Genomic DNA, 45,560 nt, shown 5'->3' with positions numbered 1-45,560 from the left:
CCACCCCCCCCCCCCCCCCCCACCCCCGCCCCCCCCCCCCCCCCCCCCCCCCCCCCCCCCCCTCCCCCTCCCCCCCCCCCCCCCCCCCCCCCCCCCACGCCCGTTCTCTTCTCTCCTCTATATATACGAGTCGGTCGACCGCCCTGTTTTACCGCCCTGTTTTCACACGCCCGTGGAGGTCCGGACCGGGGTGACCGACCCGCTCTCCTCGCGGGTCTCCACGCCGGCGAGACGGGCGTAGCGCTCGGGGTGCGCGGAGCGGATCCACAGGGCGTACGCCGGTCCGGCGACCGCGAAGACCGGGATCAGCCAGGGCAGGGCGTTCACCACGGGGTTGGTCGAACCGGTCATGGTGTCGAAGTTGAGGACGACCAGGCAGGTGGCCAGGGTGAGCCCGGCGAAGCCGAGGCCCGGGGCGAGCGCGGTGCGCCACCAGTGCCGGTCCGCCCGGCGCCGGAAGAAGCCGATGACGGACAGGCAGGCCACGGCCTGGAGGAAGACGATGCACAGGGTGCCCAGGCCCAGCATGCTCGTGGTCAGCCCGAGGTACGGGTCGAGCCCGGCGATCGCGAAGACCGAGGCGGTGACCAGGCTGAACGCCGTCTGGGTGAGGCTGGCCCGGTGCGGGGAGGAGTGCCGGGCGTGCACCTCGCCGAGTGCGCCGGGCAGCACCCGCTCGCGTCCCAGCACGAACATGTAGCGGTTCGCGGCGTTGTGCAGGGCCAGCCAGCTGGCGAACAGGCTCAGGCACAGCAGCACCTGCATGGCCGTGGTGAGCGAGGAGGTGAGGTAGTCGTCGCTCAACTGGAAGAAGAGATCGCCCAGTTGAGTGGTGGCCAGCTTCTGGATGTTGTCCGGGCCGACCGCCCCCACCGCGACCCAGCTGATGAACCCGTAGAAGAGGGCGATGAGCGACACGGAGATGTAGGTGGCGCGGGACACGCTCCGCTCGGGGTCGTGCGCCTCCTCGCCGTAGAGCGCCGCCGACTCGATGCCGATGAACGAGATGAACGCGAACATCATCGAGACGCCGACACCCGCGCCGTGCACGGTGTGCGGCGCGAACGACGTGCCGGGCAGCGCGGAGGTGCCGTGCCGCCACAGCACGGCGGCCGCGAGCATCAGCAGGATGGCCACCTCGCAGCACATGGCCACGCCGAGGACCTTGACGCTCACATCGATCTGCCGGTACCCGAGCACGCCGACGACGACCAGGCCGATCGCCGCCCACAGCTCCCACGGAATGTCGTATCCGTGCGCGGCGCCGACGATATGCGCGAAGTAGGAGAAGGAGCCGAGCAGCCCGACGGCCGCCGTGTTGTACGCGACGACGGCGATGAGACCGCCGGCCACGGCGGGCGGCCGGCCCAGACCGCTGGAGATGTACGTGTAGAAGCCGCCGGCGTTGACGACCTTGCGGCTGATCGCGGCGTAGCCGACGCAGAAGCACATCAGCGTCACGCCGGCGAAGACGAACATGGCGGGCACACCGGGCCCGTTGCCGAGGGCGAACGCCAGCGGCACGGTGCCGACCATGGCGGCGAGCGGGGCGGCGGCCGCGATGATCAGGAAGACGATCTTCGGGGTGGTGAGGCTGAGCGAGAGCCGGCCGCCCTCGGACGGTGGGGCGGACGCGGATGTGGTCGTGCTCATGGGGACTCCTCTTTCGATGGGGACGAAGGACAGGACTCCGGCCCGCACGATCGAGAGAGCCTCACCCTGTCCTCGGATACGGGTCGGCGGCATGAACCGCACGCGCGCTCGACGTACCGTCGTCGAGGGCCCGGCCGTTCACGCCGCCGAGTAACACCGTCAGTTCCAGCCTTCCGTCGGAAATCAGGCCCGGTCGGGCACCCATCCCTCGACGAACAGCTCGCGCGCCTTGGAGCGCTGGAGCTTTCCGCTGGTCGTCTTGGGGATGCTGCGCTTGGGTACCAGGTGGATCGCGGCGGGCCGGACACCGGTCCGGGAGCTGACCGCGGCCAGGACGGACCGGCGCAGCGCGTCGTGCTCCTCGCTGTCCAGCTCCGTCTCGACGATCAGGTGCAGTTCCTCCGAGTCGCTCTGGTCGTCGCGGTATCCGACGGCGATCACCGCGCCGAGGCGGACCCCGGGGACGGTCTCCGCGGCGTGCTCGAAGTCCGAGGGGAAGTAGTTGGCGCCGCGGATGATGACCAGGTCCTTGGCCCGGCCGGTGATCCGCAGCCCGCCGTCCCTCAGGTAGCCGATGTCGCCGGTGCGCCACCAGTCCGGCTCGTCGATCGCCGCGGCGGTCTCCTCCGGGAGGTTGAAGTAGCCGACCGTGCGCGAGGGGCTGCGGAACTGGACGTGACCGATCTGGTTCTCCCCCAGCGTCCGGCCGTCCTTGTCGACGATGCGGACCTCGGTGCCGAGGACCGGCCGGCCGCAGTCGACGATGCGCAGCGCGTCCGCCTGGTCCTGGTCGACGTCGACCGCGGTGGCGTCGGCGACCGCGGCCCGCCGGTCGATGGAGTCGTACACCAGCTGGTCCTTCGGGCCCGTGCTGGTGATGACCAGGGCGGCCTCGGCCATGCCGTAGGCGGGCGTGAACGCCGTGTCGGGCAGGCCCCATCGGGTGAAGCGCTCCACGAAGCGCTGCACGGTGCCGGGCTGGATGGGCTCGGCACCGCAGAGCGCCACCCGCCAGGACGACAGGTCCACGCCCTCCAGGTCCTCGTCGCGCACCCGGGCGGTGACATAGCCGTAGGCGAAGTTGGGCGCGGCCGAGAAGGCGCCGCGGTACTTGCTGATGTACTGCAGCCACTCGGCCGGCGCGCGCAGGAAGCGGGTGGGCGGCATGAGCACCGTGCTGCCGCCCGAGTAGACGGGGCACAGCAGGCCGGTGATCAGGCCCATGTCGTGGTAGAGCGGCGCCCAGCTGACGGTCGTGTCCTCGCTGGACCAGCCGACCGCGCCGACGAACTGCTCGCAGTTGGCGGCCAGGTTGGCGTGCGAGATCATCACGCCCTTGGGCCGGCCGGTGGAGCCGGAGGTGCACTGGATGACCGACAGGTCGTCGGCGTCCGGCAGCCGGATCGGATGCGTCGGGGCGTCGCTCGCGGTGGCGCGGGCGTAGAGCTCGTCGGCGTCGACCAGGCGGGTCTCGGCGAGGCTGGGCAGTCCCTCGATCACGGCCTTCGTGGTGATGACCGCGGCGGGCCGCAGATATCCCACGAGGTCCTTGAGCTGGCCCTCGAATCCGGCCGCCCCGCCGAACGAGATGGGCAGGGATATCGCCGTCGGCATGGCGCCGAGCAGCTGGGCCCCGAAGAAGGCGGTGATGAACTGCGGACCGGTCTGCAGGCAGAACACCACGCGGTCGCCGTGGCCGACACCGTACTCCGCGAGGGCCGCCGCGCAGCGCTGGGCGCTCTCCACGAGCGCGTCGTAGCGCAGGGTGACCTCGTTGCCCGGTTCCGGGATCAGTGTGACGTGCGATCCGTCCGAGCCGCGTTCCGCGTGTTCCACCAAGGCGTGCAGAATGCTGGGGAAACGCGGGCGAAGTCCGGTCATCCGATGTGCTCCTCGAGAGTGCTGAACTGGTCGACGATCCACGGCTGTACGGAGACGTCGTCGGAGACGATGCGGGCGGGGTGGAACCCGTGTCGCACGGCCAGATCCCGGGCGGCGAGGACGCCGGCCGAGGTCAGGCCACCGTAGGAGGGGCTCGGCGTCCCGGATTCGAGGCCGAGCAGCATCGTTTCGGCCATGCAGGAGTACAGGATTCCCGGGGGCAGGGTGATGCCGGGGAAGTGCGGGGTCTGCATGCCGGGAAGCTGGATGCGGCCGCCGGAGACCAGCGTGACGTTCGACAGTCCGGTCACCGCGGGGTGGACGTCACCGGGGACCGCGAGGTCGCAGACGAGGACCTTCTGGTCGCCGGAGAGGTGGTTCGGCAGGATCACCGGGTCGGCGGAGTTGGTGGCGCTGACCACGATCGGGCAGTCCCGCAGCGCGTCGAGGTCCTCCGCGACCGAGACGTCCACCTGGTGGGAGAGCCGGTCGGCGACCGTCGAGAGCCGCCGGGCCGACCCGCGCCGGCCGACCAGCACCATCGACTCGCAGTGCGGGGCGATGAGTTCGGCCATCACCGCGCCGATGTTGCCGATGGCGCCGACGACGCCGACCCGGCGTTCACCGGCACCGGCCTCGGCCAGCTGCAGGCGCAGCAGATCGTAGGCGCAGGCCGCGGTCAGCGAGTTGCCCGAGGTGACCTTGATGTCGCTCTCCACGACGTCCCGGGCGGCGTTGGTGACGATCGAGGTGTGCCCGCCGAGGCCGATCACCTGGGCGCCGAGTGAGACGCCCAGCTCCACGGCGTCGAGCACCGTGCGGCGCAGCCACGCCCCCTGACCGGCCCGCTGGGCGGTGTTGGCCTGGGCGGCCGTGAAGGGCGCCGCGATCATGACGACCTCGACCTCTCCCCCGGCCTCGGAGGTGATGCGGTGCCGGGCGACCTCGAACGGGTCCAGTTCGCCCCAGAACCGGTCGAGCGCGGCCTCGCACTGGTCGTCCGACCAGTCGGCCAGCTCGGGCGCCATGTGCCACAGCTTGCTGGGCAGGTCCAGATTGGCGAGGAAGGCGACGCGCGGCACACCGGGTCGGCGCCCGCCGTGCTGGGCCGGCCGGTCGCCGCGGGGCAGCGGGACGTGCTGCGGGGGCTGCCAGACGCCGACCGGCGGTACGGTCAGATGCTCCAGCAGCGTCGCGTAGTCACCGCGCGCCAGCAGGCCGGCGACGTCGTCGAACGCGGCGGCGACCCGCTCCACGTCGGTCGGTTCGAGCAGCGCCGACGGCTGGACGCGCACCGTCGTCGGGGCCGACAGCGTGGGGATGACGCGCATCTTGTGCGTGTGCAGCAGCCGGCCCGCGATCAGGTAGCCGAGCGACTCGGAGTCGATCGCCTCGCGCAGCAGGCCCGACTCGGGCTGCGGCAGGGCGAACTCGATGCCCAGCAGCAGTCCGCGGCCGCGTACCTCGACGATGGTCCCCGGCCAGCGCGCCGCCACCTCGTCGAGCCGCTTGCGCAGCAGCGCTCCGGTCTCGACGATCCGGTCGCGGTAGGCGAAGGAGAGGTCCACCGCGGCCGTCGCGATCCGCGAGGAGAAGTCGTCGTCGGCGAAGGTGGAGGTGTGGTGGCGGCCGAACTCCGGCACGTACCGCTTCTCGTCGACCAGCAGCGCGGAGACCTTGGCCAGGCCGCCGCCGAGGGACTTGGAGAACAGGTAGTAGTCGGCGACGACGCCGGAGCCCTCGGACGCGAGGAAGGTGCCCGTGCGGCCCATGCCGCACTGGATCTCGTCGAACACGAGCGCCGCGTCGTGACGGTCGGCCAGCTCGCGCAGGGCGGCGAGCGTCTCGTCCGGGACCTCGTGCACGCCGGACTCGCCCTGGATGGGCTCGACGAAGCAGGCGGCCACCGGCGACAGCGGGCGCGTGGTGGAGTGCGGCACGCCGTCGGCGTCGACGCGGATCGGGTGGATCTCGACGAGGTCGGCGTCGAGCGCGCTCACCACGGCCTCGGGCGTGAAGTCGCTCAGCCGCCGGTGCCGGGGTCCCGGCACCTTCAGGTCGCTGGGCACGTTGCCGCCGTGCGTCAGGGTGCCCGCGCCGGCCGTCTTGCCGTGGAAGGCGTTGCTCAGCGAGACGAACACCGGTTCAACGCGCCGCAGTTCGGCGATCCGGTCGAGGGCTTCGTTCAGCACCTCGGCGCAGGGGCGGCCGGCCGCGGGGCCGCTCGCGACGGCGACGTCGGCGAGACCGTCGCGCTCGATGCGCCGCAGGGACGTCTCGACGTCCTCCTGGAGGGCGCCGAGCCGCCGGCGGTGCTCGACCGTGGCGTGCTTGACCGCGCCCTCCACCGCGTCCGCGCCGGTGGAGCCGAGGGTGACCACGTAGCTCGCGCCGGTCGTGGCGCCGACGACCGTCGACAGCCGCTCCCCGAGCTCGGCCGCCCCGGGGCGGATGCTGGCCTGGGCGTTGAACGGGATCCGTTCGTCGAGGCACCGCCGCGCCACCTCCAGCAGCGCCGGGTGGTTGTGCCCGAACAGCGAGGAACCCGCGCCACCCACCAGGTCCAGTACCTGGTCGTCGGCGTCGGCGGGGTCCTCGGTGCCCCTCAGCTCCCGGGTCAGGTGGTCGCCCTGGCCGGCGAGGTAGGTCACATCGAGATGTAGTGCGCGGAAGAGCCTGGCGAACTCGGGCCGGGCGTATCGCGCGAAACCGGATTCGGCGTTCATGCCTCGCTGTCTCCTTGGTTGACCCGCACCGTCAGCGATGCAGCGACCTGGTCCACGACGTCGTGCAGCGTCAGCATCTTCGCTGCCTGTTCGTCCGATATACGGCAGCCGAACTTCTCTTCCATCTCCACGATCAGGCTGATGGAGCGGATGGAGTCGAGGCCGTAGTCCACCAGCTGAACGTCGGGATCGATGTCAGGTACCTGCAGTTCGTTGCGGAACAGTTCGTCGACGACTTCGAGAATCTCGCGGTTCATTGCGCCCTTTCCCCGTAAAAGTTCAGCGCCGTATCGCCACGGCGAACGAAAGATCTGCCTCCGAGCGAACCCACACCGGAACCGGTTCGCCGCGGTACGACGCGATCAACGCGTCATCGGACTGGCTGAGTTCGATCCTCCAGAACAGGAACTCGCCCTGTGTGCCAGTGCCGTTCATGGCTTTGAACGCCGCTTCCTTGGCGGCGAACAGCTCACGCGGTGTGTACGTGCCGAACGGGGGGAGCAGCAGACGCCGTTCCCCTTCACGAAGGACGAACCGGGCCACGCGCGGAGTGACGTCCGCGGTCTCGATGTCGACGCCGACGGCCTCGGCGCCGGGGACCACCACCGCGACCGCCAGGTCGTCGGTGTGGGAGATCGAGCCGGCGAATCCCTCCGGGAAACACGGCCGGCCGTCGGGATCACGGGGCACGATCCGATCGGCCGAGCCGGCCGCGGCCAGCGCCGCCGCGGCGGCACGACGACCCGCGGCGAACTGCTGAGCCGGTCCGTGCGGCCACGGCACCGGACGACATCCGACCGATGTCTCCCGTGCCACGCCCGCGGGGGGTACCAGCTCAACAGTCACTCCGTGTCCTTCAGTTGCGCAGCGACCCGACGTAGGCCGCCAGCGAGTCGATGGAGCGCAGGACCTCGGGCTGGACGTCGTCGTCCCACTCGAAGCCGAACGCGTCCTCCATCGCGACCAGCAGGCTGACCAGCGCGTTGGAGGACAGCCCGGCCTCGCGCAGCGACGCGTCGTCCGCGACCTTGGTGGTGAACTGGTCGCCGCCGAGCAGGTCGACGAGCAGCTCACGGATGCGCTGCTTCGCGTCGGTCGCCAGCTCAGGCATGCCTCTGCGTCTCCGCTTCCTCGATGAACTTGCGGACGATCGCCTGGAAGCCCTCGGGGTCGTCGAGGAACGGCACGTGGCCGGCGTTCGGCATGATCTCGCAGCGACCGTTCTGGAAGAGCTTGGCCAGCTCGTGGCCGCGCGTCGGGCTCAGCAGGATGTCGTCGTCGCCGAGGACGATGACGGTCGGCTGGGCGATCTTGGAGAGCAGCTCCGGGCTGGTCTCACCGGACTGGACGAGGGTGAGGCCGTTGGTGAGCTCCTCGGGCGTGGACATCGCCATGAAGCTCTCGCGCAGCCCCAGGAAGCCCGGCGTGCCGGACTCCTCGTTCATGTCGCCGCTGATCACCTCGGGGTACATCTGGCCGTACAGGGCGGCCATGCCGTGGTTCTGCAGCGTCAGCAGCCAGGAGCGGTTCAGCTGGCGGTGGCGGCGCATGCCCCGCAGGCCGAGGACCGGGCCCGCCAGGATGAGGCCCCGGACGCGGTCCGGGTACTCCAGGGCGATGTCCCGGGCGAGCTGGGTGGAGGCCGACGTGCCGATCAGGTAGGTCGACTCGATCTCCAGCGCGTCGAGCAGCCCGATGACGTCGGCGGCGTGCTCTTCCCAGGTGGGCTCCTGCGCGACCCGCGAGGAGGCGCCGTGGTTGCACATGTCGTAGGTCACGACACGGTGGTTCTGGGCGAGTTCGCCGGTGTACTCACGCCAGAACGGGCTGGTGATGAAGAAGTTGTTCAGGCACGTGATGGCCGTGCCCTCGCCGCTGTACTCGCAGTACAGCTCGACACCCTCCCGGGTGACAATGCGCGGCAGGTCCTCGCGGTAACTCAGGTCGCCGTGCTCGTCATCGGACATTGCTCTCCACCTTTGTCTCGTTCTTTACTCGTTCGGCGCCCGGAAGGACACGCGCGAACTCGGCGACGACCTGGGCCGCCGAGACTTCCACCGAGACGGCGCTGCAGGACTGGCCGCAGTACATCGCCATCTCCTCGATACGACCGCTGGTCGCGTCGGTCGGCACCGCCGCGCTGAAGCGCGGCACCAGGTACGGCTTGCCCTCGACGACCGTCTTGCCGATGAACTTCTTGGGCTGCGCCGGGTCGGCGGTCACGGCCGTCTCCAGCACCCGGTGACGCCGGCCCGGCCAGCCGATCTCGTAGACGTCGGTGATGACCGTCTCGGACGCGTCGGCGGTGACCACGGCGTGCTTGAAGTAGGAGTGCGCCCGCGACTCGTGCGCGACGACGAACGCGGTGCCCAGCAGCACGCCGTCGGCTCCGGCGGCGACCGCCCGCTCGGCCTCGGCCGGCGAGCCGATCCCGCCGGAGGCGACGATGCAGGCCTCCGGCAGCAGCTCCCGCAGCGCGCCGACCAGCTCGTCGCGCTGCGAGGTGCCGAGGAGATGACCGCCGGCCTCGATGCCCTGGGCGATCACCACGGCGCCGTGCTCCGCGGCGCGCACCCCGTCCTCGACGGTCCCGACCTGGACCACCAGATCCCGGTCCGCCGCGACGACGCGCTTGAGCACCGCGTCGTCGTCGGGCAGGCCGAAGAGGGACACGTGCACGCGTCGCGGCGTCTCGGCGAGCACCTGCGCCAGCTGGCGGTCGAGGTCGTCGGGGCCGACCACCTCCGGGATCAGGTTCACGCCGACAGGCCGGTCGGTCCCCGTGGTCAGGCGCTCCAGCATGGCCGACAGCGCGCTGCCCACCAGCTTGTAGCCGCCCGCGCAGCCGGCGGCGCCGGCGTTGGACACCGCGACCGCCAGCTCCGATCCGGCGACGCCGCCCATGCCCGACTGGAGCAGGCTCACGTCCAGGCCGAGCCTGCCCGCCAACGTGGTGCGCATCAGCCGAGGCCCTCGACCGCGGCCAGCGCGGCTTCGGCGCTGCCGAACCGGTCGGTCAGGGTGTGCACCCAGCGCTCCAGGCCGAAGGCGAGGCAGCTGGTGTGCGCGGTGTCGTCGCCGGCCTGGATGGAGCAGCGCTCGCCGAAGAAGTTCCGGTGGTAGTTGACGGAGCCGATCGCCAGACCGTTGACGACGAACTCCTCCTTCACCGGGAAGAGCTTCTGCATCTTCGCCTTGCCGCTGTTCTTGTCGAAGAACGGGTCGGTGGCGACTTCCAGCTTGTAGTCCAGGCCGAGTTCGGCGAACAGGGCCGTGACGGCGTCCTTGGCCCGCAGCAGGTGGTTCTTCGCGGTCTCCTCGGGGCCGACACAGACGATCTCCCGCATGGAGAAGCCCAGCAGCCGCTGGAGGCCCTGGTAGTGGTCCTCGTTGCGGAAGCAGGTGCCGACGGTGGTGCGCATCGTCCCCTCGGCCGGCAGGGTCTGGCCCGCCAGGTCGACGTAGATCGAGTAGCACGCCGCGGAGGGCAGCGCGAACGCGGTCGGCTCCATCACCTCGGTCGGCATCCGGTCGACCGGACGGGACGACTCCGCGAGGTGGGCGCCCAGGCGCGGCGGGTCGAGCCGGGTCGCGGCCAGGCCCAGGTGCGGGAAGTTGTCGTAGTAGTCGAAGGTGTCGAGGTCCTTGACCCGCATCAGGAACGGGTACCGGAACTCCGGCGCCTGCCAGCCGTCGGCCAGGCGCAGGAACACCGCGTCGATCGCCCGCAGCAACTTCAGCTGGCTGCCGCCCAGTACGCCCAGGCCGTTGTCGGTCGCTGTGCTCATCGCGCTGCTTCCTTCTTGAAGAACCGCGCTTCGAGCGCGGTGAGCGTACGGAAGTCGTCCAGGTCGATGTCCTCGGGATCGATGGACTCGCCCGTCAACTCCTCCAGCAGGAAGATGAATTCGACGAACGCCAGCGAGTTGATGGCCCGGCTGTCGATCAGGTCCAGGTCCTCGGACAGCTCGTCGAGCTTGGGGTTGCGGCCCAGGATGAACTCCCGGACGGCCTGCATGGGCTCGCTCATCACTTGATCATTTCCCTGCCTACGCCTGCCTTGGACAGGAACTTCCGGGTCCTCTTCAGCACCTGCTCGTGCGCCTCCGCGCGGGCCGGGTGCTCCAGCGCGCGCCGCCGGATCGCCAGCGCGTCCGGGATACCCGCGTCGCGGTAGGCGGCCGGGTTGTAGAGGGTGGCGATGCTGTACTGGAGGTAGCTCTCCAGGTACTCGGCGATCACCGGCACCTCGTCGGGGTCGCGCTCCTTGACCTGCTCCAGCAGCTTGCTGAAGATCATCCGGCCGAACGCGACGTGCCGGCTCTCGTCCACGTGGTGCACCCGGTTGATCTCCCGGGCGATGTGCGGCAGCGACTGGTCGGTCGCCATGTGCGCGTTGTAGTAGTCGACGATCTCCTCGAAGATGAGGATGCGCGCGAACACGATCATCTCCTGCGCCACCTTTGAGAGGTGGTCGACCGAGCCGGCCTTCAGCGTCGGCTGCGCCGGGTACAGCTTGCCGCCGTACTTGAGGCAGAACTTCGCGAAGAACCACATGTGCTCGTTCTCCTCACCGATGAAGTGGTGAAGGAACTCCGAGACACCCGCGTAGACCGGCTCGTGGATGCGCATCACGACTTCGCTCATCAGCTCACGGATGCCGTGGATGTTGAGGCTGAAGAAGTTGATCGACTCGTACTTGGTCAGCGCGATCTGCTGCTCACGCGTCAGCTCGTCCCACATCGGTGTGCCGGCCAACGTGGTCAGGCTCTCGCTCATCCACGGCAGGTCCGGCTCGATGCCCTCGGGCCAGTCGAACATCGTGTACGGGTTGTAGTAGCCGGACTCCGCCAGCTGCTCCAACCGGTCCGTGTCGAGCAGAACCGGTTCGACTTCACGTACTGCCATGCTCACTCGTCCTTCCAAACTGGGTGGTTCGAGAGTTCAGCTTCAACGCGCCGCTCGAATATCCGCGCGTACCTGGACCGGCAGCGGTGAACCACATTCGTGATAACCGAAGGACGCATTGCCCGAAGCGGTGGACGGGATCACCTTGTTGTAGATGGACCCCACGCACAGCTCCTGGAAATCCCCGGTGTTCGGCGACAGACGCGCGGCCAGCTGCGCCTTGGCGATGTCGACGGTCTTCAACGCACCGTCCTCGTCCTCGACCTCCACACACGCGTGCGGCAGATCGAGGGCACCGCCCAGCACCCCGCAGAACCAGCCCCGCTTCGCCTCGGCCCGGAATCCGGCCGCGCGGAACCGCTCGGCCAGGTGCAGGCTCGCCGCGATACAGCTCGTCGCGCCCAGCGCGTGCACCAACTCGTAGTCGGCCTGCATCGCGACGGGGATCATCTGCCAGCGGTAGCCGGCGTCGAGATACTCATGGGTCAGCCGCCGCAGCTCGGCGGAGACCAGGGGGGTCCGGGCGCCCGTCGTGGTGATCGTCGCCGCGTACTCGGCCGTTCCCCGGCTCGGCTCCGGGGCGGCGCCTCCGACGACGCGTCCTCCGAACCGCTCGACGTTCGGCGCCTCGAAGCGCCACGGGGCGACCTCGTCGCACTCCGGGCACTCCAGGTGGACCTTGAAGTCCCACGCCTTGTCGCGCAGCAGGTCGTCGACCGAACGGCCGGCGAACCGGAAGAGCATGCGGAAGGCGAGCTCCGGCTGCGTATTCGTCTTGCCCGAATACATGCCGAGGTTGTACAGGTCGTTGGCGTCGAAATGACGCACGCCCTCGCGCGATTCGAAGGGCAGGCCCGCCTCGACGAGACGGTCCAGCTCCGCCGCGTCACAGCGCAGCATCTCCTGCGCCACGGATTCCGGCTGAATTTTATTGGAATACTCGGCGGGAATAAATTCGATGGACTCCGCCACTTTTTCCCAGGGGGTGTTCTCGGTTACAGCTTGCTGTGGCACAGTCCATCCTCCAGGCAAAACGACCGCGTCGACAATTCGGCACCTGGCATCGCTGCGACACCCCGGCGATATTGCGGATGTCCACAGCGATCGATCCACTTATTTGTATTGATTTCCGCTGGCTCCCGGCCCGATTCTGCGGAACGATCTCGACGGTACCAGCCGGAGATCTGGCCGCAACAGATTAACTCTGCATACGCGCCTGTGCGTTTCGCACATAAGGAATTGAGAAATCAATACCCGACCCTCGGTCGGTGGCCGCGGAGCCGCCGGGCCGGCCGGCCCGGCAGAAGGGGCACGGCGGCGGGATCAGGGGCGTCACACGGGCGGGGCATCGACGTGCCCGGGGCCGTGGAGCACTCCGGCGGTTCGGCGCGGGTGGTGCGGAGGCCGGCGGCGCGGGGGCGGGGCCGGCGGTGCGGGAGCGGTGCGCTTGCGGGTGGTGCGGAGGCGGTGCGGTGGTGCTGGTGGTGCGTAGTGCCTGAGTTACTGCGGTGACCGGTGATGCGGTGGTGCCTTGAGCGAGGGCCGTACGCGAGAGCGCCGTACCGGCGGGCGGGTCACCTGGGGGACGGCCCGCCCGACGGTACGGCACCGGCTCAGTCGGCGAGGGCGTCCTGGTGATCCGGAGCCTCCGCCGGCACCGGGTCGGCGGTGCGGGGCAGGACGAACACGGCGAGCAGGACGGCGGCGAGCACGATCCCGGCGCCGATGGTCATACCGAGCGCGTACCCGTCGCTGAGCGATTCAGGCGTGAGCTTGTCACCGGTGCGGTGCTGGGCGGCCGTACCGAGCGCGGCCAGTCCGAACGAGGCACCGATCTGACGGGTGCTGTTGAGCAGACCGGAGGCGCTGCCCGTCTCCTCGGCGGCGACCCCGGCGGTGGCGACGGAGACGATCGGCGCGAGGCAGAGACCGATACCGATGCTGGTGACGATGGACGGGCCGAGCACCTCGGCGGTGTAGGAGCCGTCCGCGCTGAGCAGGCCGAACCAGGCGAAGCCGGCCGCGGTCAGCAGTCCGCCGCCGATCAGGATCTTGCGGGGAGCGATCTTGTAGCCGAGCTTCACGGCGAGCACGGAGCCGATGACGACGCCGAACGCGAACGGCAGGAACTGGAAGCCGGTCTTGGCCGGGCCGCTGCCGAGGACGTGCTGGAGGTACAGGGAGACGAAGTAGAACGAGGAGGCCATGGCGCCACCGAGCAGCAGGGTGTAGGCGTTGGCGCCGGCGACCGAGCGGTTGGTGAACAGGCCGAGGCGGATCAGCGGGTCGCGGGAGGTGGTCTTCTCCACGACGACGAACGCGATCAGCAGGACGACCGCGATCGCCAGGGTCGTCAGGGTCTCCGAGGAGCTCCACGGGTGCCGGTCGGTGCGGACCACGCCGAACACCAGCAGGGACGTGCCCGCCGTGGCCAGGATGGCACCCACCACGTCCGGGCGGCCGCGGCTCTCGGAGGGCCGGTCGGCGGCGACACCGCGCGCGGCCAGGTACATCGCGACGCCGACCAGGGGGACGTTGACGAACATCACCCATTCCCAGCCGGCGTACTCGGTGAGCAGACCGCCGATCAGGACGCCGAGGGCGCCACCGGCGGCGTTCATCGCGCTCCACACACCGAAGGCCTTCACCCGGGGCTTGCCCTCGGGGAAGGTCGAGGCGAGCAGGGCCAGCGCGGCCGGCGCCAGTGCGGCGGCGCCGACGCCCTGCGCGGCGCGGGCGGCCACCAGCTGGCCGGGTTCCTGGGCGAAGCCGCCGAGGAGCGAGCCCAGGCCGAACAGCGGAAGCCCGATCATCAGGATCCGCTTGTGGCCGTACCGGTCGGCGATCTTGCCGCCGAGCAGCAGGAGCCCTCCGAAGGTGAGCGCGTAGGCGTGGATCACCCAGGTCAGACCCAGTTCGCTGAAGCCCAGATCGGTGCCGATGTCCGGGAGCGCCACGTTCACGACCGACAGGTCGAGCGACACCATGAACTGGACGACGGCCACCGCGGCGAGAGTCAGTCCCGCCCGGGCGGCCCCCTCGTCGATGACCGTCTTCCCGCTTGCTGATTCCGTGTTAGTCACCGCAGCACAGTCCTTCTACGTCCATCTCGTTCCGGCAGACTTTTCGAACACGTTCTGAAATTACACCCGGGGCGGCCCTCTGTCGAGCGGGAGCGGGAAGCCGCCACACGGGGCGGGAGGGCATGATGGGTCCGTGCCCCGAAGCAACGCATCGCCCGGCCGCGTCGGCCGCCCGCCCGTCACCTCCCGCGCCGAGATCCTCACCGCCGCGCGCCGGCTCATCGACCAGGACGGCTGGGAGAAGGTGACCATCCGCCGGCTGGCCGCCGAGATCGGCATCGGGGCGACCACCCTCTACCACCACGTCAGGGACAAGGAGGACCTGCTCTTCCTCCTCATCCGCGAATACGCCGAACAGATCCCCCACCCCGACCTCCCCGACGAACCACGCGACCGCATCGTCGCCGCCTCCATCGCCATCCACGACGCCCTCGCCGCCTGGCCCTGGGCCGCCGAGGTCCTCACCACCGACGGATTCCTCTCCCGGCTCGGCGAGTCGGCCCTGGAGCTGGTCGAGGTCATCGTGGCGGGGGCGGTCGACGACGGCTGCACGCCCGAGCAGGCCGTCCATGTCTTCCGCAACCTCTGGTACTTCACCGTCGGCGAGATCCTCGTCCGCGCCCGCTCCGCCCGAGGCCGGGAGGCCTACGAACGCTCCCCGGACCGCGCCGCCGAGTTCGGCACCCTCGCCACCTCCCGGATGCCCCACCTGGCCGCCCTCGGCGACCGGTGGGCGACGCTCTCCTGGCAGGACACCTATCCGCAGGCGGTCCGCGCGATGGTCGACGGTCTCCTCGATCAGGCCGAGCGGCCGGCATCGCGGACCTGAGTTCCCGGGCCGGGGCGGGTGAAATGCGCACGCACCCTGGCCCGAGATCGCTACTCGACGGTAATCTTCAATTAGAGCCCGGATTCCTCCGCCGCCGGGACCCTCTTACCTGGTCCCGTGCAGGATTAACCGCAACTCATGAGAAATTCATATGCGATTGGTCGGTGCGGACGCTGTAGCGTTGGCCATATTCCGATGCAACTCATTGATCGGAGTGGGAGAGCGCGGCACCGCAGTCGGGTTCGCGTTCCCCGGGGCCGGATCGGCCTGACGCTTCAGTGCCCAACAGCTGTCGACTCGACGGGCATCGAACTCGGAGGAACCAGAAAATGAGTACCCCTGTCTTCATTACGTCGGCGGCGGCCTGGATTCCGCCCGCGGAATCGGCCAAGGAAGCGGTTGCCAACGGCAAATACACCGAGGACGATTACAAGGTCAACAACATCGTCTGCCTGCCGGTCGCGGGCGACGACATCGACGTCCCGGACATGGGCGTGATCGCCGGTCGCCGGGCCCTGGACCGCGCCGCGGACGTCGTCGGCGGCCATGTCGATCTGCTGGTGCACGCCTCGCTGTACCACCAGGGCCGTGACTGGGGCTGGAGCTCCTCGGCGTACATCCAGCGCGAGCTGGGCCTCACCAACGCCTTCTCGGTCAACATCGACGGTCTCTCCAACGGCGGCATGGCGGCGATGGACTACGCGGTGAGCCGGCTCCAGTCGGGCCGCGGCACCAGCGCCATCATCACCACGGCCGACCGGTTCTCCGAGCCCGGCGTCAACCGCTGGCGCGGCGCGTACGGCATCGTCGGCGGTGACGGCGCCCTCGGCATGGTGCTCTCCACCACCGGCGGCTTCGCCCGCGTCCACGCCATCGAGTCGCTCACCGACGCCTCCCTGGAACCGCTGTGGCGCGGCGCCCACCCCTTCACCAGCGCGTTCGGCGAGGTCTCCCACGACCTGCGCACGCCGAAGAAGTCGTACCTGGAGGAGGTCGGCAAGGAGTCGGTCCTGCAGCGCTGCGAGGTCGCGCTGCAGACGGTCGTCCGCAATGTCCTGGACAAGACCGGGCACAAGATCGAGGACTTCGCCAAGATCCTGACCCCGCACATGGGCCACGGCCTGATGCAGGTGCAGTTCCTCCAGCCGTTGGGCATCACGGCCGACCGCACGCTGATGGAGTGGGGCCGCACCACCGGCCACCTGGGCTCCGGCGACCTGCTCGCGGGCATCACCCGCCTGATCGAGACGAAGGCCGTCAACCCGGGTGACCTCGTCCTCCTGACCAGCGCCGGCGGCGGGTACTCGCTGACCGCGGCCGTGATCGAGATCGAGTCGGTGCCGAGCTGGTCGGAGGTCACCACGGACGTCGCCCTGCCCGCCGACCTCAAGGAGTGAGACCGCCGATGAGCGCGCAGACGGCTTCCGTCGCGATCCTCGGCACCGGCTCCTGCGTGCCGGACCGCGTGGTGTCCAATGCCGAGGCCGGCGGTCCCGCCGGCGTCGACGACGCGTGGATCGTCCGCAAGACGGCCATTCGTGAACGCCGTTGGGTCGAAGCGGGCCAGGCCACCTCCGATCTGGCGACGGGTGCCGCACGGCAGGCGCTGGAGGCCGCCGGGATCACGGCGGACCAGCTGTCCACGATCGTGGTGGCCACCTCGACGCCGGACCAGCAGCAGCCCGCCACCGCGGCGTTCGTGCATCGCAACCTCGGCGGCAACGGAACGGGCGTGGCGGCGTTCGACGTGAACGCCGTCTGCGCCGGGTTCGTGTACGCGCTCGACGTCGTCCACGCGATGGTCGCCCGCAGCGGCGGCTACGGCCTGGTCATCGGCGCCGACGTGTACTCGCGGATCCTCAACCCGACCGACCCCAAGTCGGTCATCCTGTTCGGTGACGGCGCCGGCGCGGCCGTCGTCGGCCCGGCGGACTCCGGCCGAGGCATCCGGACGTCGATGTTCCACTTCTACAGCGACATGACCGAGCTGATCCGGGTCCCGGCGGGCGGCAGCCGGCAGCCGTACGACCCGGCGAAGCACGACGAGGGCGGGCACTACTTCCAGATGGACGGGCGCACCGCCCGGGAGTTCGGCAACGCGACCGTGCCGGGGCTGGTCAAGCAGTTCCTGCACGACAGCGCCGTGCTCCCGTCGGACATCGCGCACGTGGTCCCGCACCAGCCCAACGGGGTCATGCTCGACGACCTGGTGTCGAGGATCGACCTGCCCAACGCCACCCTGCACCGCACGGTGGACCGTTACGGCAACACGGGTTCCGCGTCGGTCCCGCTGACCCTGGACCAGGCGGCCCGCTCCGGCGCCCTGCGCAAGGGAGACCAGATCCTGATGCTCGGCCTGGGCGGCGGGGTCTCGATCGGTCTCACGCTCATCGAGTGGTGACACCGGAGTCCACCGGAGGGACCCGGGCGAGGCGGCGCCGCACCGCGCGGCGCCCCCGTCGCTGACCACCCTCCCGGCACTCCGCGAAGCGGCGGCCGGACGCCGAGCGTCCGGCCCCGCTCGACCATGCCGCGGTCACGTCGCCGTGCCCGCGTTCCCTGCACCGGCGTCCGGGCGGTTCCCGACCGCCGGCCTGCGCGCCGGTGCCACCCGAGGAGACTCTCGTGCCCATCGACCGTTTCATCCGTGCCTTGATCCAATGGCAGGCCATCGATCGACCGGCACCCGCACGCACCCTCACCGTCGAAGAGGTCCGCCGCCGCTACGCCGAGGGCGCGGCGAGCTCCCGCGGCGGTGCCGCGCCGCAGCCCGTGGCATCGGTGACGGACCGTCAACTCGACGGCAAGGGCGGCACCTTCGGGGTCCGGACGTATCTGCCGCTGAACGACCGGGGCCGTCTCGTGACGTTCCTGCACGGCGGAGGCTGGATGACCGGCGACGTCGACACCCACGATCCGGTGTGCCGTCGTATCGCCGCCGCCCTCGGAGCGGTCGTCGTCTCCGTCGACTACCGGCGCGCGCCGGAACACCCGCACCCCGTCCCCCTGGAGGACGGGATCGCGGCCGCCACCTGGGCGGCCGGCGCCTTCCCCGGTCGCGAGCACGTCATCGCCGGCGACAGCGCCGGCGGCAGTCTGTCCCTGGGTATCGCGATGCACCAACGGGACAACGCCGGCGTCGAGTTCGCCGCACAGCTGCTGATCTACCCGGCGGTCGACCCCGAGATGAAGTCGGAGTCGATGCGGAAGTACGCCACGGGCTATCTGGCGGAGGCCGACGATCTGCGCTGGTACTACGAGCAGTACGTGCAGGACCCCGAGTACCGCTCCGACCCGGCGATCGATCTGCTCAACGCCGACCACCGCGGACTTCCGCCGACCGTGATCGGCACCGCCGAGTTCGACGGACTGCACGACGAGGGCGTCGAACTGACGGCCCGGCTGACCGCCGCCGGCGTCGCGGCGGAGCACGTCCCGGCGCCCGGTCTCGTCCACGGCTATCTGCTCATGGCCGATGTCGTCCCCGCGGCCGCGGCGGCGACGGACGCCGTCCTGGCGGCCGTGGAGCGGGCCTTGACCTCGGTGCCGACGGCGAACTAGGCGGCGCCGGAGGCTCCCGAACCATACGGCGCGCACGCCGTCGTCCCCATTCCGAGAAGGTTAGGAATCCCACCGTGAAGGAACTGTACGGCCTCGGCGAGATGCCGCCCACTGGCGTCGTGCCAGGCAAGATGTACGCATCGGTCATCCGGCGCGAGCGCTACGGCCTCCCCGACCAGGCCTTCCAGACCGAGGTCGTCGACGTTCCCCCCGTCGGCCGCGGACAGGTGCTCCTCTATGTGATGGCCGCGGGAATCAACTACAACAACGTGTGGGCGGCGCTGGGCAAGCCCGTCGACGTCATCGGCGCCCGGCAGCGCAAGGGCGAGCCCGAGGACTTCCACATCGGCGGTTCCGAGTGCTCGGGCATCGTCTGGGCCGTCGGTGACGGCGTGTCCAGCGTCAAGGTCGGTGACCACGTCGTCATCGCCGGTGGCGTGTGGGACGAGACCGCGCAGGACATCAGGCTGGGCGCCGACCCCATGACCGCGGCCTCGCAGCTGGCCTGGGGTTATGAGACGAACTACGGCTCCTTCGCCCAGTTCACCGTGGTCAACGACTACATGTGCGTGCCGAAGCCGGAGCAGCTGTCGTGGACCGAGGCGGCGGCGTACGTCCTGTCCGGCGCGACCGCCTACCGGCAGCTGACCGGCTGGGCGCCGAACATCGTGCGCCCCGGCGACCCGGTCCTCATCTGGGGCGGCTCCGGCGGACTGGGCTGTATGGCCATCCAGATCACCCGCGCCTACGGCGGCATCCCGATCGCCGTCGTGTCGAGCGAGGACCGCGCCGACTACTGCATGAAGCTGGGCGCCCACGGGGTGCTCAACCGCAATGACTTCACCCATTGGGGCCGGCTGCCGGACATCGACGACCAGGCCGCCTACGGCGCGTGGCTGAAGGAGGTCCGGCGGTTCGGAAGCGCGTTCTGGGAGGTGCTCGGCGAGCGCCGCGCCCCCAAGATCGTCTTCGAGCACGTGGGCCAGAACACCATCCCCACCTCGATGTATCTGTGCGACAACGCCGGCATGGTCGTCATCTGCGCGGGCACCACCGGCTACCACGCCGATGTCGACCTGCGGTTCCTGTGGATGCGGCAGAAGCGGCTCCAGGGCTCGCACGGCTTCAACCTCCGCCAGTGCCACGAACTCACCCAGCTCGTCGCCAAGGGATACGTCGACCCCTGCCTCAGCAAGGTCGGTGACTTCGCCGAGGTCGGCAAGTTCCACCAGCTGATGTACGACAACCAGCACCCCGCCGGAAACATGGCCGTCCGCGTCAACGCCGCCGCCGACGACGAGTAACCCCGCACATACGGCGACCCGTGCTGCTCGTCGTGGACCGCTTCCCCGGCCTTCCCCGGCTTTCCCCCCGGGCCACGACGAGCAGCCGGCCGCCCCGGCCCGCCGCCCACACCCAGCCTCTGTGCACGACGACCGGCCAACAAGGAGATCTGACCGTGAGCACCACCGGACCGCATCCGACCGTGGACGTGCGCACCCTTCCGGACGCCCTGCGGCTGCGCAGTGAGAAGCAACCCGACGAAACCGCCTACGTCTTCCTGCGCAACGGCGAGGAACCGTCCGACGCGCTCACCTACCGCGAGCTGCACGACGCCGCCGGTCTGCGCGCCGCCGCGTTCGCGGCCGCGGGACTGTCCGGCCGCAGCGCCGTGCTGCTGTACCCCTCGGGCCTGGAGTTCGTCCGCACCCTCCTCGGGTGCATGTACGGCCGCGTGGCCAGCGCCCCGGTGCAGGTGCCCCGACGCCGTGACGAGGTCGAGCGGCTGCGCCGGATCGCCGACGACGCCGGCACCTCGACGGTGCTGACCACCACCGAGGTCGTCCAGGACCTCCAGGAACGTTTCGGCGACATGCCGGCCCTCGCCGGACTCACCCTGCTCGCCACCGACGCCCTCTCCTACGCCCCGGACGCCGCCGTGCCGGCGCCCCCGGGCCCCGAGGACACCGCGCTGCTGCAGTACACCTCCGGTTCCACGGGCGACCCCAAGGGCGTCGTGGTCAGCCACGCCAACTTCCTGGCCAACGTCATCGAGACCGACGAGCTGTGGCCGTGCGAACCGGACGGCACCGTGGTGAGCTGGCTGCCGCTCTTCCACGACATGGGCATGCTGTTCGGGATCGTCATGCCCCTGTGGGCGGGCATCCCCTCGTATCTGATGGCCCCCGACGCCTTCATCCGCCGCCCGGCCCGCTGGCTGGAGGCCATCGCCCGGTTCGGCGGCACCCACGCCGCCGCGCCGAGCTTCGCCTACGAACTGTGCGCGCGGGCCGCCGCGGAGGGCAAGACGGGCGACGTGGGCGACCTGTCCCGCTGGCGGGTGGCCGCCAACGGCGCCGAGCCCGTGCGCTGGTCCGCCATCCGGGCCTTCACCGAGGCGTTCGCGCCCTACGGCTTCGACCCGCGCGCCATGTGCCCCGGCTACGGCCTGGCGGAGAACACCCTCAAGGCCACCGGCACCAGCCAGCACCGGGAGCCCAACGTCCTGTGGCTGTCCACCGAGGCCCTGCGCGACGGCATCGCCCGGCCCGTCGGTGAACTCGCCGACGACGCCGTCCCGTTCGTCAGCAGCGGTGCCACGGTCGGCCGCACCCGGGTGCTCATCGTGGACCCCGGCACCCGACGCGCCCTGCCCGACGGGCGGGTGGGCGAGATCTGGATCGACGGCCCCTGCGTGGCCGGCGGTTACCTGGGCCGCCCCGCGGTGAGCGAGGAGACCTTCCGGGCGCGCCTCGCGGGCGCGGAGGGCCCGGCCGACGACACCTTCCTGCGCACCGGCGACCTCGGCTTCCTGTACGACGGCGAACTGTACGTCGCCGGACGCCTGAAGGACGTCATCATCCGCAAGGGCCGCAACCACTACCCCCAGGACATCGAGCTCTCCGCCGAGCGCGCCGTACCGGGACTGCACCCGAACTGCGCGGCCGCGTTCTCCTGCGACGACGGCGAGCGCGAGCGGCTGGTGGTCGTGGTGGAGAGCGACGGCCGGCTGCTGAACTCCGTGGGCGCCGAGTCCCTGCGCCAGCGCGTGTACGACGCGATACGGGAGACGCAGCGCATCACCCCGGACGACGTCCTGGTGGTGCGGCGCGGATCGCTGCCGAAGACCTCCAGCGGCAAGATCCAGCGCCGGGCGGCGAAGCGGGCCTACGAGAACGGCGACCTGACCGCCGTACCCGTGGCCGCCGCGGCCGGAAGGCAGCGGTAATGGGCCACCTGCACACGCCCGAGCGCCGGGCCGGCGCACGCATCCTCGGCGTCGGTGTGTACCGGCCGGCCCGAGTGGTGGGCAATGAGGAGATCTGCGCGGCCATCGACTCCAGCGACGAGTGGATCCGCCGCCGGTCCGGCATCACCTCCCGGCGCTTCGCCGGGCCCGACGAGACGGTCATCTCGATGGGGGCGGAGGCGGCCCGCAAGGCGCTCGCCCAGTCCGGCACCGACCCGGACGAGGTCGACATGGTGCTGCTGGCCAGCATGTCCTTCCTGGAGCAGGCGCCGACCGCCGCGCCCCGGGTCGCCCATCTGATCGGGGCCGACTCGGCCGCCGGCCTGGATGTCAGCGCCGCCTGCGCGGGGTTCTGCTACGCCCTGGGCCTGGCCGACTCGTTGGTCCGCTCCGGCGCCGCCCGCAATGTCGTGGTGGTCGGCTCGGAGAAGATGAGCGACATCATCGACCCGACGGACCGCGGCACCGCCTTCCTCTTCGGCGACGGCGCCGGGGCGGTGGTGGTCGGCCCGTCCGAGACCCCGGGCATCGGCCCGGTGGTGTGGGGGGCCGAGGGCGAGAACCACCACATGATCGCCCACGACCGCACCTGGCTGGAGGCCCGGGACGCGCAGGACCCGTGGCCGACCCTGCGGATGACCGGCCCGGAGGTGTTCCGCTGGGCGACCCGGGTCGTGCCGGAGGTCTCCCGCGAGGCCCTGCGGCGGGCGGGCGTGGAGGTCGCCGACCTCGCCGCCTTCATCCCCCACCAGGCCAACGCCCGGATCGTCGACAGCGCCGCCGACTCCCTGGGCCTGGCTCCGCACACGGCGGTGGCGAAGGACATCGTCACCTCCGGCAACACCTCGGCCGCGTCGATCCCGCTGGCGCTCGACCGGCTCCTGTCCGAGGGCAGCGTCGCGAGCGGCGGCCCGGCCCTGCTGGTCGGCTTCGGCGCGGGCCTGGCCCATGCGGCGCAGGTGGTCACCCTGCCCTGACGAGAACACCGGAGAACACGGAAGGCTGGCCGGGAGAGATCCCGACCAGCCTTCTAGGTGTGGTGTCCGAGGGGGGACTTGAACCCCCACGCCCGATAAAGGGCACTAGCACCTCAAGCTAGCGCGTCTGCCATTCCGCCACCCGGACCAGGTGTCTGCCGCTCGCGAGGTGTTCCCCGCGGCGACATGGACAACAATACCAAGCTTTCGGAGTGCGTTTCACCTGCGTATCCGCAGGCAGGCCACCTTGCGCGGCCGACGCTCACCGCAGGTGACGGGCGTGTCACGCGCCGGCGAGCGCCGTCCGGGTGTGCTCGGTGTGCTCCCGCATCAGCCGCACGGCCTCCTGCCCGTCCCGGTTGAGGATCGCGGTGACCAGCTCCCCGTGTTCCACCCAGGACTGCCGGCCACGCCGCCTCGCGACCGGCGCGTAGTACCAGCGCACCCGCCGGTCGACCTGGGCGGCGAGTCCGGCGAGGACCGCGTTGCCGGCCAGCTCCATGATCTTGGCGTGGAAGCGGGCGTTGAGGGCGACGGCGGCGTCCAGGTCGTCGTCCGTGACGGCCTGCAGGCCCATCTCCACGATCCGGTCGAGCTCGTCGATGCCGTCCGTGGTGGCGTTGGCGGCCGCCAGCCGGGCGGCCTCGGCCTCCAACAGCGCGCGGACGGTGAGGAGTTGGTCGGCCTCCTGCTGCGTCGGCTCGTGCACGAACGCGCCCTGGGCGGGCCGCAGATCGACCCAGCCCTCGGTGTTCAGCCGCTGGAGCGCCTCGCGCACCGGCTGGCGGGAGACACCGAGGTGGTGGGCGAGTTCGCTCTCGACGAGGTGCTGGCCGGGCTGGAGGGCGCGGGTGGTGATGAGTTCGAGCAGCGCCTCGTACACGCGGTCGCGCAGCGGGCCGGGCCGTTCGAGCCTGGGCACCGAGCCGTGCGGCAGTCCGGTCGACAACATCGCGGTCCCCCTGTCGATGGGCTTTCGTCTCCAGCCTACGGACCACAGTCGCCGGAGCCGCGTGCCGTCGGACGCGTCACGCTCCCGCCGAGACCCCGGCCGACCGGACTTCGCCCGCTACGGGCACCGTACGACCTGTCCCGCGTAGGACAGGTTGCCGCCGAAGCCGAACAGCAGCACCGGGTCCCCGCCGGAGACCGCGCCCCGCTCCACCAGCTTGGACAGCGCCAGCGGAATGCTGGCCGCGGAGGTGTTCCCCGAATCGGTGACATCGCGCGCGATCACCGCGTTGACGGCGCCCAGCTTCCCCGCGAGCGGTTCGATGATGCGCAGGTTCGCCTGGTGCAGCACCACGGCGGCGAGGTCCTCGGGAGCGAGCCCGGCGCGCTCGCACGCCTGCCGGGCCAGCGGAGGCAGTTGGGTGGTCGCCCACCGGTACACGCTCTGCCCCTCCTGGGCGAACCGCGCCGGCTGCCCCTCGATGCGTACGGCGTGTCCCATCTCCGGCACGGATCCCCACAGCACGGGCCCGATGCCCGGCTCGGTGCCCGCCGGACAGGCCTCGACGACGGCGGCCCCCGCTCCGTCCCCGACCAGGACGCAGGTGGTGCGGTCGCTCCAGTCGGTGACCTCGGACATCTTGTCGGCGCCGATGACCAGGGCACGGCTCGCGGCGCCCGCGCGCAGCGTGTGATCGGCGGTGGCCAGCGCGTGGGTGAACCCGGCGCAGACCACGTTGACGTCCATCGCCGCGGGCCGGGGGATGCCGAGCCGCGCGGCGACCCGGGCGGCCGTGTTCGGGGAGCGGTCGACGGCGGTGGAGGTCGCCACCAGCACCAGGTCGATGTCCGCGGGCGCGAGTCCGGCGGCCGCGAGCGCCTTGGCGGCGGCGTGCGCGGCCAGCTCGTCGACGGGTTCGTCGGGGCCGGCGATGTGGCGTGTCCGGATGCCCACTCGCGACGTGATCCACTCGTCACTGGTGTCGACCATGCCCGCCAGGTCCTCGTTGGTGAGCACCCTGGCGGGCTGGTAGTGACCGACGGCGACGATGCGCGAGCCGTTCATGTGGGCGGTTCCCCTCGTTGCGCGGGCTGCGGGATCCACCAGTCTGATCAGTGACTCACGGGTACGCGGGCAGGTGAAGCGACAGGAATCGGGCGCGCGTGTTGTCGGCTTCCCTCAGGCCGTCGGACGCCCGAGCATCTGTCGAACAGGCACCCGCGCCGGCGGGCGGCGGGGTGGGCTGCCGTCTCACGGTCCACGTGCAGGACAATGAGATCGTGAAGGTCACCTCGCCGCACGACAACCCGGTGGCCCACGGCAATCTCCGCACGTACAGAACCGGGGCTGATCAGGACATGGGACGTGTCACGGAACGGCGCAAGGTGATCCGCGTCCGCGACGGGGCGGTCTCCACCCGCCCGGACACCCTCGTCGCCGAGGAACCACTGGAGATACGGCTCAACGGCAGACCGCTGGCGATCACGATGCGCACGCCGGGCGACGACTTCGCGCTGGCGGCGGGTTTCCTGGTGAGCGAGGGCGTCCTGGCGACCGCGTCCGATCTGCGGAACATCGTCTACTGCGCGGGGGCGACCGCGGACGGTGCGAACACGTACAACGTGGTCGACGTGCGGACGGCCCCCGATGTGGTGATCCCCGACATCACCCTTGAGCGCAACGTCTACACCACCTCCTCCTGCGGGCTGTGTGGCAAGGCCAGTCTCGACGCGGTCCGTACAACGGCCCGCTGGCCCATCGCCGACACTCCCCCGCTCCGGGTCGACCCCGATCTGCTCGCCGCCCTCCCCGACCGGCTGCGGGCGGCCCAGCGGGTCTTCGACCGCACCGGGGGCCTGCACGCGGCGGCCCTGTTCACCGAGGAGGGCGAGCTGCTCGACGTCCGTGAGGACGTGGGCCGGCACAACGCGGTCGACAAGCTGGTGGGCCGCGCCCTGCAGAGCGGCGGGCTTCCCCTGTCGCGCACCATCCTGCTGGTCTCCGGCCGGGCCTCCTTCGAGCTGGCGCAGAAGGCCGTGATGGCGGGGATCCCGGTGCTCGCGGCGGTCTCGGCGCCGTCCTCCCTCGCGGTGGACCTCGCGGCGGAGACCGGTCTGACCCTGGTGGGCTTCCTGCGGGGCAGGTCCATGAACGTGTACGCGGGCGAACACCGGCTCGCCCTGCGGACCGCGGCCGCCCAGGACTGACCGGCGCCCGCGACACGGGACGGGGCCCCGGCACGACCGCGGGACGTCAGGCGTCGCGGGGGAAGGTCACCTCGGCCGCCCGTACGACCGTGCCCAGGCGGGGGAAGTCCAGCGTCACCGACGCCTGGTGCTCGGCCTCGGTGAAGGCGGTCATCGCGTCCTCGACGAAGACCAGCCGGTAGCCGAGGTCGCCGGCGGCGCGGGCGGTGGACTCGACGCCGAGGTTGGTGGCGATGCCGCCGAACACCACGGTGTCGATGCCGCCTTGGCGCAGGCCCTCGTCGAGCGCGGTGCCCTGGAAGGCGCCGATGGTCCGCTTCACGATCTCCAGGTCGCCGTCCTGGAGCAGCCCTTGGACCAGGCCGCTGCCCGGCGGCTGTTCGGCGACGCCCGGCCGTTCGACCCGGACGAGGACGACGAGGGCGCCGGCCGCCCGGAAGGCGGTCGCCAACTCCTCGCAGACGGAGAGCACTTCGGTGCCCTTGTGCGGTTCCAGGGGCAGCGCGACGATCCGGTCCATCAGATCGACGAGGACGAGGGCGGTGCGCGCGGGATCCAGCGCGAGAGGTGCGGTCATGACGGAACGTTATCCGCCGTCAGCCGTCCGTACCGGAAATCCGGATCAACAGGCCCATGAACTGGTCCCGTTCGGCGTCGTCCAACGGGGCGAGGAGCTCGTCGTTGGCGGTCTTCGCGGCCTCCTCGCAGCGGCGGAGCATCCGGGCGCCGTCGTCGGTGAGGGACACCGCGTTCTTGCGGCGGTCCTTCGGGTCGGGTTCGCGGACGACGAGCCCGGCGGACTGGAGGTCGTTCAGCACGCCGACGAGGTCCTTGGGGTCGAGTCCGACGCTGCGGCCGAGGTCGGCCTGGGCGACGGGCGCGAGGTCGCTGACGGCGGACAGCACGACGTGGTGCCACATCCTCATGCCCTCGGCGGCGAGCGCCTCGGCGACCAGGGAGCGCCCACGGGCGGCGGCCCGGCCGAGCAGCCAGCTGGGCAGGGAGCGGATGGCGGGGAGGGGGGCGTCGGCCATGACCGCAGCCTAGCCGAGAAGCCGTTGGGGTTCCCCACGAAAAACATGGGGAGTTCCAACGGAAATCATTGGACTTCCCCACGAGTTCATGAGTACCGTTGGGGCACCCAATGAATCCATGGGTGATCCCAACGTTTTCTGGAGGTGCGATGCGTCGCGTCCGCTACGACGTCCCCGGCGGCCCCCTGTTCCTGGAGGAGACCCCGGTCCCCCGGCCCGGACCCGGGGAACTCCTCGTCCGCTGCGAGGCCGTCGGCGTCACCCTCCCCGTGGTGCGCAAGGTCACCGAGGCCGCGGAGCCGATCCCGCTCGGAGGGGAGATCGCCGGGGAGGTCGTGGCCGTGGGCGACGAGGTCACCCGTTTCCGCGCCGGAGACCGGGTGACCGGCCTGTGCTTCGGCCACGGCTACGCCGACTTCGCGCTCCTGCACGAGGCCATGGCCTCCCCCGTGCCGGACGGCGCCGGCGCCGTTGACGCGGTCGCGCTGGTCCGCAGCGGGCTGGTCGCCCTGGGCGCTCTGACCGCGGCACGGCCGGAGCCCGGCGAGTCCGCGCTGATCACGGCCGCCGCCGGCGGGGTCGGGCACCTCGCCGTACAACTGGCGCGGGCGCGGGGCGCCGGACGGGTGGTGGCCGCGGTCTCCGACCCGGCCAAGGCCGGCTTCGTCCGCTCCCTGGGCGCCGACGAGGTGGTCCGGTACACCGACCCGGGATGGGGGGATCCGGTCGACTACGTACTGGACGCGGTCGGCGGCGAACTGCTGACGTCCGCCCTCGGCGCCCTCTCCCCCGGCGGGCGACTCGTGGCGTACAGCTCGGGTGGCGGGACGATCGCGGCGTACGACCTGCTCGTCGGCGCCAAGTCCGTGATCGGCTTCCAGATGGCCCTGATCGCACGGGGAAAGCCCGAGGTGTACGAGCGGTGGCGGCAGGAGCTGTGGCGGATGTTCGAGGCGCGTGAGCTGAGACCGGCCGTGCACGGGGAATTCGCCCTGGAGGACGCGGCGAAGGCCCACGAGGCGATCGAGTCGCGGTCGAATCTGGGGAAGGTCGTTCTCGTGCCGTAGCCGCAGGGGCTCAGGAGGCGCCGTGGGCGCGGGGAACGCATACCGCCGACCGTCAGCGCGCCCCCGAATCCACCGCCTTCCGTGACCCCCCGGCCCCCTCCCCCGCCTCGGCGTCGGTCTCCGCTCCCCCTTCCTCCCCCGACTGCGGATCCCGCGAGCGTCGCTTGGCGATGACCGCGCACACCATCAGCTGCATCTGGTGGAACAGCATCAGCGGCAGCACCGCTAGTGAGGCATGCGCGCCGAACAGGACGCTCGCCATGGGCAGCCCGGAGGCGAGGGACTTCTTCGAGCCCGCGAACTGGATGGCGATCCGGTCCTCCCTACCGAAGCGCAGCGCCTTCGCCCCGTACCAGGTCAGGGCCAGCATCACGGTCAGCAGCACCGCCTCAACGGCGAGCAGTCCACCGAGCCGCAGCGGGCTGACCTGGTGCCAGATGCCCCGCACCATGCCCTCGCTGAACGCGGTGTAGACGACGAGGAGGATCGAGCCCCGGTCGACGTAGCCGAGGACCTTCTTGTGCCGTGCGACGTAGCCGCCGATCCAGGGCCGCAGCACCTGCCCCGCCAGGAACGGCACCAGCAGTTGCAGCACGATCTTGATCATCGAGTCCGCGGAGAAGCCGCCGCCGCTGTTGCCGAGCAGCGCGGCCGCCAGCAGCGGGGTGAGGACGATGCCGACGATGGAGGAGAAGGAGCCGGCGCAGATCGCCGCCGGGACGTTCCCTCGGGCGATCGACGTGAAGGCGATCGACGACTGGATGGTCGACGGGACGAGGGTCAGGAAGAGCAGACCGTCGTAGAGCGGCCGGGTCAGGAGCACCGGCACGAGGCCGCGCGCGGCCAGGCCCAGCAGCGGGAAGACGACGAAGGTGCAGGCCAGGACGGTGATGTGCAGCCGCCAGTGCCTGAGCCCGTCCAGCGCCTCACGGGTGGACAGACGGGCGCCGTACAGGAAGAACAGGAAGGCGATCGCGGCGGTGGAGGCGGCGGAGGCCACCTCGGCGCCCGCGCCGCGGGCCGGCAGGAGAGCGGCGATGCCCACCGTCCCGAGCAACAGCACGATGTACGGGTCGATCGGCAGCCGGCTCGGCCAGTGCAGGCGTTTCACGGTTCTCCACGCGCTCGTCACGTTCACAGTCGTCCGGGTTCGTCCCCGGCTTGCGGGTGCCGGAGATCCCCTTCCCCTCCCTCCCCATCCTGCCCCTCGAACCTGCGATCGGGAATCCGTCATACCGCTCTGACTGTCATCACGCTCCTCGATGACAGCGTTAGGATCACGGCATGTACGACCCCTCCCAGCTGCGTACTTTCCTGGCCGTGGCGCAGACGCTGAGCTTCACGCAGGCAGCGCGGCGGCTCGGGTTGCGCCAGTCGACGGTCAGCCAGCATGTGCGGCGGCTGGAGGACGCGGCCGGGCGCACGCTGTTCACGCGGGACACGCATTCCGTGGAGCTGACCGAGGACGGCGAGGCGATGCTCGGCTTCGCGCGCCGGATCCTGGAGGTGCACGAGCAGGCCACGGCCTTCTTCACCGGCGCCCGGCCGCGCGGCCGGCTCCGTTTCGGGGCGTCCGAGGACTTCGTGCTGACCCGGCTGCCGGAGATCCTGGAGGGCTTCCGCTACGAGCACCCCGAGGTCGATCTCGAACTGACGGTCGAGCTGTCCGGCACCCTGCACGAGCTGCTGGCCGCCGGAAAGCTCGATCTGGTGCTGGCCAAGCGGCGCCCCGGGGACCCGCCCGGCGAACTCGTCCGGCACGACGAGCTGGTGTGGATCGGCGCGGAGCGCCTGCGGCTCGACGGCGACCGCCCGGTGCCGCTCATCGTCTATCCGCCTCCCGGCATCACCCGCGCGCTGGCGCTGGAGGCGCTGGAAAGGCAGGGGCGCGCGTGGCGGATCGTGTGCACCAGCGGCAGCCTCAACGGGCTGATCGCGGCGGCCCGGGCCGGCCTCGGCGTGATGGCCCACTCGCGCGGCCTGATCCCGCCGGGCCTGGTCCGCGTCCCCGACCGGGCCGGTCTGCCGGAGCTGGGCCGGGTCGACTTCGTCCTGGTCCACGGCCGCCGCCGGACGGCCGCCCAGGGCGCGGCGGACGCCCTCGCCGCGGCGATCCTGGCGAGCGGCGACCGACTGCGCCGGCACTGACCATCGGTGACGAGCCGGGTCAAGTGAACGGACGTCGATGGCAGCGCGCCCTATAGGGGCGCGGGGCTCTGTTCGATATGCGGCTACCGCCGCGCGAGCGCGACCGGCCACACACGGCCCGCAGCCGACAGATACTCCCTGCCCCCACGGCGCATAGTTCGAGGAGCAGGGCGGTGGTGTGACGGATTCGGGCGGCCGTACGCAGGGAGGAGTGAGGAGCCGAGGCCGCGCGGCCGGGTCGGCGAAAACCCCGCCGGGGCGCGTGAGTGGAGCGGGCAGATTCGGTGGAGATTACGGCACCGAAACTTACTGAACCGTCGGTTTTCTGTCCGACCCTTCCGCATGTGAGCCCATATTCCTCCCGTGACCAGGGTGCCCGAGAGCACTCCTCACGTTCGCCACCCCTCCCGCCCCGTCGCCGGGTGGGGTAGCTTTCACGGCGCTGAGCGGCCAGGGAGCTGGGAGCGGGGTTTGCGCGAGTTCACCGATCCTCCGTTGGCGTTGGCGCCGCCGGTCGGCGGTCTGGCCGACGTCGTGTTCGAGTACGCCCAGCAGGACCCGCTGTACGTCGCGCTGGGCCGCAAGGACGAGACGGACCGCTGGCGCGATGTGACGGCCGCCGAGTTCCGCGACGAGGTGCTGGCGCTGGCCAAGGGGCTGCTGGCGCAGGGCGTGCGATTCGGGGACCGGGTCGCGATCATGGCCCGCACCCGTTACGAGTGGACCCTGTTCGACTTCGCGCTGTGGACCATCGGCGCCCAGGTGGTGCCGATCTATCCGACGTCGTCGGCGGAGCAGTGTTTCTGGATGCTCCACGACGCGGAGGTCACCGCCGCCATCGTGGAGCACGAGGACCACGCGATGACCATCGCCACGGTCATCGACCGTCTGCCGCGGCTGCGCCGGCTGTGGCAGCTGGACGCGGGCGCCGTGCAGGAGCTGTACGACGCGGGCGCCCACCTGGAGGACGAGGTGGTGCACCGGCACCGCGAGGCGGTCACCCCCGACTCGGTCGCCACCATCATCTACACCTCCGGTACGACCGGCCGCCCCAAGGGCTGCGTCCTGACGCACGGCAACTTCATGTACGAGGCGGACACGGTGATCCAGCGCTGGGAGCCGGTGTTCCACTCCAAGAAGGGCGACGAGGCGGCGACCCTGCTGTTCCTGCCGCTCGCCCATGTCTTCGGACGGATGGTGGAGGTCGCCGCGATCCGCGGCAAGGTCCGCTTCGGACACCAGCCGCAGCTCAACGCGGCGGCCCTGCTGCCCGACCTCGCCGCGTTCAAACCGACGTTCTTCCTCGCCGTGCCGTACATCTTCGAGAAGGTCTTCAACGCGGCCCGCCGCAAGGCCGAAAAGGAGGGCAGGTCCGGCCCCTTCGAGAAGGCCGTCGAGGTGGCGGTGAACTACGCGGACGCCGTGGAGGCGAAGGCGTGGGGCCTCGGGCCCGGCCCGTCGGCGGGGCTGCGGATGCAGCACCAGTTCTTCGACAAGCTCGTCTACTCCAAGGTGCGCGCCGCGATGGGCGGCCGGGTGCGGCACGCCATGTCGGGCGGCTCGGCCATGGACCGCCGGCTCGGCCTGTTCTTCGCGGGCGCGGGCGTGCAGATCTACGAGGGCTACGGGCTGACCGAGTCGACGGCGGCCGCGACCGCCAACCCGCCCGGCCGCACCCGCTACGGCACGGTCGGCCGGCCCATCCCGGGTCTGACCGTGCACATCGCGGACGACGGGGAGATCTGGCTGCGCGGCGACAACGTCTTCCAGGGGTATCTCAACAATCCGAAGGCGACCGACGAGGCGCTCCACGACGGCTGGCTCGCCACCGGCGACCTCGGCTCGCTCGACGAGGACGGTTACCTCACCATCACCGGCCGCAAGAAGGAGATCCTGGTGACCTCCGGCGGCAAGAGCGTCTCCCCCGGTCTGCTGGAGGAACGGGTGCGCGACCATCCGCTGGTCAACCAGTGCATCGTCGTCGGGAACGACCGGCCGTTCGTCGCCGCCCTGGTCACCCTCGACCAGGAGGCGGTGGAGCACTGGCTGCAGATGCGCGGAAAGCCGCAGCTGGCCCCGGTCGACCTGGTGCGCGACGCGGACCTGGAGACCGAGGTGCGCCGGGCCGTGGTCGCCGCGAACACGCTGGTCTCGCAGGCGGAGTCGATCCGCACGTTCCGTATCCTCGCCCAGCCGTTCACCGAGGAGCACGGACTGCTCACCCCGTCGCTGAAACTGAAGCGCAAAGCCATCGAGAACGCTTACGCGAACGAGGTCGACGCCCTGTACCGCACCTGAGGCCGCACGGGATGTGCGCGGAAGTGCGGGGAGAGGAATGCGTACGGTCGTGTGATCGTTGACGATGGGAGCACAACCTGACGGACAACCGAAGGATCAAAGGCTCGTGAGCAGCAAGGTCCCCCCGATCATCCTCAACAACGGCGTCGAGATGCCCCAGCTGGGTTTCGGCGTCTGGCAGGTGCCGGACGACGAGGCCGAGCGGGCGGTCGCCACCGCTCTGGAGGCCGGGTACCGCAGCATCGACACAGCGGCGATCTACGGCAACGAAGAGGGCACCGGCAAGGCCATCGCCGCCTCCGGTGTGCCCCGCGAGGACGTCTTCGTCACGACCAAGCTGTGGAACAGCGACCAGGGCTACGAGGCGACGCTGCGCGCCTTCGACGTGTCCCTGGCGAAGCTGGGTCTGGACTACGTCGACCTGTACCTCATCCACTGGCCGCTGCCCTCGCGCGACCGGTACGTCGACACGTACAAGGCGTTTGAGAAGCTGCACGCCGACGGGCGTGTCCGGGCCATCGGTGTCTCCAACTTCCTCCCGGAGCATCTGGAGCGGCTGATCGCCGAGACCTCGGTGATCCCCGCGGTCAACCAGATCGAACTGCATCCGCATCTGCAGCAGCACGCCTCGCGCGCGTTCCACGCCGAGCAGGGCATCGCCACCGAGGCCTGGTCGCCGCTCGGCCAGGGCAAGGGGCTGCTGGAGGTCCCGGCGGTCGTGGCCATCGCGCAGAAGCACGACCGCACGCCCGCCCAGGTCGTCCTGCGCTGGCACCTCCAGATCGGCAACATCGTGATCCCGAAGTCCGTGACGCCGTCGCGGATCAGGGAGAACATCGACGTGTTCGACTTCTCGCTGGACACCGAGGACCTCGCGGCGATCAGCGCGCTCAACGAGGACCGGCGCATCGGCCCGGATCCGGCGACGTTCGAGGTCGGCTGAGCCGCTAGGCGTGCGGATGGGCGTGGTCGCCGGGGGTCTCCCCGGGGGCCACGCCCGCCGGTGTGCCCTGCTCCGGTGTGCCCTGCTCGGGCTGCTCCGGCATGGATGCGGCCGTTTCCGTCGTCTCCTCCACCCACCCCGCGACGGCCTGGTCGAACGCCGGATCGGCGAAGTAGTCGGAGTGGCCCTTCGGCGGCTGGAAACGGGTGTCGCCGGGCTGTTTCGCGAAGAACAGCGGATCGACGAGCTGGTTGTCCAGGGAGGCGAGGGCGTCTCCCGGGCGCAGCGGCTCCGCGGGGCGGGCGACCCAGCCGCCGATCGGGTCGCTCGCCCGGTACAGGTTGCGCCAGCGCGTTCCGTCGTCGTCGATGGTCATCGTGGCGTGGGTGTCCCCCAGCCGCCCCTCGTTGGCGAGCACCTGCGCGAGCCGGTCCACCGTACGGGCCCCGAAGTAGGCGGGGAAGAACCGCGCGTACAACCGGGTCAACGGGCAGCCGTACGTCAGGAACGCCGTGCGCACGCTCGCCTCCGTACGGGCCTGCAGCAGCACCGCCGCGCCGATCACGGAGCCCTGCGAGTGGCAGGACAGCAGGACATGGCCCCGCGCCCCGTTCCCGGAAGCGGGCGCGGTGAGGTACTCCAGCCGGGTCAGCAGATCGGGCACGGTGCGCTCCGCGTAGCAGGGCGGGGCGAAGGGGTGGGTGGCGCGCGGCCAGAAGGTGCCGACGTCCCAGAGGATGCCGACGGAACGGCGGAACGCCTCGCTGCGGTACGCCTGGCGGCCGGCCCACAGCAGCGCGGCGATCAGGCCGGTCAGGACGATGTTCGCGGTGGTGGTCAGCCAGGTTCCGCCGTGGGTCACGAGCGCAGGCCCGATGGTCCAGTCCAGCACGATGCCGGCGATCGCGATCGCGGTCGCCGCCGGCAGCAGCCAGGCCAGCGTGGTCTGGGCGGACTGCGCCAGCCCCTGGGCGAGGGCCCAGGAACCCGCGATCGACCGGCGTCGGTCCGCGACGGTGGGGGTGTCCCCGGCGGCGTCCGGGTAGGCGCCGCTGACCCGCGTCTCGTAGGTCGGGCGTTTGCTCCGGATCTCGGTCGACCAGGCGAGGACGCCCACGACCAGCGCCACGGCGACGAGCGCGAGCGCGCAGACGGCGGCCCAGAAGTAGGCGGTCGGCACGACCATCGGCCGCTCGCCGACCGACACGTAGTCCTGGTGGTGCGGCACGGCCGGGGCGCCCAGGATCTCGGCGACGCGCAGGGTGACCCCGGCCGCGAGGGCGGTCGCGAGGAGGCTGGCGAGCACCGTCACGTAGACCATGCCCATGCCGCCCCAGACCGGTCCGGGGAAGTCCCGGTCGATGAACGCCACTTGACGGCCTTCCGCGCGTGCTTCCGGATCGTGCCCGCGGCCCCGGAGGAGATGAGAGAGCGTCAGGAACACCAGGAGCGCGGCCTGGACGAGGATCAGCGCCCGCACGGTGTTCACCTGCCACGGCAACTCGTCCGATGTGGCGCCGGTGTTGCCGTTCGCCGCGCCCCGGCTCGCCACCGCCATCGCTCCGGCGACGAGCAGCAGCGTGCCCCAGGGCAGAAAGCGGTACCCGTCGCGTTCGCGCGGCACGGCCTCCTGGTGCGACGTGGGCCGCTTGCGTCGGCCGGCCCAGGGAATCCATACGACGACGGCCGTGAGGACGCCGAGCAGCGCGAGCAGCAGCAGATTGCGCAGGAGGGCGTCGGGCAGGGGGTGCCAGGTGTCGCCGTCCCCGATCGTGGTGAGGTCGCCGTCGGGCAGCAGCGGTGCGAGCAGGAGGACGCCCACGAGGGCCAGGGCGGCGGTGACGTGCAGGGCGCGCAGCTGGCGCACCGGTCCGCGTCCGTTCCACAACTCCCGGTCCTCCAGGAGGAGTCGGACGTCGTCGTCGTCGGTCTGCGGCATCTGCTGGGCCTCCATGGTGGCCCAGGTCCGGCGGGCCAGCCACCACAGCAGACCGATCAGCGCGAGGGGCAGCAGGGCCGCGACGACGAGGTGACGCCCCGGGGAGTCCAGCCAGTCGTAGCCGAGCCAGTCGAGCCAGAACGTCCCGCCTCCGCAGGTGGGTTGTCCGCCCTTGCCGCACTGCCAGCCGACCAGGTCCATGGAGACACCGGTCGCGGCCAGCACATACGTGCCGGTCAGGGAGAGCGCGATCAGGCGCTGAACGGCGTAGCGCTCCGGGACGACGTAGACCCGGCTGTTCTTCGTGCCGGGATCCTTGATGCGGTGGCCCGGGTCCATGTAGTGCGCGAGATTGACGAACATGAAGGGCAGCAGGAGCAGCCACAGCGCACGGGAGTTGTCACCGGAGGTGAGCTTTCCCCAGGAGTAGCCCTCGCGCCGGAAACCGTCGCCGTCCCGCACGCCGACGGGTGTCTCCCACACCCGGCGATAGAACCCGGCCTGGCCGTCACCGGCCTCCAACTGCACTGCGGGATGGCCGAGTTCGGACTCGGGTGGGGTGCCCGACACGCCATGGACGCGCAACTCGGTCCACCCGGCCCTGCTGTGGTTGACGTAACGGTCCATGACCGCCCCCCGATCCCCCGGACACTTTCGGGTCCAGGATGACGGGTGTGAGCCGGATTGCACCCTCATCGTACGACAGAAATGTGACGTGGGTCACTTGGAGCCCGGTGAGGGGTCCCGAGAGGTCCCCCACCGGGCCGCACAGGGGGTGCGCGGGTCAGTTCGGCTGGCCGATGGGGCGTACGACGACGGTGTTGATGTCGACGCCCTCGGGCTGCCGGACGGCCCAGACGACCGAGTCGGCGATCTGATCGGCGGTCAGGAGGTGGCCGGGCGGGAGGCTTCCGTAGCTGTCCCAGAAGGGCGTCTCGACGCGTCCGGGCGCGATCAGGGTGACGCCGACGCCGAACTCCGTCACCTCGCGCCGGGTGTTCTCGGCGAGGCCGGTCACCGCCCACTTGGTCGCCCCGTAGAGGTTGCCCGGCGTGTTCACGAAGCCGGCGACGCTGCCGACGAGGACGATCCGTCCCCGGGTCTCCTTGAGCGCCTCGACGGAGGCCCGGATGAGGAACGCGGGGCCGAGGACGTTGGTCAGCACCATCTCCGTCCAGCCGGCGGGGTCGCCGGCGGCCACGGAGTCATGGGTGGCGCTGCCGGCGTTGGCGACGACGGTGTCCAGTCGGCCGAACTCCTTGAGTGTACGGTCGACCGCCGACTGTATGTGGTCGTAGTCGGACGCGCTGCCGACGACGGTCAGCAGCTCCTCCGGCTCCCCGAGCTCCGCGGCGAACGCCCGCAGCCGCTCCTCGCCGCGCCCGGTGACCGTGACCCGATACCCGGCGCCCAGCAGCTGCCGTGCCACGGCGGCGCCGATGCCGCTGCCGCCGCCGGTGATCAGTGCGACCGGAGAGTTGTTCATGATGGCGTACCCCCATTGAGTTGCTCGGACGAGGGGAGTCCATCACTTGGAGCGCTCTCCAGGTCAAGCTGCACCCTGCACTACACCGGCTTCACCGCCGTGTGGACCGTATGCGCCGCCAGGACGAACACATCCGGTCGACGGTGGGCACCTGCCTCGTCCTCGGGATCCAGCAGCCGGTCGAGCGCCGCGCGGTCCTCCGTGTCCAGCTCCTCGCCGGCGGCGTCCCGCAGCCGAGCCAGGGAGGTGGCCGCGTACGCGCGCGCCCGTTCCGAGGCGGGCGCGGGCAGGTCCAGCAGGAAGCTGCGGGTGCGGGTGTGCTTCAGGCCCGCCGCCGTCAGCAGCGCCGGCCAGTCCTCGGTCTCGGCGACGGTGTCCGGCAGGTCGGCCCGCATCCGGGCGAACCACTCCGTCTCCAGCGCCTCCAGGCGCGACTCGATGCCCGGGCGGCCGAAGCCGAGGTCGCGCGGCAGGAAGCGGGTCGGCAGTCCGCCCTCCATGATCGCCAGAGTGCCGCCGGGCGCGAGTCTCGCCGCGAAGGCGGCCAGGGCGGCGCGCTGGTCGCCCAGGTGGTGCAGGCTGCGGCCGGCCCACATCAGGTCCGCCGGGTAGTGCAGCTCGTCCAGGGAGCCGGGGAGTTCGCCGAGGAGGGTGCCGAACCGGTCGCCGTAGCCGAAGCGCTCCGCCCGCTCCCGGGCACGTTCCAGGAGCGGTGCGGAGCCGTCCGCGGCGACGACCCGGGCGCCGGGGAAGGTCTCGGCGAACAGGCCGGAGACCACGCCCGGGCCGCTGCCCACGTCGACGATCAGCCCGGGCTCGGTGACCTCCTTGCCCAGCCAGGCCAGGGCCCGCTCGTAGAGCGGGGTGAACAGTTCGGCCTGGGACTCCAGGTGCACGGCCATCTCGGCCCAGTCGATGTCGGTGCCGTGGCCGTAACCGTGGCGGTGTCCCTGCCCGGACCCGTGCTGGTCGCCGCCCCGCTCTTGATGCCGATGTGACTCGTCGTGCTGGTGCGCCATGGTGGTCAGCCTCTCGTCGGTATGTCGCCAGCGTGCGCCGACCCACCGGGCGGAGGCCACTGCTGTTGCCGGTATGGCAAACACGATGTGCTGTATGCGGTCCGCCGGAGCCGGCGCGGAGCGTCCGGCCGGCACCGGCGGACCACGGTCTCAGCGGATCAGGGCAGCGGCGGGTACGCGTTCTGCATCAGCTGCTGGAACTGCGCCGAGAACCAGTGGCCGGACAGCGGCGCGTTCGCCAGGGCACCGGACATGTGGTTGTTGTTGCGCGGGTTGCCCGTGTAGGTCGGGTCGCACATCCGGTCGAAGCCCTTGCCCTCGTCGTTCGGGACCGCCGAGCTGGCACCGTCGGACTCGCCCGGGGGCTTCATCCACACGTACGCGTCGATCCCGGCCGCCGGGCTGGCCTGCGGACGCTCGCCGAGGCCGGCGCCGGCCTGGTTGCACCAGTTGCCGGTGTTGAGGCGCCGGTCGATACGGCCGCCGTCGACGTAGGTGTCCACGTCGGTCTTGGCGCCGGGACCGGTCGGCCGGGCGCTGCCGCCCCAGCCGTTGCGGGAGGTGTCGATGAGCATGCCGACGCCCGAGGGGAAGCCCTGGCTCACGGCCTCCTGGCGGAAGGCCTGGGCGTAGGAGAGCTCGTCGACGTACCGGTTCCAGTCGACCCACTTCGACTCGCGCACGGACTTGCCGTTCACCGAGTCGTTGATGGTGTAGTACGGCTCCTTCAGCGCGCTGTAGTTGGCGGTGTTCGTGATGAAGCCGTGGACGTCGTTCAGTGTGGCGCCCTCGGCGGTCGCCGCCTGCTTGATCGTCTGGACCGTCGCCGAGAAGTTGTCGTCCCAGCCGAGCCAGCCGTGGTGCCCGGCGTCCACGTAGTTGTAGACGTTGGGGACGTCACCGAGCTTGTTGAGCGCGTAGCCGACGCCCTTGATGTAGTTGCCGTTCGCCTTCATCGTGTCGCAGTTGGGGGTGGCGGTGTTGCGCGGCGAGACGTTGGTGACGAGGTTCGGCAGGGAGTCGAGCTCGACCGTGGTGACGATCCGCAGCGAGGCGTACTTGGGGTCGGCGAGGATCGCGGCGATCGGGTCGATGTACTGCGTCTTGTACTTGTCGATGTCCGTCGGCCCGAACTCACCGTTGGAGGCGAGCGCCGCGCAGTCGCGGCCCGGCAGGTCGTAGATCACCAGCTGGACGGCGAGCTCGCCGCTGCCCTTCTGCTTCAGGGCCTCGTCGAGGTGCGCCCGCAGGCCCATCTTCCCGCCGGCGCCGGCGATCGCGGCGACCCGGTCCAGCCAGACGCCGGTCGGCTGGTTGGCGACGCGGCTGCCGCCCGGCTCGGCGGCGGCGTTGGCGGACCACTCCGGGTTCACGTACACCTTGGCGCCGGCGTAGGGGTTGTCGACCTTGGTGGACGGGGTGCCCGGGCCGGTGGGTGTGCCGGGGTCCGTGGGCGTGCCGCCGCCGTTGTCGACGTTGCAGGTCACACCGTCGAGGGTGAAGGTCGCCGGAATCGAGTTGGTGCCGCTGTAGGAGGCGTTGAACCCGAAGCTGACCGAACCGCCGGTCGCCAGCGTGCCGTTGTAGCTCTCGTTGGCGGCGGTGACGGCCGTGCCGCTCTGGGTGATCTTCGAGTTCCAGAAGTTGGTCACCTTCTGGTTGCCTCCGTACGACCACTTCACCGACCAACTCGACTTGGCGGCCGAGTTGTTGGTCACGGTCACGGCGGCGGTGAAGCCGGTGTCCCACTGGGTCTGCACCTTGTAGTCCACGGTGCAGGGGACGGCGGTGATGCCGGGGTCCCCGGGGACGACGGCGAGCGCCGTCCCGGAGGCGCCGGCGACCAGCGCCAGGGCCGCGAGGATCGCTGTTCTGCTACGGCTCATGAGTGCGAGATTCCTTGTCCTTCTTGGGGTGTGTGGTGCGGATTCATCCGTTCAGGGCGCGCAGACGGTCACGCAGCCCCATGCCGTACGCGGTGGGCGTCCCGTCGTAGTTCGAGATCAGCGACGGGCCCGAGGAGCAGTCCCAGGTGTTCCAGGTCCAGCCCAGGTACGACAGGTTCCGGTCGTCGAACCACTTCATGACCTGGTCGACGAAACTGTGCGAGCAGGTGTTCTCGCCGATCTCGCCGGCGACCAGGGGGACCTGGGCGGCCACGGGGGCGAGGGTGGAGTTCCAGCAGCTCTCGTTCGCACAGGAGTTGAAGTTGTAGACGTGGTACGCGGCGGCGAGATTGCCCGCCGGGTCGGTGGGTCGGTACGTCAGCCACTGGCTGAGGTCGTTGGAGTACGCGAGCCCTCCGACGAGGATCGGGTTGGTGGCGCCGGTGGACCGTATGGCGTCGACGAGATCCTGCATACCGGCGACCTCGTACCCGATGCCGGAGCAGGTGCCGCCGTCCCGCCAGCACTGCCAGGCCTGGGTGGTCGTGGCGGTGGCGCGGTCCGGGTAGGGCTCGTTGAACAGGTCGAACACGACCGCGCGATCACTCTTGAAGGTGTTCGCGACGGACGACCAGAAGCCGGGTGCGTACTGCATGTCGGGCATCGGTTTCTGGCAGCTCGCGTGCACATCGGAGCAGCCGGCCGAGTTGCCGGTGTACTGGCCGTAGGACCAGTGCATCTCCAGCAGCGGGGTCATGCCGTGCGCCTCGATGCGGGTGACCAGGCCCTTGACGGCGTTCACATAGTTCGCGCCGCCGTACTCGGGTTTGATGTTGGAAAGCCCCAGCCAGCATTCCTCGTTGAGCGGGACGCGGACCGTGTTCGCCTTCCAGTCGGCGATCGCCTTGAGTGCGGCGTCGTCGACGGGGCCGTCCCAGATCCCGTAGCCCTGCACGCACATGTACTCGCCGCCGGAGCGGTTGACGCCGAGCAGACGCCGGGTCTTTCCGTCGGCGTCCACGAGTTTGTTGCCCGAGACGTGCAGCACCGGCGGCCCGCCACCGGGGCCCGGCGGGTCGGTCGGGGTCGGTTCGGTGTCGGTGTTGCAGGTGGTGCCGTTGAGCTTGAACGCGGTCGGTGCTGTGTTGCCCCCCGCCATCGAGGCGAGGAAGCCGGCGCTGACGCTCGCTCCGGTGCCGAGCGCGCCGTTCCAGCTCTCGTTGGAGGCGGTGACGGTGGTGCCGGACTGGGACCACTTGGCGTTCCAGCCCTGGGTGACCTTCTGGCCGTTGGCGAAGTCGAAGGTCAGGGTCCAACTGTTCACGGCCGCCGCGTTGTTGGTGATCTTCACGGCGCCCTGGAAGCCGGTGCCCCACTGGCCGGTGACCGAGTACTCCACCGTGCAGACGGGTGTGGCTCCCTCAGCCGGGACGACCGGCAGCAGCGCGCCCGTGACGAGGGCCGCCGCCCCGGCCACGGCTAAAAGTACTGAACGCGGGGGGTGTCGCATGAGCGACTCCTTGCAGCTCAGCGCGCCGTGACGGACGCGTCGACTGATGGAATCGCTCCCACTGGTGTCCCTGAAGCTAGCGCCAAGTGCCGGTAAAGAACAGGGGAGTCGCTGACTTTCCCCCAACAACCGCACGTCGAATCTTTTCGACTCTTCAAGCACCTTGACCGCTCGGAGCCCCGTCCCCACTATGGGAGCGCTCCCACTGGTTCAAGGCTTGTTGCTCCTCCCCCCTTCTCCCGAGCCGCAAGGAGGAACCAGCACATGCATCCCCCACGCAGACGCCGCACGGCGCGGCGCCTGTGGACCGCCGCCGTGGCGGCCCTCGCGCTCCCCTTGGCAACGTTGAGCACGCTCACAACTCCCGCCCACGCGGCGGCACTTCAGTGCAGCGTCGACTACAAGACGAACGACTGGGGCTCCGGCTTCACCGCGGACCTCACGATCACCAACCGAGGCACCGACGCCATCAACGGCTGGACGCTGACGTACGGCTACAGCGGCAACCAGAAGCTGTCGAACGGGTGGAACGGCACCTGGTCGCAGTCCGGCAGCTCCATCACGGTGCAGAACGCCTCGTGGAACGGGGCGATCGCGGCGAACGCCTCGGTGACGACCGGCGCGCAGTTCACCTACAGCGGCACCAACACCGCGCCCACGAACTTCGCGATCAACGGCACCACCTGCGCCGGCGCCCACCAGCCCCCGGTGACGGTGCTGACCAGCCCCACCGCGGGCGCGGTCTACACCCAGGGCAACGCCGTCCCGCTGGCGGCGACGGCCGCGGCCGCGGACAACGCGACCATCAGCAAGGTGGAGTTCTACGACGACACCACGCTGCTGGGCACGGACACCAGCGCGCCGTACACGCTCTCCGCCTCCGGCTTGACCGTGGGCAGTCATTCGCTGGTGGCGAAGGCGTACGACAGCCTCGGCGCGTCGGCCGCCTCCACCCCGGTCGGCATCACCGTCGCCGCGGGACCGGCGATCGTCGCGTCGACGAACCAACTCGCCGTCCAGCAGGGCAAGTCGGGCACGTACGACGTGAAGCTCTCGACGCAGCCGTCGTCGAACGTGACCGTCACCACCGCGCGCACCGGCGGCAACACGGGGCTGACGGTGACCGGCGGCGCCTCGCTCACCTTCACCCCGTCGAACTGGAACACGGCACAGAAGGTGACCGTCACCGCCGACGCCTCCGGCACCGGGGCGGCGACCTTCGACTCGACGGCCACCGGCCTCGCCAAGGCTACGGTGACGGTGACCGAGATCGCCGCCACCAAGACCTACGACGCCCGTTTCCTGGACCTGTACGGCAAGATCACCAACCCGGCGAACGGCTACTTCTCCCCCGAGGGCATCCCGTACCACTCGGTGGAGACGCTGATCGTCGAGGCGCCGGACCAGGGCCACGAGACCACGTCGGAGGCGTACAGCTACCTGCTCTGGCTGCAGGCGATGTACGGCAAGGTCACCGGCGACTGGAGCAAGTTCAACGGCGCGTGGGCCATCATGGAGAAGTACATGATCCCCACCCACGCCGACCAGCCGACGAACTCCTTCTACGGCGCCTCCAAGCCGGCGACGTACGCGCCCGAGCTGGACACGCCGAACGAGTATCCGGCGAGGCTGGACACCGGGGTGTCGGTCGGATCGGATCCGATCGCCGGTGAGCTGAAGTCCGCGTACGGCACGGACGACATCTACGGCATGCACTGGCTGCAGGACGTCGACAACGTCTACGGCTACGGCAACGAGCCCGGCAAGTGCGAGGCAGGGCCGACCGCGACCGGACCGTCGTACATCAACACCTTCCAGCGCGGCGCGCAGGAGTCGGTGTGGGAGACCGTGCCGCAGCCGACCTGCGACCAGTTCAAGTACGGCGGCAGGAACGGTTACCTGGACCTGTTCACCGGTGACTCCTCCTACTCCAAGCAGTGGAAGTTCACCGACGCGCCGGACGCCGACGCACGGGCGGTGCAGGCCGCGTACTGGGCCGATGTCTGGGCCAAGCAGCAGGGCAAGGGCAGCGATGTCTCGGCGACCGTCGGCAAGGCCGCCAAGATGGGCGACTACCTGCGGTACGCGATGTACGACAAGTACTTCAAGAAGATCGGCAACTGCGTCGGCCCGACCGCCTGCCCGGCCGGCACCGGCAAGGACGCCTCGCACTACCTGCTGTCCTGGTACTACGCCTGGGGCGGCGCCACCGACACCAGCGCGGGCTGGGCCTGGCGCATCGGCTCCAGCCATGTCCACGGCGGCTACCAGAACCCGCTCGCCGCGTACGCGCTGAGCTCCTACGCCGACCTGAAGCCCAAGTCGTCGACGGGCGCGACGGACTGGAGCACCTCGCTCACCCGGCAGCTGGAGTTCTACCGCTGGCTGCAGTCGAACGAGGGTGCCATCGCGGGCGGTGCCACCAACAGCTGGGCGGGACGGTACGCCACTCCCCCGGCCGGCACCTCCACCTTCTACGGCATGTACTACGACCAGCAGCCCGTCTACCACGACCCGCCGTCCAACCAGTGGTTCGGCTTCCAGGCGTGGTCGATGGAGCGGGTCGCCGAGTACTACCAGCAGACGGGGAACGCCAAGGCGAAGGCGATCCTCGACAAGTGGGTGGACTGGGCGCTGTCCAAGACCACGATCAACCCGGACGGCACCTTCCAGATCCCCGCCACGCTCCAGTGGTCGGGCCAGCCCGACACCTGGAACGCGTCGAGTCCCGGCGCCAACGCGGGACTGCACGTGACCGTCGCCGACTACACCAATGACGTCGGTGTGGCGGGCGCGTTCGCCAAGACGCTCTCGTACTACGCCGCCAAGTCCGGTGACACGAGGGCGAAGACGACGGCGAAGGCGCTCCTGGACGGCATGTGGTCCAACTACCAGGACGCGCTCGGCATCGCGGTCCCGGAGACCCGCGCCGACTACAACCGCTTCAAGGACAGCGTGTACGTCCCGAGCGGTTTCAGCGGCACCATGCCGAACGGCGACTCGATCAACTCCTCCTCGACCTTCGCCTCGCTCCGGTCCTTCTACAAGAGCGACCCGGCCTGGTCGAAGATCGAGAGCTACCTCGCGGGCGGTGCCGCGCCCGTGTTCACGTACCACCGGTTCTGGGCCCAGGCGGACATCGCCCTCGCCATGGGCTCGTACGCGGAGCTCCTTGAGTAAGCCCCGCTCTCGCTCCGCGTAGCGCGCCGGGCGGTCCCCCTCCGCTGTGGGGACCGCCCGGTGTCGCGCCCTTCGTACAACCTCCTCTCCCACATGGCTGAACCGAGGAAGGACCCCCACCGTGCGAAGAACCCGCATCCTCACGGCCGTTCTGGCGCTGGCCGCCGGCCTGCTCGCGGGCACCCCGCCCGCGCTCGCGGCGGCGGACGCGCCCGCGACGCCCCTGGCCGCCGAGTCGTACACCTGGAAGAACGCCCGGATCGACGGGGGCGGCTTCGTCCCCGGCATCGTCTTCAACCGCAAGGAGCAGAACCTCGTCTACGCCCGCACCGACATCGGCGGGGCGTACCGATGGCAGGAGTCGAGCAAGACCTGGACGCCGCTGCTGGACTCGGTCGGCTGGACGGAGTGGGGGCACACCGGCGTGGTGAGCCTGGCCTCCGACTCGGTGGATCCGAACAAGGTGTACGCGGCGGTCGGCACGTACACCAACAGCTGGGACCCGATGAACGGGGCCGTGCTGCGGTCCGCGGACCGGGGGGCGAGCTGGCAGAAGGCGGATCTGCCGTTCAAGCTGGGCGGCAACATGCCGGGCCGGGGCATGGGCGAGCGGCTCGCGGTCGACCCGAACAGGAACAGCGTGCTGTATCTGGGCGCGCCCAGCGGCAAGGGACTGTGGCGGTCGACGGACTCGGGCGCGACCTGGTCGCAGGTGACGAACTTCCCGAACGTCGGCAATTATGTGCAGGATCCCAGCGACACCAGCGGGTACGCGAGCGACAACCAGGGCATCGTCTGGGTCACCTTCGACGAGTCGACGGGGACGTCCGGCAGCACCACCAGGACGATCTACGTCGGGGTCGCGGACAAGGACAACGCGGTGTACCGGTCGACGGACGCGGGCGCGACCTGGACCCGGGGGGGGGGGGGGGGGGGGGGGGGGTGGGTGGGGGGGGGGGGGGGGGGGGGGGGGGGAGGGGGGTTGGGCGGCGCATCCAATGCAAAAAGAGAGGCGCGCGAAAG

General features: G+C 70.5%; 37 protein-coding genes and 1 tRNA gene. 14 read left to right on the top strand and 24 right to left on the bottom strand.

Annotated elements, in window-relative coordinates; genetic code table 11:
• Positions 1–162 precede the first annotated feature (162 nt).
• The 13 genes from ACZ5NW_RS02945 to ACZ5NW_RS02885 all read right to left on the bottom strand — a co-directional run bounded on the left by ACZ5NW_RS02945 (position 163) and on the right by ACZ5NW_RS02885 (position 14,251).
• Positions 163–1,653, bottom strand: a complete 1,491-nt coding sequence (locus tag ACZ5NW_RS02945; RefSeq protein ID WP_468741924.1) for an APC family permease — start codon at positions 1,651–1,653, stop codon at positions 163–165.
• Positions 1,654–1,836: 183 nt separating this feature from the next.
• Complete coding sequence (locus ACZ5NW_RS02940) at positions 1,837–3,534, bottom strand: fatty acyl-AMP ligase (protein ID WP_468741923.1); 1,698 nt, start codon at positions 3,532–3,534, stop codon at positions 1,837–1,839.
• Complete coding sequence (locus ACZ5NW_RS02935; protein ID WP_468741922.1) at positions 3,531–6,260, bottom strand: aminotransferase class III-fold pyridoxal phosphate-dependent enzyme; 2,730 nt, start codon at positions 6,258–6,260, stop codon at positions 3,531–3,533. The genes ACZ5NW_RS02940 and ACZ5NW_RS02935 overlap by 4 nt, the downstream gene beginning before the upstream one ends.
• Complete coding sequence (locus tag ACZ5NW_RS02930; protein WP_468741921.1) at positions 6,257–6,517, bottom strand: acyl carrier protein; 261 nt, start codon at positions 6,515–6,517, stop codon at positions 6,257–6,259. Before ACZ5NW_RS02930 ends, ACZ5NW_RS02935 begins: the two co-directional genes overlap by 4 nt.
• Positions 6,518–6,539: 22 nt before the next feature.
• Entirely contained in the window at positions 6,540–7,043 is a 504-nt protein-coding gene (locus ACZ5NW_RS02925; RefSeq protein WP_468741920.1) for a 4'-phosphopantetheinyl transferase superfamily protein, read from the bottom strand.
• 73 nt (positions 7,044–7,116) lie between these two features.
• Positions 7,117–7,371 carry a phosphopantetheine-binding protein gene (locus tag ACZ5NW_RS02920; protein WP_468741919.1) on the bottom strand — a complete coding sequence of 85 codons (255 nt, stop codon included), beginning with the start codon at positions 7,369–7,371 and terminating at the stop codon, positions 7,117–7,119.
• Positions 7,364–8,227, bottom strand: a complete 864-nt coding sequence (locus tag ACZ5NW_RS02915) for an alpha/beta fold hydrolase (protein WP_468741918.1) — start codon at positions 8,225–8,227, stop codon at positions 7,364–7,366. Before ACZ5NW_RS02915 ends, ACZ5NW_RS02920 begins: the two co-directional genes overlap by 8 nt.
• Positions 8,217–9,221 (bottom strand): NAD(P)H-dependent flavin oxidoreductase, encoded by a 1,005-nt coding sequence (locus ACZ5NW_RS02910; protein WP_468741917.1) that lies wholly within the window; start codon positions 9,219–9,221, stop codon positions 8,217–8,219. The genes ACZ5NW_RS02915 and ACZ5NW_RS02910 overlap by 11 nt, the downstream gene beginning before the upstream one ends.
• Positions 9,221–10,048: an aminoacyl--tRNA ligase-related protein gene (locus ACZ5NW_RS02905; protein WP_468741916.1), complete on the bottom strand. Its 828-nt coding sequence runs from the start codon at positions 10,046–10,048 to the stop codon at positions 9,221–9,223. Before ACZ5NW_RS02905 ends, ACZ5NW_RS02910 begins: the two co-directional genes overlap by 1 nt.
• Positions 10,045–10,290: an acyl carrier protein gene (locus ACZ5NW_RS02900; RefSeq protein ID WP_468741915.1), complete on the bottom strand. Its 246-nt coding sequence runs from the start codon at positions 10,288–10,290 to the stop codon at positions 10,045–10,047. The genes ACZ5NW_RS02905 and ACZ5NW_RS02900 overlap by 4 nt, the downstream gene beginning before the upstream one ends.
• Entirely contained in the window at positions 10,290–11,168 is an 879-nt protein-coding gene (locus ACZ5NW_RS02895; RefSeq protein WP_468741914.1) for a diiron oxygenase, read from the bottom strand. Before ACZ5NW_RS02895 ends, ACZ5NW_RS02900 begins: the two co-directional genes overlap by 1 nt.
• Before the next feature lie 42 nt (positions 11,169–11,210).
• Positions 11,211–12,182: a hypothetical protein gene (locus ACZ5NW_RS02890; protein ID WP_468741913.1), complete on the bottom strand. Its 972-nt coding sequence runs from the start codon at positions 12,180–12,182 to the stop codon at positions 11,211–11,213.
• 599 nt (positions 12,183–12,781) lie between these two features.
• Positions 12,782–14,251: an MFS transporter gene (locus tag ACZ5NW_RS02885; protein ID WP_468741912.1), complete on the bottom strand. Its 1,470-nt coding sequence runs from the start codon at positions 14,249–14,251 to the stop codon at positions 12,782–12,784.
• Positions 14,252–14,384: 133 nt separating this feature from the next.
• Here ACZ5NW_RS02885 and ACZ5NW_RS02880 point away from each other — a divergent pair, with 133 nt between their 5' ends.
• The 7 genes from ACZ5NW_RS02880 (at position 14,385) to ACZ5NW_RS02850 (ending at position 22,868) form a co-directional block, all read left to right on the top strand.
• Complete coding sequence (locus ACZ5NW_RS02880) at positions 14,385–15,080, top strand: TetR/AcrR family transcriptional regulator (protein WP_468741911.1); 696 nt, start codon at positions 14,385–14,387, stop codon at positions 15,078–15,080.
• A gap of 329 nt (positions 15,081–15,409) precedes the next feature.
• A complete protein-coding gene (locus ACZ5NW_RS02875; RefSeq protein ID WP_468741910.1) occupies positions 15,410–16,477 on the top strand; it encodes a ketoacyl-ACP synthase III family protein in 1,068 nt (355 codons plus the stop codon).
• Between the two features lie 8 nt (positions 16,478–16,485).
• Positions 16,486–17,481 carry a 3-oxoacyl-ACP synthase III family protein gene (locus ACZ5NW_RS02870; protein WP_468741909.1) on the top strand — a complete coding sequence of 332 codons (996 nt, stop codon included), beginning with the start codon at positions 16,486–16,488 and terminating at the stop codon, positions 17,479–17,481.
• A gap of 224 nt (positions 17,482–17,705) precedes the next feature.
• Positions 17,706–18,641, top strand: coding sequence for an alpha/beta hydrolase (locus ACZ5NW_RS02865; protein WP_468741908.1), 936 nt, complete (start codon positions 17,706–17,708; stop codon positions 18,639–18,641).
• Positions 18,642–18,742: 101 nt separating this feature from the next.
• Entirely contained in the window at positions 18,743–19,945 is a 1,203-nt protein-coding gene (gene ccrA / locus ACZ5NW_RS02860; RefSeq protein WP_468742967.1) for a crotonyl-CoA carboxylase/reductase, read from the top strand.
• A 155-nt stretch (positions 19,946–20,100) separates the two neighbouring features.
• Entirely contained in the window at positions 20,101–21,870 is a 1,770-nt protein-coding gene (locus ACZ5NW_RS02855) for a fatty acyl-AMP ligase (protein ID WP_468741907.1), read from the top strand.
• On the top strand, positions 21,870–22,868 hold the full coding sequence (locus ACZ5NW_RS02850; protein WP_468741906.1) for a beta-ketoacyl-ACP synthase III: 999 nt from the start codon (positions 21,870–21,872) through the stop codon (positions 22,866–22,868). Before ACZ5NW_RS02855 ends, ACZ5NW_RS02850 begins: the two co-directional genes overlap by 1 nt.
• A gap of 60 nt (positions 22,869–22,928) precedes the next feature.
• Here the strand turns inward: ACZ5NW_RS02850 and ACZ5NW_RS02845 are convergent.
• From ACZ5NW_RS02845 to ACZ5NW_RS02835, 3 genes are all read right to left on the bottom strand, one after another.
• A tRNA-Leu gene (locus tag ACZ5NW_RS02845) sits at positions 22,929–23,016 on the bottom strand.
• Between the two features lie 135 nt (positions 23,017–23,151).
• Complete coding sequence (locus ACZ5NW_RS02840) at positions 23,152–23,820, bottom strand: GntR family transcriptional regulator (RefSeq protein ID WP_468741905.1); 669 nt, start codon at positions 23,818–23,820, stop codon at positions 23,152–23,154.
• Positions 23,821–23,937: 117 nt separating this feature from the next.
• The gene (locus tag ACZ5NW_RS02835; protein WP_468741904.1) at positions 23,938–24,885 is read right to left on the bottom strand and encodes a beta-ketoacyl-ACP synthase III; all 948 of its coding nucleotides are present in this window, start codon (positions 24,883–24,885) and stop codon (positions 23,938–23,940) included.
• A 98-nt stretch (positions 24,886–24,983) separates the two neighbouring features.
• Between ACZ5NW_RS02835 and fdhD the strand changes: the two genes are divergently transcribed.
• On the top strand, positions 24,984–26,027 hold the full coding sequence (fdhD, locus tag ACZ5NW_RS02830; protein WP_468741903.1) for a formate dehydrogenase accessory sulfurtransferase FdhD: 1,044 nt from the start codon (positions 24,984–24,986) through the stop codon (positions 26,025–26,027).
• A gap of 46 nt (positions 26,028–26,073) precedes the next feature.
• Here the strand turns inward: fdhD and ACZ5NW_RS02825 are convergent, their stop codons facing one another.
• On the bottom strand, positions 26,074–26,604 hold the full coding sequence (locus ACZ5NW_RS02825) for an isochorismatase family protein (protein WP_468741902.1): 531 nt from the start codon (positions 26,602–26,604) through the stop codon (positions 26,074–26,076).
• Between the two features lie 19 nt (positions 26,605–26,623).
• On the bottom strand, positions 26,624–27,061 hold the full coding sequence (locus tag ACZ5NW_RS02820) for a MarR family winged helix-turn-helix transcriptional regulator (protein ID WP_468741901.1): 438 nt from the start codon (positions 27,059–27,061) through the stop codon (positions 26,624–26,626).
• Between the two features lie 149 nt (positions 27,062–27,210).
• Between ACZ5NW_RS02820 and ACZ5NW_RS02815 the strand changes: the two genes are divergently transcribed.
• Positions 27,211–28,128 carry a quinone oxidoreductase family protein gene (locus tag ACZ5NW_RS02815; protein WP_468741900.1) on the top strand — a complete coding sequence of 306 codons (918 nt, stop codon included), beginning with the start codon at positions 27,211–27,213 and terminating at the stop codon, positions 28,126–28,128.
• Positions 28,129–28,180: 52 nt separating this feature from the next.
• Here ACZ5NW_RS02815 and ACZ5NW_RS02810 read toward each other — a convergent pair whose 3' ends face one another.
• Positions 28,181–29,239, bottom strand: a complete 1,059-nt coding sequence (locus tag ACZ5NW_RS02810) for a bile acid:sodium symporter family protein (RefSeq protein ID WP_468741899.1) — start codon at positions 29,237–29,239, stop codon at positions 28,181–28,183.
• Between the two features lie 173 nt (positions 29,240–29,412).
• Between ACZ5NW_RS02810 and ACZ5NW_RS02805 the strand changes: the two genes are divergently transcribed.
• The 3 genes from ACZ5NW_RS02805 (at position 29,413) to ACZ5NW_RS02795 (ending at position 33,517) form a co-directional block, all read left to right on the top strand.
• A complete protein-coding gene (locus ACZ5NW_RS02805) occupies positions 29,413–30,276 on the top strand; it encodes a LysR substrate-binding domain-containing protein (RefSeq protein ID WP_468741898.1) in 864 nt (287 codons plus the stop codon).
• 471 nt (positions 30,277–30,747) lie between these two features.
• Entirely contained in the window at positions 30,748–32,574 is a 1,827-nt protein-coding gene (locus tag ACZ5NW_RS02800; RefSeq protein WP_468741897.1) for an AMP-dependent synthetase/ligase, read from the top strand.
• Between the two features lie 106 nt (positions 32,575–32,680).
• Positions 32,681–33,517 carry an aldo/keto reductase gene (locus ACZ5NW_RS02795; protein WP_468741896.1) on the top strand — a complete coding sequence of 279 codons (837 nt, stop codon included), beginning with the start codon at positions 32,681–32,683 and terminating at the stop codon, positions 33,515–33,517.
• A 4-nt stretch (positions 33,518–33,521) separates the two neighbouring features.
• Here ACZ5NW_RS02795 and ACZ5NW_RS02790 read toward each other — a convergent pair whose 3' ends face one another.
• The 5 genes from ACZ5NW_RS02790 to ACZ5NW_RS02770 all read right to left on the bottom strand — a co-directional run bounded on the left by ACZ5NW_RS02790 (position 33,522) and on the right by ACZ5NW_RS02770 (position 41,357).
• Positions 33,522–36,083, bottom strand: a complete 2,562-nt coding sequence (locus ACZ5NW_RS02790) for a hypothetical protein (RefSeq protein ID WP_468741895.1) — start codon at positions 36,081–36,083, stop codon at positions 33,522–33,524.
• A 157-nt stretch (positions 36,084–36,240) separates the two neighbouring features.
• The gene (locus ACZ5NW_RS02785; protein WP_468741894.1) at positions 36,241–36,942 is read right to left on the bottom strand and encodes an SDR family oxidoreductase; all 702 of its coding nucleotides are present in this window, start codon (positions 36,940–36,942) and stop codon (positions 36,241–36,243) included.
• Between the two features lie 80 nt (positions 36,943–37,022).
• Positions 37,023–37,961 (bottom strand): class I SAM-dependent methyltransferase, encoded by a 939-nt coding sequence (locus ACZ5NW_RS02780; protein WP_468741893.1) that lies wholly within the window; start codon positions 37,959–37,961, stop codon positions 37,023–37,025.
• Between the two features lie 158 nt (positions 37,962–38,119).
• Complete coding sequence (locus tag ACZ5NW_RS02775; RefSeq protein WP_468741892.1) at positions 38,120–39,847, bottom strand: glycoside hydrolase family 6 protein; 1,728 nt, start codon at positions 39,845–39,847, stop codon at positions 38,120–38,122.
• Between the two features lie 43 nt (positions 39,848–39,890).
• Entirely contained in the window at positions 39,891–41,357 is a 1,467-nt protein-coding gene (locus ACZ5NW_RS02770; RefSeq protein ID WP_468741891.1) for a cellulase family glycosylhydrolase, read from the bottom strand.
• Positions 41,358–41,621: 264 nt separating this feature from the next.
• Between ACZ5NW_RS02770 and ACZ5NW_RS02765 the strand changes: the two genes are divergently transcribed.
• Both ACZ5NW_RS02765 and ACZ5NW_RS02760 read left to right on the top strand, forming a co-directional pair.
• A complete protein-coding gene (locus tag ACZ5NW_RS02765; protein ID WP_468741890.1) occupies positions 41,622–44,537 on the top strand; it encodes a glycoside hydrolase family 48 protein in 2,916 nt (971 codons plus the stop codon).
• Positions 44,538–44,658: 121 nt separating this feature from the next.
• The coding region (locus ACZ5NW_RS02760) for a WD40/YVTN/BNR-like repeat-containing protein (RefSeq protein WP_468741889.1) at positions 44,659–45,560 on the top strand (902 nt) is incomplete at its 3' end.

This window comes from Streptomyces sp. NPDC032126 (assembly GCF_055580085.1).
This window is presented reverse-complemented; position numbering and strand designations above follow the sequence as displayed.

What these genes read in the sequence shown, in the direction of transcription:
- ACZ5NW_RS02875 (WP_468741910.1), top strand. Translation starts at nt 15,410, where the DNA reads ATGAGTACCCCTGTCTTCATTACGTCGGCGGCGGCCTGGATTCCGCCC.
- ACZ5NW_RS02850 (WP_468741906.1), top strand. Translation starts at nt 21,870, where the DNA reads ATGGGCCACCTGCACACGCCCGAGCGCCGGGCCGGCGCACGCATCCTC.
- ACZ5NW_RS02870 (WP_468741909.1), top strand. Translation starts at nt 16,486, where the DNA reads ATGAGCGCGCAGACGGCTTCCGTCGCGATCCTCGGCACCGGCTCCTGC.
- ACZ5NW_RS02945 (WP_468741924.1), bottom strand. Translation starts at nt 1,653, where the DNA reads ATGAGCACGACCACATCCGCGTCCGCCCCACCGTCCGAGGGCGGCCGG.
- ACZ5NW_RS02815 (WP_468741900.1), top strand. Translation starts at nt 27,211, where the DNA reads ATGCGTCGCGTCCGCTACGACGTCCCCGGCGGCCCCCTGTTCCTGGAG.
- ACZ5NW_RS02915 (WP_468741918.1), bottom strand. Translation starts at nt 8,227, where the DNA reads ATGTCCGATGACGAGCACGGCGACCTGAGTTACCGCGAGGACCTGCCG.
- ACZ5NW_RS02765 (WP_468741890.1), top strand. Translation starts at nt 41,622, where the DNA reads ATGCATCCCCCACGCAGACGCCGCACGGCGCGGCGCCTGTGGACCGCC.
- ACZ5NW_RS02895 (WP_468741914.1), bottom strand. Translation starts at nt 11,168, where the DNA reads ATGGCAGTACGTGAAGTCGAACCGGTTCTGCTCGACACGGACCGGTTG.
- ACZ5NW_RS02790 (WP_468741895.1), bottom strand. Translation starts at nt 36,083, where the DNA reads ATGGACCGTTACGTCAACCACAGCAGGGCCGGGTGGACCGAGTTGCGC.
- ACZ5NW_RS02900 (WP_468741915.1), bottom strand. Translation starts at nt 10,290, where the DNA reads ATGAGCGAGCCCATGCAGGCCGTCCGGGAGTTCATCCTGGGCCGCAAC.
- ACZ5NW_RS02785 (WP_468741894.1), bottom strand. Translation starts at nt 36,942, where the DNA reads ATGAACAACTCTCCGGTCGCACTGATCACCGGCGGCGGCAGCGGCATC.
- ACZ5NW_RS02940 (WP_468741923.1), bottom strand. Translation starts at nt 3,534, where the DNA reads ATGACCGGACTTCGCCCGCGTTTCCCCAGCATTCTGCACGCCTTGGTG.
- ACZ5NW_RS02775 (WP_468741892.1), bottom strand. Translation starts at nt 39,847, where the DNA reads ATGAGCCGTAGCAGAACAGCGATCCTCGCGGCCCTGGCGCTGGTCGCC.
- ACZ5NW_RS02920 (WP_468741919.1), bottom strand. Translation starts at nt 7,371, where the DNA reads ATGCCTGAGCTGGCGACCGACGCGAAGCAGCGCATCCGTGAGCTGCTC.
- ACZ5NW_RS02780 (WP_468741893.1), bottom strand. Translation starts at nt 37,961, where the DNA reads ATGGCGCACCAGCACGACGAGTCACATCGGCATCAAGAGCGGGGCGGC.
- ACZ5NW_RS02770 (WP_468741891.1), bottom strand. Translation starts at nt 41,357, where the DNA reads ATGCGACACCCCCCGCGTTCAGTACTTTTAGCCGTGGCCGGGGCGGCG.
- ccrA (WP_468742967.1), top strand. Translation starts at nt 18,743, where the DNA reads ATGCCGCCCACTGGCGTCGTGCCAGGCAAGATGTACGCATCGGTCATC.
- ACZ5NW_RS02840 (WP_468741905.1), bottom strand. Translation starts at nt 23,820, where the DNA reads ATGTTGTCGACCGGACTGCCGCACGGCTCGGTGCCCAGGCTCGAACGG.
- ACZ5NW_RS02935 (WP_468741922.1), bottom strand. Translation starts at nt 6,260, where the DNA reads ATGAACGCCGAATCCGGTTTCGCGCGATACGCCCGGCCCGAGTTCGCC.
- ACZ5NW_RS02905 (WP_468741916.1), bottom strand. Translation starts at nt 10,048, where the DNA reads ATGAGCACAGCGACCGACAACGGCCTGGGCGTACTGGGCGGCAGCCAG.
- ACZ5NW_RS02825 (WP_468741902.1), bottom strand. Translation starts at nt 26,604, where the DNA reads ATGACCGCACCTCTCGCGCTGGATCCCGCGCGCACCGCCCTCGTCCTC.
- ACZ5NW_RS02835 (WP_468741904.1), bottom strand. Translation starts at nt 24,885, where the DNA reads ATGAACGGCTCGCGCATCGTCGCCGTCGGTCACTACCAGCCCGCCAGG.
- ACZ5NW_RS02820 (WP_468741901.1), bottom strand. Translation starts at nt 27,061, where the DNA reads ATGGCCGACGCCCCCCTCCCCGCCATCCGCTCCCTGCCCAGCTGGCTG.
- ACZ5NW_RS02910 (WP_468741917.1), bottom strand. Translation starts at nt 9,221, where the DNA reads ATGCGCACCACGTTGGCGGGCAGGCTCGGCCTGGACGTGAGCCTGCTC.
- ACZ5NW_RS02805 (WP_468741898.1), top strand. Translation starts at nt 29,413, where the DNA reads ATGTACGACCCCTCCCAGCTGCGTACTTTCCTGGCCGTGGCGCAGACG.
- ACZ5NW_RS02930 (WP_468741921.1), bottom strand. Translation starts at nt 6,517, where the DNA reads ATGAACCGCGAGATTCTCGAAGTCGTCGACGAACTGTTCCGCAACGAA.